This is a genomic window from Micromonospora mangrovicola (assembly GCF_047200535.1).
Taxonomy (GTDB): domain Bacteria; phylum Actinomycetota; class Actinomycetes; order Mycobacteriales; family Micromonosporaceae; genus Micromonospora.
On sequence record NZ_JBJZOG010000009.1, the window covers coordinates 1 to 54,256 of the forward strand.

The window sequence follows — 54,256 nt, forward strand, 5'->3', positions numbered from 1 at the left end:
ACGTGCCTACCGGGCGTGGTTACTTCCCGCCGTCGGCCCGGAACGCCACCCAGGCGTCGCTCATCCGGTCCGCCTGTCCCGCAGTGAACATGTTCATGCAGGAGTCCTGCGTGTAGTCCATGAAGTTGTGGATCGGGTCCAGCCCGGGCGCGGTGCAGGTGTCCGCGCCCACCGGGCAGTTGAACTGCGGCCCCGCCTCCCGGGGCGTGTCCGCGACGTAGTCGCCGGAGGCGGCGCACCCGTGCGCGAAGGTGTGCTCCAGCATCAGCCAGTGCCCGACCTCGTGCGTCAGCGTGTCACCCTCGGCGTACTTGCCCGCCGTCCCGCCCGGCATCGACTCGTCGAGCATCACGACGCCGTCGATGTAGTCCCGGCCGTTGTTGTAACCCTTCGGGAAGTACGACCAGCCGAGCAGCCCGCCGCCGATGTTGGCCGCGTACACGTTCAGGGTGCGGGCGTCGCCGGTGTACAGCGCCTTCTTCATGTCCCGCTCGTTCTTGCCCGGCACGACCGTGTACCAGTCGCTGCTGATCGTCCACGTCGTGTCGACCAGCGAGAAGCGGAACGGCGTGTCGGAGGCGTCGGCCGCCGTGCGGCCCGCGAACGAGTCGTTGAGCACCGTCATCTGCGCGTCGATCAGGGTGTTCCACCTGTTCGTCTCGGCGGCGCTGAGGGGGTGGTCGGAGATCATGTGGAAGATCGTGGGCACGGTGACGCTGCCGTCGGGCAGGCGCGGCGAGTCCTTGATCACGCCGTAGGCGTTCGCCTCGTTCTTGGAGTACAGCTCCGGCTCCTGCGCGGTGGCGCCTTCGCTCACCCGCGCCGCGCTGTGCCCTCCGGCACCCGGCTCACATGCCGTCACACCCGCGGAGGCGGTGACGGACGCCGCCGTACCCGCCGCTGCGGAGGCTCCACCGGCGGCCAGGAATGTCGCAGCCGTGGCGGTCAGGGCCGCCAGTTGGAACGTTGATCTTTTGCGCATCGTTCCCCTTTCGCATATGGGTGATGGAGTGGTCGCGGAGCGCGATGGACGTGGGGTGCTGCGATGGGGTCACCGCCATCGTCGTCCCGCTATCAGACCACGTCACCGGCGTTGGCAACAGACCTCAAGATCGGGACCGCGTCGGCGCGCCCTACGGCTGGGTGGGCCCCTGCTCGGCCGCGCCTCCTGCCGTCGGTCGCGCACCGGCCTCGTCGCGCGTGACGGGCGGTTCCCGGCGCCGCTCCCGACCTCGACCGGCGCTGCTGCTGCAGAGACGGAAGCGGGCTACCGTTTGCGCGCCACCCCGGCCCAGTAGTAGGCGGCATAGGGGTCGGCGGGAACCTCACCGTCGGGTCGCCAGGCCATCACGGGCGCCATCCCCGGCTCGATGAGCTCCCACCCGTCGAAGAACCGCTCGACCTCGTCCCGCGTACGCGGAACCAGCGTCATGCCCCCGTGGGTGGCCGCCGCCACCGCGGCGCCCATCTCCTCGGGGTTGAAGTCCTGGGTGGGGTGACTGATCGCGAGACAGCTGCCCGACGGCAGCGCGTCCATCAGGGTCCGCACCCTGGCTGCCGGTGCCTCGTCATCGCCGAGCAGCATGAGAACGGCGATGAGGGTGAGGGCCACCGGCTGGGTGAGATCGAGGGTGCCGACGAGCGTGGCGTCGGCGAGGATCGCCTCCGGGGCGCGGAGGTCGGCGTGGATGTAGCGGCTGCGCCCCTCCTCCGTGCTGATCATCAGCGCCCGGGCGTGAGCCAGCACGATGGGATCGTTGTCGACGTACACCACCCGGGTCTCGGGTGCGATCGACTGGGCGACCTCGTGCAGGTTGGGGCGGGTGGGGATGCCGGTGCCGATGTCGAGGAACTGCCGGATGCCCCGATCGGCGACAAGGTGACGAGCCACCCGGTGCACGAAGCGCCGGTTCTCCGACGCCATCTGCCGCAGCGTCGGGATCGCCTCGAGCATGGCCCCGCCCACCGCCCGGTCGACCGCGAAATTGTCCTTGCCGCCGAGCCACCAGTCGTAGACCCGGGCGGAGTGGGGGATGGTGCTGTCCACGGCCGGCGGGCCGGCCTCCTCGGTCTGCGCACCGCTACCCGACACGGCGGTCTCCCTTCAATAGATCGCCAGGGAGTCCAAGATAGACGTTTCAGGCGTCTCCCGTGACCCGAGGCGGAGTGCGCTGCTCGGGGAGGGGTCGTGACGGCGAGCGTTGAGGCGGGGCCGTTCGAAACCGCCGGACCGGGCGCCACCCGTACTCGGCGGCGGTCATGGCAACGGTCAGGAGACCGCAGCCCGCACCAGCTCGACGACCTTCTTTGCCACCGCAGGGCTCCACTTCCGCAACGCGTACGACACCGGCCACAGGTCCCCGTCGTCGAGGTTGGCCGAGTCCTGGAAGCCCAGGGTCGAGTACCGGTAGTTGAACTTGCCCGAGTCCTGGAAGAAGACGACGATCTTGCCGGCCGCGTTCGCGTAGGCGGGCATCCCGTACCAGGTCTTCGGCGACAGCTCCGGAGCGGTGGCGGTCACCGTCACATGCACGCGCTCGGCCAGCGCACGATCCTCCGGCGCCATCTGCGCGATCTTGTCCAGGAGCGTCTGAAGCTCGTCGGCCCTCTTGGCGCCCTTCTTGCCCTCGGCGCGCAGCTCGGCGGCGCGCTCCTTCATCGCGGCACGCTCCTCGGCGCTGAAGCCTTCGGACTCGGTGGTGGCATTCTTCGCGGACATTCTCGGGCTCCCCTTCGCTGTGCCAGGCTCGGCGTCATGCCGGCCACCTGGGAAAAGGCTAGGCCCGGCGACACCCCTGGCGCTTCTCGGATCCTGATCAGCTCAACCGGCCCGCACGAGGCGTCTTCGCCGTACGGGAAGGGCCCCTTGTCGACAAGGAGCCCTTCCACGTACCTCAGTCGAGCAGCTCGGTCACCGTGCCGGCGGCCACGGTGCGGCCGCCCTCCCGGACGGCGAAACCGAGCCCGACATCCATCGCGACCGGCCTGCCGAGCTCCACCCACAGGTCGACGGTGTCGCCCGGCAGGACCATCGTCACGTCACCGAGGTCCACCGATCCGACCACGTCTGTGGTGCGGAAGTAGAACTGCGGCCGGTAGTTGGCGAAGAACGGCGTGTGCCGCCCGCCTTCGGCGGTGGTCAGCGCGTACAGCCTGGCCCGGAACCGCTGGTGCGGCGTGACGCTGCCCGGCAGCGCCACCACCTGGCCCCGCTGCACCTGGTCGCGCTTGAGCCCGCGCAGCAGCACGGCGGCGTTGTCCCCGGCCTCGGCGGTCGCCAACGACTTGCCGAAGGTCTCCAGCCCCGTCGCCACGGTCGACAGCGTCGGGCCGAGGCCGACCACCTCCACCGGGTCGCCGACCCGCAGGGTGCCCCGCTCGACCGCGCCGGTCACCACGGTGCCCCGCCCGGAGATCGTCAGCACGTTCTCGATCGGCATCAGGAACGGCTCACCGAGCTCACGGGGTGGCACCGGGACGTACCGGTCGACCGCGTCGAGCAGCTCCACGACCGACGACATCCACCGCGGGTCGCCCTGGAGGGCCCGCAGCGCCGACACCCGTACAACGGGCACCTCGTCGCCGGGGAACCCGTACTCGGACACCAGCTCCCGCACCTCCAGCTCGACCAGGTCGAGCAGCTCCGCATCCTCGACCGCGTCGGCCTTGTTCATCGCCACCACCAGGTACGGCACGCCGACCCGCCGGGCGAGCAGCACGTGCTCGCGGGTCTGCGGCATCGCCCCGTCGAGCGCGGAGACGACCAGGATCGCGCCGTCGACCTGCGCCGCCCCCGTGATCATGTTCTTCACGAAGTCGGCGTGACCGGGCATGTCCACGTGGGCGTAGTGCCGGGTCGCCGTCTCGTACTCGACATGCGCGATGTTGATCGTGATGCCCCGCGCCACCTCCTCCGGCGCCCGGTCGATGCCGTCGAAGGACACGAACCGGTTGACGGCGGGCTCGCGGTCGGCGAGGACCTTGGTGATGGCGGCCGTCAGGGTCGTCTTGCCGTGGTCGACGTGACCCATCGTGCCGATGTTGAGGTGCGGCTTCGCCCGCACGAACTGGCTCTTGGCCATGATGAAACTCCACAGTGGAAGCAAACTGGCGGACGACGAACGCGGGCGGGTGCCACTCCGCGGAAAACCGCGCCAGAACCGCACGTCACGGCGCGCCTCTCAGGGGCAGCGCCGGAGCACCGGGCCACCCTCCTCCGTGGTCCTGCCGCAGCGGGAGGAGGGTCAGCCTCGGGTATCTGCCAGCCACCCGCACACGCCGGCGGCGCCCGGCAGGTAAAAACCTGCGGGCCGCACAGAGCCGACGGTGCCGAACATGGCGATCACGCTAGCCTCGAACGTCCCGTGGAGCGACCGATATTCCTGCCGCCTGTGCGGCACCGATCGCGCCTCAGCCCTGGCGTCGTGGGGGTCGACCACGCGCGTCGCAAGATGGCATATGCTGCCGCCGCGTCCGGGAGAGAGAGATTCACATGCGGCGGTGGTGGCGGCTCGTGGGGTTGGCGGTGGCGTTGGCAGTTGCCCCTGCGGGGTGCGGTGAACCCGCCGGTTCAGACGGCGACCTGGTCGATGACTGGCCGGCGTTCGGCCCGGTTGTGCAGTTCGCGCCCAACGTGGGTGACTGCAGCAAGCTGGGAGTGGTCACCCCGATCACCTACTCGCCTGTTGACTGCGGGCAGTCGCACAGCGCGGAGACGTTCCATCTGGGCACGTTCACCGGTGCACTGGCCGGCCGGCCGGCCGACGCCGCCGCCGGCGGATTCGGCGGTGATCACTCCGGCCTTCGCAGAGTGTGACGCCAAGGCGACAGCGTTCGTCGGTGGTGACTGGCGGGGTGCCCGGCTGGCAGTGCGGGTGGTGCCGCCCTCGCCCGACGGATGGGCGGGCGGTGCCAGGTGGTTCAAGTGTGACCTGATGGTGCAGCCCACCGTGGAGCCACGCGTGTACGGCGGTCGGACCCACGATGGAGTGATGCCGTATCGCGGCACCCTGCGCGATGAGCTACAGGGTGCGTCGCCGCTGGGGTATGGCTGCCTGACGGAGGACAAGTGGGAGGAGCTTCAGCAGACCTCCTGCACTGCAGCCCATGAGTACGAGTACGTCGGGACGTGGATGGCGCCGGACGGCTCCTACGAGGACGCGGATCGCGACGTGAAGGCGATCCACGGTCGGTGCCGCACGCTCGTCGCCAGGTACGCCCATGTACCGATCGATCGGACGCTGCCCTACCGCATGGGCACGCGGTTCCAGTTGCCGGCGACCGATGCGTGGGCGCGGGGCGACCGGCGCATCCGCTGCTTCTACTGGTCGGATCGAAGAAAGGTGAACCGGTCGATAGAGGCGGGCGGCCCGAAGGTCCTGCCGATCAACTGACCCCAGTTCGCTCACGGCACCGAGTGCGGTGTGGTGTGTCGAGATGCAGAAGGGCACCGGGTAACCAGTGCTGGTCGTCGTCCGGCACGACGATGGACGCCAACGGCGGTGCCGGTGCGACCGTCCGCTGCGGCGCGGCGGCGAGGTCCTCGCTCGGCGCGGCGCCGGGGGTGTGGCTCAGCCCGAGCGCCGCCGACACCCCAGGCCACGCCCGCGCCGAGCAGCAGCAGGACGATCGCGGCGGCGAGCAGCGAATACGGCCTCCGGGCCGGCGTGTCGCGAACCACGTTCGCATCGTAGTGGCGCTCCGGCCCGCAGCCCCGATCACGTGACGGCTGGGCGACGTCGGCGGCGTGCACTCATTCGGACGCGCCGCCGGCCCCGACGGAGTCCTCGCCGTGCCGTATCGCGCTCCGTACCTGTTGATTCGCCGACGTCGGGTCGCAGCCGGTGGCGCGGAGCAGGTCGCTCGCGGCGGTGCGGAGCTGGGTCACCACCGCCGCTCCGAAGTCGCTGACTCCCCGGGCCTGGGCCCGGCCGCCGTCCTGCACCGCCTCGCGGATCTTCTGCTGGGTGCGCTCGGCGACGCTCCCGGCGCGGTGCTCCCGGCGCAGGAGTTCGACCGCGTCGGCGAGACGGCCGACGCCGGTGGGCAGGTCGGCGGGGACCGGCTCGTCGTACTGCAGCGCCATCGCCGATCGGCGGGCCAACCCTCGGCTGTGCTCGATGACCCGTTCCAGGTACACCGTGGCGCTCGCGAACCGCTCCACGTCCTGACGGCGCCGCCAGCGGGCGGGCGCCAGGCTGACCACCTCCTGGGCGCCGCCGATTGCCTGGTGCAGTCTGTCCAGGTCAGCTCCCATGCCGCGCAGGGTGTCCAGCACTCGCACCGCCCGCTGCTGGTCATGCGTCGCCAGTGCCGCGGAGATCTCTCTCAGCTGACCGGCGAGGCACTGGTAGATGGGAGCGGCGTCGCGATCGAGGATCCGCATCGGGTTGATCGGTAGCAGCAGCGCGACCACCACGAGGCCGACCACGCCACCGAGCGTCGCCTCGACGATGCGCGGCCATTCCAGGTCCTTCTGGACCGGAGCCAGGGTCGCGAGCAGCACTGCCGTGCCGCCGGCCTGCCCGACCGCCGACCCGCTGCGCCCGAACAGCATGAGCGTGGCCAGGATGGCGCATGCCACGACGGCTCCGGTCTGCCAGAACCCGGTACCCAGAACCGCCAGCAGGAAGTCGGTGACGGCGATGCCCAGCCCGACGCCGAGGAGCAGTTCGGCGGTGCGGCGGGCCCGCTGGCCGAGCGCGGCGACGATCGTCCCCACCGCGGCGGAGGGCGCGAAGACCGGCGCGGGGTTGCCCAGCACGTTGTGGCCGATCCACCAGGCCAGGGCAGCGGCGAATCCAGCCTGCAGGGAGATCACCAGAGCGACCTCGAACTGATGCAGCCGCAGCCGTCCGGCCCGGCCCCCTCGACCTCGAATCCGGGCCGCACCGGCCCGCACGTGCTCGGTGCCCCGATCACGCCGTGACCGGTCGACGTCGGGCCGCCGGTCATCAGCACTCACCGAGCACTCGTACCATGCCACCGCTGAAGGTATCCGGTGAATCATGCTCAAGTACCGCAAAGTTGACGGTCGCCGCCGGACCGTAATCCGGCCCAGGGCCGCCGCAGCGGCTTGCGGTCAGCGGGGGTGGGGCGGCCCGATCGTCACCTCGGCGAGGTAGACGCAGGTGCGACCCTCGTGCGACGAGTAGTAGCTGACCCGCAGCCGGTCGTCGTGCCAGACCAGGCCGGGGTAGCTGGTGTCACCGCCGGAGGGCAGGGCGAGCAGCTCGGTCAGCTCGCCCCGCTCGGCGTCGACCGCGCAGATCGCGGTGCGCGGGCGGCCGTCGAGCAGGCGTACCCCGGCCACCAGCCGACTGTCCGGCAGCCGGAGCAGGGCCGGCCCACCCACCTGCACTCCGAGGTCCGTCCAGTGCCAGTCCCGGTACGGCGGGCGGGCCCGGCCGACCTGGGCGGTGGCGCTGCCCCGGTCCCGGCGCAGCAGGCAGACGGCCGTGCCGTCCGGCTCGAAGACCAGGCCCGACTCGTTCGGGTAGCCGCCGGTGAACAGGGTCTGCACCACCGGCTGCAGGTCGACCCCGTCGCCGCTGCGGTAGAGCCGGACGAACCGCGGCTCCCGGGTGGCGTAGCCGACACCGTACATCGCGTCGTCGTGCCACGCCGCCCGCCACAGCCAGACGTCCTCCTCGCCGACCGCTGTCGGGTCACCCCAGCGGTGCCCGTCGGGCGAGAGCCACGCCATGGTGCGGAACGACTTCGTGGCCTCGCCGCTCACCGCGACGGCGTACAGGTGCAGCCGGCCGTCGGGCCGGGCGACGAAGCGGGGGTCGCGCAGGTCGCTGCCGTCCCGGCGGAGCACGGCCGCGGAGGTCCAGGAGCGACTGTCCGGCGAGGCGAGCACCCGGATCACGCCGTCATCGGAGACGTGGGAGGTGCCTTCCCGGAAGGCGCAGAACCAGCCTGCGCCGTGCCGGACCAGGTCGGTGAAGGCGCTGTGCGGGGCGGTGTCGCCGATCCGGCTCACCGCCGTGACCTCGGCGTCCATGGTGCGGCCGAGCGGTGGCGGGGTCATACGCGGCGGCCTCCTGGTACGTCCGGTCGGGTCGACCACGCTAGGGCCCGCAGCCGACGGGCCGGCGGCCCCGCGGCGAACGCCGGGCGAACATCCCCCGCTCCACCCGGCCGATCCGAGCCTTCACCCGCATTGCTGCGAGACCGGCGGACGAAGGTGCGGACGCGGTGCGGCGCCCCCACCTTTGTGCTGCGGGAACGCCGACCGACGCGCTCAGGCCAGGACGTGACCGATCAGGTTCGCCCCGACGGCCAACGCGGTCACGTGGGACGTTCCGCTCCGGTCTGCTCGCTCACCATGAACTCCGCGTACCAGTCGGGCCAGCTCGGGTCCGTTCTGCCGGTGCGCTTCTCGTGCTCGCCGTGAGCGGCAGCCGCGCGCCGCATCGCGTTCGCCAGGTCGTCCGCCGAGCCGAACGACGTCGTCGCCGCCTCGACGCGCCCGGGAAGCCGCGCCGTGACCTCCTGCAGCAGCCACATGTTGCCGTCGGGATCGGTGAACGAGGCACGCGACAGGTAACTGCGGCGCTCGGGATCCGGGCCACTCACCGGGCCGTCCGGACCCACGTGGAACACGCCCCCACCTCGATGCCGGCGGCGACCAGCGCGTTCCGGCCGCCTCGAGGTCGGACACGATCAGGTACGCCTCGGCTGAACCGGGCGCGGCCGACGTGAGATCCGGGCCGAACTGGACCGAGCACCCGGAGCCGTGCGGCGTGAACTGGGCGATGCCAGGTGGCGTCTGATCTTGCCGCCACCGCCGGCGTCATACCTGTCAGACCGCCCCACCGAGCTCCCGCGGGCGGCACCGAAAGCGGCAGCTCTGTAGGGATGCGGTCTGGCGCGCTCTCGGCTGGACCGCCGGTAGGCCGAGCCCCGATTGCAACCGTACTGCTTCCGCACCGCCAGTGACCCCGCTACCGGAACTGTCTCCGCACGTGATCTGATCACGCTTCCGCTGAACGGCGCCGAGGTCCGCTGATCCGCCCTGGGCGCGTCTTTGCCACGAGCGCCCGGTGCGCGACTCGGGCAGGACGAGCGGCGCAGGACCGGCCGCCGGGTCCGGGAAGGCGGGCGCCGCAAGGTCCGCGTGGCGCGGGCATGGTCGCGGACGGAAAGGGTAGGTCAGGCCCGCCAGTAGGACCGCCCGAGGAGGCTGCGCCATGCCGGACACATCGCGCACCAGGTCGAACGGTGACCAGGTGCCGGCCGGTGACGGCTTCGCCCTGGTCGAGTTGTTCACCTCCCAGGGCTGCAACAGCTGTCCTCCGGCCGAGGATCTACTGTCCGAGATCGCCCGCGACGCCCGAGATCGGGGGCAGCCCGTGTACGCCCTCGGTTTCCACGTCGACTACTGGGACTACCTTGGTTGGGTCGACCCGTTCGGCAGCGAGGCGCACACCCTTCGGCAGGAGGCGTACGCACGCGCGCTCGGCTCCGGCGGGTTGTACACGCCGCAGATGATCGTCAACGGCGCCGTCGAGTTTGTCGGCTCCGACCGGCGGCAGGCGTCGTCGGCGATCACGTCCGCTCTGACGGCGGCAGCTCCGACGCCGCTCACGCTGTCGGTGGAGGACGCGCACGGCGGGCACCGCGTGGTGGTGGACTATCAGGCCGAGCGGCCGCCGGAGCGGGCGGTGTTGAACGTGGCGGTCGTCGAGCGCGGCCTGGAGAACGAGGTCCCTCGGGGGGAGAACGCCGGGCGGAGGCTACGTCAGGACAACGTGGTGCGCGCCTTCACGTCCGCGGATCTGAATCTGACCCGCGGGCGCGTGGAACTCCAGGTGCCGCAAGATCTGGATCCGCGACACGCCTCGGTGGTCGGCTACGTCCAGAACGACGATGACCGGTCCATCGTCGGTGCCGCGGCCGTCGACGTGCCGGCGGTACGAGGGAGATGATCATGCAGCTTCCTCCCGTCACGGTCGAGCGGTGGGTGAACTCGCCTCCGCTAACGCTCGACGATCTGCACGGCCGGGTGGTGTTGATCGACATCTGGGAGTACACCTGCATCAACTGGATCCGCACCGCGCCCTACGTCAAGGCGTGGCACCGCGACTACGCAGACCTGGGCCTGACTGTCGTCGGCGTGCATGCCCCGGAGTTCCGGTTCGGACGGCAGCCCGAGAACATCGATCCGGCGATCCGCGACCACGGCCTCACCTACCCCGTCGCGCTCGACAACGACTTCACCCTCTGGCGGGCCCTCGGCAACGATGCCTGGCCTGCGAAGTACCTCTTCGACGCGGCCGGACGACTCGTCGAGCGGTGGATCGGGGAGGGCGACTACGACCGGGTGGAGTCGGAGATCCGTCGCCTCCTCGAGATCAGGGCGCCCCGCACCGAGCTGCCGCCGGTGAGCCCCGAGGTCACGGCGTTCACCACCGCCGGGCAGCCCTCCTACCTCGGCATCACGCCGGAGACCTACCTCGGCGCCGAACGGGCGGAGCCGGGCACGTTCTCCCTGGCCGGCGACTGGCACGACAGCGGCGAGTACGTCGAACTCGGCAGCGGCACCGGTCAACTCACCCTGCCGTTCAACGCCGGCGAGGTGAACCTGGTCATCGACCCGGGACCGGCCGGCCGCGCCGCGATCCAGGTACTGCTCGACGGGCAGCCGATCGGCGGCGAGCGCGGCGCCGACGTCGGCCCGGACGCGGCGGCGCAGATCGACCGCGCGCGCATGATCCGGGTCGTCGCCGGTGCGTCCCGCGACGACCATGAGCTGACCCTCGTGGCCGGCCAGTCCGGCTTGCGCGCCTACGTCTTCACCTTCGGCCCATAGGACCGTCCTGATGTTCGAACCCGAGAACGGGAAAGGGGAACGATGAGCGGCACGGCGACTGAGAAAGCGATCCTCGCGGGCGGCTGCTTCTGGGGGATGCAGGATCTCATCCGGAAACGACCGGGCGTGATCAGCACCAGGGTCGGATACACCGGCGGCGACGTGCCGAACGCGACGTACCGCAACCACGGCTCGCACGCCGAAGCTGTCGAGATCGTCTTCGACCCCGACAAGCTCTCCTACCGGGACCTGCTCGAGTTCTTCTTCCAGGCCCACGACCCGACCACGAAGGATCGTCAGGGCAACGACGTGGGAACCAGCTACCGGTCGGCCATCTTCTACTGCGACGACCGGCAGCGGCAGGTCGCCGAGGACACCATCGCCGACGTCGACGCCTCCGGCCTCTGGCCGGGCAAGGTGGTCACCGAGGTGAGCCCCGCCGGCCCTTTCTGGGAGGCGGAGCCGGAACACCAGGACTACCTGGAACGAAATCCCGGCGGTTACACCTGCCACTTCGTCCGCCCGGACTGGAAGCTCCCCCGCCGCGGGGGAGTGGCCGCCTAGCATCCGGCCGGTCACGCCGATGCCGGTAGCGCTGCGGAGCCCGCGGTCGGTGGTCAGGCTGCCCCGCGCCGTACGCGGGCCGATCCGGGTCGCCGGCCTGCCACGACCAGTACCGGTCACCGGACGGGCGGACCGATGAGAGGCAAGCCCGGTGACCTGCTGCGCAAACCTGGGGAGGCCCAGCAGGCGACGTTCCTGGAACTGTTCTTCGACCTGGTGTTCGTCCTGGCGCTCAACCAGCTCTCCCTGGCGCTGGTTGAACATCTCACGTGGGGCGGTGCCGCGCAGGCACTGTTGCTGCTGCTGGCCCTCTGGTGGGTCTGGACCAACACCGCGTGGACAACCGACCTGTACGACCCGCAACAGCCGGCGGTACAGCTGCTGGTCATCGCCACCATGCTCGGCACCTTCCTGATGGCCGTCGCGCTGCCCGACGCATTCGGCCGCACGAGCCTGGTGTTTGCGGGGCTCTACGTCGCCATGCACGTCGGCCGCCATCTCTTTTTCGTGCTCGCCCTGCGCGGCCACCCGCTGCAGCAGAGAACCGCACGGCTGCTGTTCTGGTTCGGTCTGTCGGCCGCGCCGTGGATCGCGGGCGCGTTCGCACCCGGGGCGGCGCGAGCGGCGCTGTGGGCGGTGGCCGTGAGCATCGACTACCTCGCCGGCGCGATTCGCTACCCCACGCCGCGGCTGGGTCGCGCACCCGCGCGGGAGTGGCCGATCGTCGCCGAGCACCTGGCCGAGCGATACCGCCTGATGTTCATCATCGCGCTCGGCGAGCTGGTCATCGTCGCCGGTCAGACGCTGCACAGCAGCGGGTTCGCGCCGGACCGGACCGCGGCGGCCGTGGTGTCGTTCGCCACCACGGTGTTGCTGTGGCGGATCTACATCTACCGTGCGGCGGAGGTGCTGCCCGCCGTCATCGCCATGGCCGCCGACCCGGACCGCCTGGCCCGGTGGGCGTTGTTCGCTCACCTGCCCATGGTGGCGGGCGTCGTCGTCACCGCCGTCGGCGTCGAGTCCGTCATCGCCCATCCGTCGGGGCACACCGAACCGGCCTGGATCGCCGTCATGTACGGCGGGCCCGCGCTGTTCCTGGCGGGACTGGTCTTGTTCGGATTCGAGGTCTTCGGCCGGATCTCCGGGGACCGGCTGATCGGGCTGTTCGTCCTGGCGGCCCTGGCACCGGTCGCGTTCCTGCTGCCACCGCTGCTGGCGGCCCTCGCAGTCACCGCAGTCCTGGTCGGGATTGTCCTCGCCGACGCCCGCCCGGGACGCCACCGGGGCAGGCGGCCCGGACAACCCGCCTGACCGGCGTCCGTGACAGGGTGGCGCACCGTTCGATCGCGGTGCCGACAGCCCCGGTGCGGCCGCCCTCCTGCGTGGTTCCAGAACAGCGGGGGAGGGGCGGCGTCGGCTGTCAGCCAGGGATCAGCACGCTCAGGCAGGTGATGCAGCCTTCGAGCTTCTCGTACTCGCTGATGTCGACGACGACCGGTGTGAAGCCGAGGCCCGCCACGAGCGCCGCGCTGCGCGGCGCCGACGCGGCGAGCAGCACGAGGTCGCCACCGAGGGGTACGACGTGGCAGCCGGCCTCCTCGTCGACCGGGCGCACCGGGTGCCCGAGCGCAGTGGCGTCGAGCAGTTCCGGCAGCGCGAGGAGGGTGCCGTCGGGCAGGGCGGTCACCGCCGACTTGAGGTGCAGCACGCCGCGCAGCGGGACCGGGATGACCGTGCGCCCGCGGGTCGCCAGGTGGGCGCGGAGTTGGGCCAGGCCCTCGCCGTTGGTGCGGCCGCCCCGGCCCACGTACACGGTGGTCCCGACCTGCAGCACGTCGCCGCCGTCGAGTGTCCCGGGAGCCTCGATGCGGACGACCTCCAGCCCGGCGTCGCGTGCCGCCTTCTCGGCGCCGGGGAGCTCCGGACGGCGTTGCGGCGCGCCCGGCCGGGTGATCACCGCCAGCCCCTCGCAGACCGCGACGGTGTCCTCGACGAACACCGAGTCGGGGCAATGGTCGGCGGGGGAGACCTCGCGAATCTGCCAGCCGGCCTCGGCGAGCGCGGCCCGGTACGCCTCGTGCTGACGCCGGGCCCGCGCGAGGTCCACGTCGCTGCGCTCGATGTAGGTGACCAGCCCTTCGGCCAGCCGGTCGCCGGGTCGCCGGACCAGCGCTATGCCTCGCGTCATGCCGACACTCTGACACTCCGCCGCGCGCCTGTCAGGCCGGGCCCGAGCAGGGCGGGCGGTGAGGCGGGTGCGTGGACCGGCGGCCGACACGGCCGAGGCTAGCGGGACGCGGTGATGAGCTCGTCGGTGACCCACCGGGCGACGTCGGCGGGGTACGGCGCCGGCAACCCGAGGACGATGTGCTGGAAACCGGCGTCGATCGCTCGGCCGATCGCGTCCCGGGTGATGCCGGACCCGTCGTAGGAGACCGGTAGGTGGATCGAGCGGATGATCGAGGCGGGGTCGCGACCGATCTCGGCGCAGTAGCGGTCCAGCAGTGCGCCGCGGTGGGTGGCGGCGTCGATGTCGTCGCCGGCGATGTTCCACAGGTCGGCGTGTTCGGCGACCACGCGCAGCACCGGGGCGGAGCGTCCACCGATGAGGATCGGCGGGTGGGGGCGCTGGACCGGTTTCGGACTGCACAACGCTCCGCCGAGCTGAACGTGGGTGCCGTGGAAGTCGAACGGCTCGGTCTCGGTCCACAACCGCCGGATGACCGTGCACGCCTCGGCGAGGCTTTCCACGGCGTGGGTGAAGTCGTGGAAGGGCAGGCCGTGTGCCGCGTACTCGCGCCGGGCCAGCGGGTGGCCGGGTCGTGAGCCCGCACCGATGCCGAAGTCGAGCCGTCCGCCGGAGACGATGTCGACGGTCGCGGCGATCTTGGCCAGCATCGCGGGCGGCCGGAAGCGGTTGCTGGTCACGAGCAGGCCGAGGCGCAGCCGTCGGGTCTGCGCGGCGAGGGCCGAGAGCAGCGTCCAACCTTCGTAGGTCGGTCCGCTCGGGTCGCCGCCGATCGGCATGAGGTGATCGAACAGCCACGCATGCTCGATCTCCGGGATCGCGTCCGCCTCGCGCCAGACCCGCAGGACGTCGTGGTAGTCGACCTGGGACGGTGCGGTCATGATCCCGAACCGGGGCCGGGGAGCTTGTGGCATGGGTCGTCAGTCCTTTCTGTGGGGCGGCAGGGGGTGCGCGAACGGCTCCCGCCTGCCGCCCGGTCATCGCCGTGGCGAGGGGTCAGCGGCGCCGCAGTGACGGGTCGAGCAGGGCTGGCGGGGTGTCGAACTTCTCGTGTGCGGCGAGGTCGACGCCGGGAGCGACGATCGCGTCGATCGCGTCGAGCACGTCGCCGGAGAGCACGGTGTCCGCGGCGGCGAGCTGCGAGCGCAGGTGGTCCATCGTGCGGGGGCCGATGATCGCGCTGGTCACGGCGGCGTGCGCGGTGACGAATCCGAGCGCGAGCTGGATCATGGTCAACCCGGCCTCGTCGGCGACCCTGGCCAGCTGCTCGACGGCTTCGAGCCTGGCCCGGTTGGCGGGGATGGTGGTGTCGAAGCGTTGCGGCATGAAGGTTGAGCGGCTGGTGGTGATCTCCCGGCCCGCGCGGATCGCGCCCGACAGCCAGCCCGAGGCCAACGGGCTCCACGCCAGGACGCCGAGCCCGTACTGCTCGGTCACGGGCAGCACGTGGGTCTCGATGCCGCGCTGCAGGATCGAGTAGCTGGGCTGTTCGGTGACGTAACGGCTCAGGTGGTTCTCCCGGGCGGCCCACTCGGCCTGCACCAGGCGGTACGCGGGGAACGTCGAGGAGCCGAAGTAGCGGATCTTTCCCGCGCGTTGCAGGTCGGTCAGTGCCGACAGGGTCTCCTGGTCGCTGGTCCTCGGGTCCCACCGGTGGATCTGGTAGAGATCGATGTGGTCGACGCCGAGACGGCGCAGGCTGTCGTCCAAGGCGGTGACCAACCAGCGGCGGGAACCGCCCTGATGGTTGCGTTCATCGCCCATCGGCATGCCGGCCTTCGTGGCCAGCACGATGTCGTCGCGGCGGCCGGCGATGGCCTTGCCGACCATCTCCTCCGACCCGCCCTGGCTGTACATGTCGGCGGTGTCGATGAGGTTGATCCCCGCCGCGAGGGCGGCGTCGACCATGGCGGAGACCTCGTCCTGGGTGGTACGCCCCAGATCGCCGAAGTTCATCGCGCCGAGCGCGAGGGTGCTGACCTGCACACCGGTGCGGCCCAAGGTGCGGTACTGCATGACTTTCCCTCCCGGAGGGGTGAGGCGGGTTGGTGCTGCGCGGCCTGGTCCTGGCGCGCCCGGTCTGGCATCCTGGAAGCGGAGCCTTGTTCCGTTAACCAACATACGGAACAGCGTTCCGTTTGCCAAGTGGGGTGACGGGGGTAGGTACGCGATGGGCGGCATCGACAGCGGATCAGGGGCGTCGGCCCATCGAAAGCGGGCCGACGCCCGGCGCAACGAGCAGACGCTGCTGGAGGCGGCCGCCGCGGCGTTCGTCACGTCCGGCGTCGACGTGCCCGTACGCGACATCGCCGCCCGGGCCGGCGTCGGCGTCGGCACGATCTACCGCCATTTCCCGACGCGAGCCGATCTCATCGTCGCCGTCTACCGACACCAGGTCGAGGCGTGCGCTGAGGCTGGTCCGACGCTGCTGGCGAGCGCCAGCACACCGCACGCCGCCCTGGCGCGCTGGATCGACCTCTTCGTCGACTTTTTGGTCACCAAGCACGGCCTCGCCGAGGCGTTGCAGTCCGACGCCGCCGCCTTCGAGACTCTGCACGCCTACTTCCTCGACCGCCTCGTCCCCGTGTGCGGCCAACTGCTCGCCGCTGCCGCCGAGGCGGGTGAGATCCGCCCCGACATGGATGCCTACGAACTGCTGCGTGGCGTCGGCAATCTCTGTATCGGCGCGGATCACCCCCGCTACGACGCGCGCCGGATGGTCGGGCTGCTCGTCGCCGGACTGCGCCGGCACCCACCGGTCGGGGCCGCGCGCCCGTCGGCCGCTCGGGACGCCGGGGCGCAATGACAGGGCCCCCGGTCGACGCCTCGTGCGAGGAACCGACCGGGAGCCCTGCGGCCGGAAGCCCGGTCGCCGGGATCAGTGCCAGTCGCTGATCTTGACGTCGTCCGGAGCGGGCCGGCCACGCCCGGTCTCGACCAGCTCCTTGAGGCTCAGCAGGAACGTCGCCCACTTGGTGCTGCAGTGGTGCATGAACTCGACCGGCTCGCGCCAACCCTCGTGCTTGAACTGGACGATCGTGTACTCGCCGCGCTGATCGAGGCGCCAGTCGACCTCGGTTCCGATCCATTCCTCCGGGCCGTCGGTGACCCGCCAGCGCACGCGTCCGGAGGGATCGAGCTCCAGGATCTCCATGTCGAAGCCGCCGAGGTCGCCGAACCGGAAGGCCAGCTGCCCGCCGACCTCGCTCTTGCCCGCCGTGTCGGTGGTCCACCAGCCGGCGATGCCCTCTGGGGTTGCCACTGCCTGGTAGACGTCGTCGAGCGGAGCGACGACGCCGACCCGGTGCAGGATGTCGACCATTTCATTCTCCTTCGTTGTTGTTGCGGGTGCGTTCGATCGCCTCGGCGATCCGCTTGATCCGGCGGAGTCGGGCGTCCCAGGTGGCGCCGACCGCTGACAGTTGGGCGACCGCGCGGGCGAGCTGTACCTCGTCGACCTGGTAGTGACGCTCGCGGCCGGCCGGCGCGGCGTGCACCAGGCCGACCCGGTCCAGGACGGCCAGGTGCTTCGAGACGGCCTGGCGGGTGACGGGCAGCCGCTCGCTCAGTGAGGTGGCTGTGCCCGGTCCGCCGGCGAGCAGGAGGTCGATCATCGTGCGCCGGATGGGGTCGCCGATTGCCGACCACAGGTCGTCGTCGATCGCCACGCTCATGACGTGGAGACCAGCCGCGCAACGTACGTGGCCAGTACGGGGAGGTAGTGGCCCCATCCGCTCTCGTGGTCGCGGTACTGCTCCTCGAGGACAGCGATCTCCCAACCCATTTCGCGGAACCCGGTCTCGGTCATACGGACCCGGGTCCCCCCGCCGGTCGGAGCCAGGTCGAAGGTGACGAGCAGCGAGTTCCCGCTCCGGTCGGGGTCCGCGAAGCACCACCGGAAGGAGAATCGCTTCGGGGGGTCGACCTCGACGACGGCGAGGGCGACGGTCGTCGTCTCGCCGGTGTCCGCGTTACGCCACACGAGCTCACCGGGTGCGCCCGCGAGCGGCTCGAACCGGGCGTCGTCGGGCCACCACTCCCGCATGTGCTCGGGCCGACTGATCACCTCGAAGACCACCTCGGGCGAGGCGTCCACCTGAATGTCGCGCTCGATGGATCCGTACTCCATGTCAACCAGCCTTTCGCAACCTTTGGTTGCGTAACGCTACAACGATTCCGCTGCGACGTGCAACCTTTTGTTGCGTGTCAGGTTGATCCCTGAACCCCCCTCAAGGGAGGTGGCAAGTTGCCAAGAGTTCTTGGCAACTTGTAGGCTGTGGGTGTGGAAGCAGTAGACGCCAGGGCGGGAGAGGCGTCGCGCCAGCTCGATCCCGGGAGCCTCCGCGCCCTCGCCCACCCCGTGCGGGTGCAGATCCTGAGCCTGCTGACCGTGGACGGGCCGGCCACCTCCGCCGGGCTGGCGCGCCGCCTGAAGGTGCGTTCCGGTTCGACCAGCTGGCATCTGTCCAAACTGGCCGAGCACGGCCTGATCGAGGAGATCCCGGAGCGGGGCACGCTTCGGGAGCGTTGGTGGCGGGCGACGGCGCCGGGCTGGTCGGTCAACGCGGCCACCTGTCTCGGCGATCCGCGGACCAGCCGCGAGGCGACGGTTCTGCTGGCGGCCGCGATCAGCGAGCAGTTCCGCCGGGCGCAGCAGTTCCTTGCCGAGGACTGGGGCACGCGGTGGCGCGATGCATGGATCCTGGAGTCCAGCCGGCCGCTGCGTCTCGACCCCGATCGGCTGGCAGCGATGCGCGACGAGTTGCGTGAGGTCCTCGCGCGCTACGCCGCGCGACCCTCTGCCACGCCAGCCACCGAGACCGTCCTGGTCCAGCTGCAGGGATTCCCGGTTCGGCACGTCGAGGCCACGTGACCGCGCCGGAAGCGGCGAGGACGTGGACCGAGCGCCGTCCGGCCTCGCTGTGGCGCAACCGCGACTACATGTGCTGGTGGACCGGCACCGCGCTCTCCCTGCTGGGCAGCAACGTGTCGGTCGTGGCCTTCCCGTTGTTGGTCCTGTTCGGCGGCGGCTCGGTGTTGGATGCCGGCCTGATCGCCGCCGCCGAACGCGTGGGCGCGCTACTGAGCCGGCTGTGGGGCGGGGCGCTCGCCGACCGCCACCCGCGCCGGGCCATCCTGATCGGTGGCCCGCTGGCCCAGGCCGTCCTCATGGGCGTGGTCGCCTGGCTGGTGTACGCCGGCCACGTGGTGGTCCCGGTGCTCACCGCGATCGCGCTGGTCGCGGGCCTGCTGGCCGGGATCGGATCCAGCGCCACCCTGCCGGCGATGCGCCGGCTCGTCCCCCGCGAGCAATTCGCCAGCCGGGCCGCCCAAGAGCAGGGCCTGCAGCAGGCGACCCAACTGGCCGGAGCGCCGCTGGCCGGTCTCCTGTTCGGCATTGCGCGATGGCTGCCGTTCGGGTTCGACGCGCTCTCCTTCGTGGCCGCCTCGATCGGAATAGCCCTGATCGGAAAGCCCCTCGGCCCTGACCCCGACCCGGCCGCCGGCCGGCGAGGCCGGGGCGGGCTCGTCGCCGACATCCGCCAGGGCCTGCGCATCGTCGTCCGGCAACCATTCCTGCGCTACACCACCGCCTGGGTGGCCGTGACCAACCTGGTCGGCAACAGCGTCATCCTGTTGGGGATGGCCCTGCTCGAGCAGCAGGGCCACGGCCCCCGGACGATCAGTGTGACCAACGCCGTCATCCTCGCCGGCGGGGTGGTCGGCGCCATCGTAGCCGGCCGCATCGTCGCCGTGATCGGGTCCCGTCGGGTGTTCCTGCTGGGCAACTGGGCCTATGTCTTCAGTCTCGGCCTCGTCGCGCTGACCCGTACGCCCTGGCAGCTCGCGCTCGCGGCCGCCCTCTTCGTCTTCGCCTCCGTGCCCACCGCCGCGGTCTGGGAGGCGTACGTCGCCACCCTGGTGCCCGATGAGCTGTCCGGCCGAGTCGGCGCCACGACCAGTTGCGCCGCGCAGTCGCTGACCTGGGTGGGCGCGCTGCTGGCCGGGGTCCTCGCCGACCAGTTCGGCGCGCGGACGGCGCTGGCCTGCTTCGCCGCGCTGCTCGTGCCGTTCACCATCGCCAACCACACCGCGAAGGCGCTGCAGCTGATGCGGACCCCGCTCGCCCGGCTCGCCGAGTTGTCGAGCGATCCGCCGCAGCTCAGGCGGCGACCGGTCAATCGCTGATCGAGGACCGTACGGGTTGATCGGTGGTCTGTCGCGCGGTCTTGCGCCGCCAGGGCGCCGTCAGCAGCACGATGGCCAGCACGACGGCGACGCCGGCGCCGACGGAGGTCCGCAGGGAGACCGCCGCGGCGGAGCCGGCGGCCTGACCGTGGCGCTCGCCCCTGACCTCGGCGACGGCGCTGTCGTGCTTCTTCTCCTCGGGGCCGACCAGACGGCCGACCGACGCGTCGGGGGAGAGGGCGAAACCCCAGTCCAGCAGGGCCGCCGCTTCGCCCAGGCTGCCCAGCGGCGCGGTCTCGGCGCCAAGCAGGGTCACGGTGAGCCGCCGCCCGTTGCGCTCGGCCACTCCGACGTACGTCTGGCGCGCCAGGTCGGTGAAGCCCGTCTTGCCGCCGAGCGTGCCCGGATAGTGGTCCAGCAGCGTGTTGTCGTGGGTGATCGCGAAGCCCGGCGTTCCCTGCCTTGCCGGTATCTCCGCAGCCCGGGTGGCGATGTATCGCCGGAAGTCGGCGCGGGCGTAGGTGGCGCGTGCGATCAGCGCCAGGTCGTACGCGCTGGTGTACTGGCCGGGGCCGTCCAGGCCGGATGGCGTCGCCGCGTGGGTCTGGTGCGCGCCCAGCCGGCGTGCCTCGTCGTTCATCGCCTGCACGCCGCCCGGCCGCCCGGCGGCGCCGCCGCCCACGCGGGCCAGCACGTTGGCGGCGTCGTTTCCCGACTTGAGGAGAAGCCCCAGCCACAGGCTCTCGATCGAGTAACGACCACCCTCGACCACCCCCATCCGTGAACTGGCCGGATCGAGATCCTGCAGATCCGCCCGGGTCACCTGGACCACCTGGGTGGGATCGAGGCGGGGCATCAGGGCCGCGGCCAGCAGCATCTTCTGCACGCTGGCGGGCGTGCGATGCTCGTGCGGACCGCACCCGCCCAGCACCGCCCCGCTGTCGAGGTCGGCCACGACCCACGAGGTCGCGGTCACCGCCGGCGCCATCGGCGCACCCGCCGGGATGGACAGTCCTGCCGTCGCCAGCGGCTCGCCGCCGACGGCCAGGTCGGCGGCGGCGACCGGGGGCGGGGACGGCGTAGCCGGTGGCGGCACCGGCGGCCGCACGGCCGGGCAGGGCACGTACGGCGCGGCCGCCGCCGGGGCCGGTGAACCGGCCACCACGGCCGGCGTGGCCAGAAAGGCGCTGAGTGTCACTGCGGTAATCCGAACGACGGTCACGTTAATGCACCGTAATCGCCGACAATGCGGGCGCGGCCCGGTTGCAGAAAGTGGTCCGGGGACGGCGGGAATTCCGGGTGTCGACCCGGCCCGCCCTCGTTCGAGCGCGTTGTGCTCTTTGGGCGGCTCGCTCCGGACAATGGCCGCCGCCGCGATCGGTGCGTTCACGGCGAACCGGCGCGGAGGGGACCGGTCGGACCCGATCCGGACCATCGGGAGCCGGCTGTGTTCGCCGGGTCGAGACGGTACGGGTGAGCCGTCTGCCGCCGTTTCCGTCGGAACGCTCGCGAACCGAATTGTCCCGCCCGCTTCTGTCAATAGCCAGGCATCGCAGCGCGACACTATTGCGGTCGAACGAGAACGGGGCGGACATCCGCGCTTTTCTCGCCCGCCGGGCCGGGTTCACCGCCGATAGCGCTCGATCAGCTGGTCCATCACCGCATCCAGCCGTGCGTCGACGCGCTGCCGGGCGGGGTCCTCGTCGTGCCACGCCACGATTTCCCGCGCCCCTCGCGCGAACGGAATGGTCGGCACGTAGTCGGGCACGACGCTGCGCAACTTTGCGTTGTCGAACAGCATCGAGTGCGCCTTGTCGCCGAGCAGGCCGGCGCCCCACTCCGGGTCGGCTGCCGCGATGGCGTCCGACGGCACGTGCACGATGCGGGCCTCGACCCCGGCGGCGGCCGCAAGGGTCTCGGCGATCTGGTTCCAGGTCAGGGCTTCGTCGGAGGTGATGTGAAAGACGTCGCCGAGAGTGCGTGGATCGCCGAGCAGAGGTACGAAGCCGCGGGCGAAGTCGGCGTGGTGGGTCAGCGTCCACAGTGAGGTGCCGTCGCCGTGCACCACGATCTCCCTGCCCTGGCGCATGCGGCCGAGCGCGGTCCAGCCGCCGTCGAACGGGACCGACGTCCTGTCGTACGTGTGCGAGGGGCGCACGATCGTGGCCGGGAACGCCTCGTCGCGGTAGGCCGCGGTGAGCACGTCCTCGCACGCGATCTTGTCCCGCGAGTACTGCCAGAAGGGATTGCGCAGCGGCATCGACTCGACGATCGGCACGCGCGCCGGGGGAGTCTGGTAGGCCGACGCCGAGCTGATGAACACGTACTGCCCGGTCCTGCCCCGGAACAGGTCGAGATCGGTCTGCACGTGCTCTGGCGTGAACGCGACCCAGTCCACGACCGCGTCGAACTCGCGGCCGCCGATAGCGGCCCGCACCGATCCCGGGTCGCGGATGTCGGCGCGCAGGGCCGTCGCCTGCGGTGGGACGGGCCGCACGGTGTCACCACCGCGGGTCAGCACCGTCAGCTCGATGCCCTGTTCGACCGCGAGGCGGGCGCAGGCCGAGCTGATGATGCCGCTGCCGCCGATGAACAGGACCTTCAACGCAGTCACACCTGCACGTTAGGCCATCACCGGACGGGTCGCCGCACGGGGCGAGCCCGACACGTCCTGCCGCCGGTACCTGGACGTCGACCGGTCGCGGGTCACCGCGCGGCGCGGTTCTCCCCGTGACCGGCCCGGTGGTTGACGGCCGCCGGTGCGTGCGCGTGGTCGAGCAGGTCGTCGGTGCGCCGCTCGGTCAGCCCGGCGGCGCCCGCCCCGGCCAGCAACAACACCAGCAGGATCACCGCCGGGAGGGTCCGGCGTCGCGGCGCTCCGGTCAGCAGGGCGGCGACCCGCTGCGCCACCTGACTGTCGGCGGCGCCGAGCGTGGCCGGGGCGGCTGCGGTGGGGCCGGTCAGCAACGCGGTGCGAGCCAGCGCGCGGGCGGCCAGCCGGCGGTCGGCGACGTGCGCCGCGGCGTCCTCGTCGGCCCACCGCTCGACCGCGTGTCGTACCGCGCGTGCGGTCGGCGCGAGCAGCGGGTTGCCGGCCGCGGCCAGGTCGGCGGCGAGCGCGTACCAGACGTGTCCGTGAGCCAGGTGGGAGCGCTCATGGGCCAGCACCACCGTCAGCTCCTCGGCGGGAACCCGCTCGAGCAGACCGGTGCTGAGGACCACCAGGCCGGCCGGCGGGGGCGTGCTGAACGCCTCGGGCCGCTCGGCGGGCAGCACGACCAGCCCGTCATCGTCGGCCAGGCCGGCGCAGGCGCGACGTATCGCGGCGATCGCCCGGACCCGCCGCACCGCGTGGGCCACCGCGCCGGTGAGGCACCCGAGCACCGCCACGGACAGGATGGCGGAGACCCAGGCGGGTACCGGGTCGCCGCTTCGTAGCGCGGCCGTCGACCACGGACCGAACCGGCCGAGGACCGGCTGCTGAGCGAGCCAGGGTACGGCGAGCAGCATCCCGAGCAGGGCGCCGCCGCCGGTGACCGCAGCGCTGGTGAGGACCAGCAGGCGGGTCGCCGTCGCGGGCGGCAGCGAGCGGACCAGCCACGGTGCGGTGACCGCGCTGACGAGCCAGGCGGCGGCGGCCAGCACCGCCGCCGTGATCATGTCGGTCCGTCCGGGGCCTCGGCGGCGCGGAGCAGGTCGACCAGCACCTGCTCGTCGTCGGCGGAGAGGGTCCCGACGAACCGGGTCAGCACCGCGGCCCGGTCGCCGCCGGCGTCGAGCAGCTGCCGCATCCGGTTCGCGGTCGCCTCCGCCGCGCTCACCGGCCGGTAGGCGTAGGCGCGGCCGGCGCGCTCCCGGGCCAGCAGGCCCTTGGTGGTGAGCCGGGTCAGCACGGTCATCACCGTGGTGTACGCCAGCGGGTCGTCGACCCGGTCGCGGACCTCGGACGGAGTGAGCGCCCGATGACTGTCGGAGAGCACGGCGAGGATCTGCTGTTCCAGACCGCCGCGGGGCCGCCGGATGTCTGTCACGGGTTTCCTCCGAAGCCAACCGCGGGCAAACTACTACATCAAAAGTAGTAGCCGAACGGTTCGTTCCGAACCATCCACCTACCTTGGGGGAACAGTATGTCCCTGTCCAGAGCCCGGCTCGTCGCCGCGTCGCTCACCGCCGTGGCGACGGCGGCGCTCGTCACCGCAGCCAGCGGTGGCGGCGGCGTGGCGGTCGCCGCCGGTAACGGCGGGCCCGGGGAGCACGGCAGCCGGCACCAGCTGGATCACGCCTTCGTGATCATGTTGGAGAACCATTCCCGGCAGGGCGTCGTCGGCGACCCGAACGCGCCGTACCTGACCCACCTCGCGAACACCTACGGCAACGCCGAGAACTACTACGGCGTGACCCACCCGAGCCTGCCGAACTACGTGGCGGCGATCAGCGGCTCGAACTGGTGGGTCAACGACGACGAGCCGGACAACCGGTTCGACCACACCAACCTGGTGGACAGCCTCGAGCAGGCCCACCTGACCTGGGGCGCCTACATGGAGGCGATGCCGGCCGACGACAAGCTGGCCGACTACTGGCCGGGGGACAACGCCAAGCTGTACGCCTCCAAGCACAACCCGTTCGTCCTCTTTCCGGACATCCGCAACGACCGGGACCGGATGCGCAACGTCAAGCCGTACGACGACCTGGCCGCCGACCTCGACGCACACGCCCCGAACTTCGTCTTCATCTCCCCGGACCAGTGCAACGACATGCACGGCGGCGTGTACTCGGCGGTGCCGGGACACCCGGAGACCCCCTGCCCGTACGGGTCGACCAACGACGACGCCAACGACGCCGCGCTGAAGCAGAAGGCGGACGCGTTCGTCAAGCAGGCAGTCGAGACGATCACGCACAGCCACGCCTGGACCGAGCACTCGGCCATCTTCATCGTCGCCGACGAGGGTGACTACAACGCCGACCCGACCACCGGAGGCTGGGAGTCCCCGGCCGGGTGCTGCGACTCTCCGGTGCTGCCCAAGGGCGACCCGGCGATCAGCCCCGACTGGCCGGGCGGGGTCTACGGCGGCGGCAAGGTGCCGGCCGTCGTGGTGACCGGCGGCAAGCCGTACCACCACGTCAGCCAGGTGGCCTACAACCACTACTCCCTGCTGCGGACGCTGGAGGACGCCTGGGGCCTGCCCGAACTCGGCTACACCAGCGATCACGTGCAGGTGACCACCATGGACGAGTTCCTGCGGCGCTGACGCCCTCGGTCCACTCCGGCAGCGGCGGCCCCCGGCCGAAACTCGGCCGGGGGCCGTCTGCCGCACCGGCCAGGTAGCCCGGCCGACCGGAACGCGGGACAATCGGGCGGCTGTCGGGCCGGCCGGTCCGCCGAAGCGGACGTCTGCAAGGAGCGGATGATGACGAACCGTCCCGGGTTCCACCTCGCGATTCCGGTCGACGATCTGGCGCGGGCCCGCGCCTTCTACGGCGGTGTGCTCGGGCTCGCCGAGGGGCGCTCGGCCGACGCCTGGGTCGACTGGGACTTCTACGGCCATCAGGTGGTGACCCACGTCGTACCGGCGGCACGGCAGGCCGACGCGGGCCGTAACCCGGTCGACGGACACGACGTGCCGGTGCCGCACTTCGGGCTCATCCTGTCGACCGAGGACTTCCACGCCCTGGCGGACCGGATCCGCGCCGCCGGCACCGAGTTCGTGGTCGAGCCGTACCTGCGGTTCGCCGGCGAGCCGGGGGAGCAGTGGACGATGTTCTTCCGCGACCCGGCCGGCAATGCCATGGAGTTCAAGGCGTTCCGGGACGAGGCGCAGATCTTCGCCCGGTAGTGGCGGCGGTCCGCCGACCGCCGGCGGGAGCGTCCCGGCCACGCTCGTCTCACCTGGGCCGACCGGTCAGCCCACAGCGGTCGGGGATGCCGGCGCGCGGCCCAGGACGGGGAAGTTGCGCCGCAGCGCGTGGTCGCGCTGCAGCAGGTCACGTGCGCGAGGGCCGCGACGGCGGCGACGGCGGCGGGTACGGCTCTCCTGGCCCAGCTCATGCCCGCCACTCTTTTCGGGATTCCCGCCCACCAAACGGTCCGGCCCGTGGCGCGTACGCCCGCCTACGGTGAGACCCGGACCTCCGCCGAGCTGATGAACCAGCGGAAGTCGGATCTGCTGTCGATGGAGACGTCGTTCGTGCCGCTCTTGTCGAACGAGCGGGTGCCGGCGCACACGATCACGGCTTCACCCGCCGGCACCGGCCCCGCGCTGAACAGCTGCGCGAAGTAGTGGGTGCCGCGGGTCAGCCTCTCCTGCAGGAAGCTCTCGTCGTCGTCGGTCGTCTCATCGAGTCTCGACATCTCGGCGTACGAGGGCTCGGCGACATTGGGGTGCAGGACGTCGAGCATCAGGAAGTTCTGCTGGGTGGTGTGGGAGTTGGACCATCCCCATTCGTCCGCTGTGTCGAGGCGGTGCGTCGCGGCGACGCATTGCGCGTCGATGAGGACCTCGACCAGCCCGGTCGTCGGTGGCACGAACGCGAACGCCACCGCGCTGAAGGCGTCGCCGGAGGCGTAGTCGAAGTCGCCGGCGTCGTCGTCCTTCATCGTGATGGAGACGCCGACGTCCCCGACTGACGGGTTCAGCGTGTGGATCCGGTCGACGACGAAGTTGTCGTTGTGGACCGGGACGAACCCGAAGTTGAACCCGAAGAACGGCGGCCGGAAGAGCTCCCACCGGTGGGGGTCCTGGCTGTCGTCCGGTTCGAACACGCCCCAGGGAAGTGCCCGGTCGTGGAAGGGTGACAGGCTCAACCACCTGTCGAGGTTGTTCGTGAGGTGGAACCCGGGGCTGGCGTTCTCGTCGGCCGCGAAAACGCCGGACAGCGCCTCATGGTAGTCCGTCGCTATCGCGACGATCGCGTCACGCCGGACTTCCCGACTCCGCAGGAACGCGTCGGCCTTTCGCTTCCGGGTTCTGTTCAGCTTGTCGCATCGCGATGCCAGCCCCGCGGGCGGCTGCAACAGGTCCCGAAGAGTCATCCGTTCCTGCCGCATCAGCTCCCTCAGGTCCGCCCAGTCGTCGTCTCCGAGCAGGCGCCGCAGGCGGCGGCTCGCCTCGACCGACAGTTTCGCCGCCTTGCTGCCGCGCTTCCTGGTGACGCTCCGGAGCTGCTGTGCCCGCTCCTCCGCCGCCGCCTCCGCCGAACGTCGGGCTTGCGGGGGAAAGTAGCGGAAATTTCCAACTGCCTTGTAGATGCCGTTCATCGGAACCACCCGAACAGAGCCTTGCCTACATGGTGCTGCGGCATCTGCCCAGGTGGCCACGCGGTTTGTGCCATGTCGGCAGCGCCGCATCTACCGGCAAAAGGCGCAAATCGTCGTTAGCCCCGGGCCGAGGTCCCATTGATGTGGACCCGACCGGGGCCGACGATTCGGTGGCTCTCGGGAGAGGATGGTCGGCATGGTGTTACCCAGACGGCTGGCACAGTTCAATCGGGTCGCCACCAATCAGGTGACCGGACCGCTGGCCCGGCGGCTGCCCGGCTTCGGCGTGATCATCCACCGGGGCCGCCGCTCCGGGCGGGAGTACCGCACGCCGATCAACATCTTTCGGACGTCCGACGGTTACGTCGCCGCGCTGACCTACGGCGTGACCGACTGGGCGCGGAACGTGCTGGCGGCGGGCGGATGCGAACTCGAGACCCGCGGCCGGCGGGTCTCCCTCACCGATCCCCGCCTCGTGCACGACCCGACCCGCCGGGCCATGCCACCGGTCGTCCGCCGGCTCGTCGGGATGATCGGCGTGACCGACTTCCTCTATCTCCGCACGCCGCCCCCGGCAGGCTAGCCGTCGTCGCTCCGCCCGGGCGTTCCGTGCGGGCTCGACATCGGCGAGTCGGCGAGCTCCGCGATCACCTCGGCGTGACAGCGCTCCGGCACACACCAGCAACCGAGCCGGCGCCCGCGCAGTTCGGGCAGGAGAGCGAGGAGATCGGGGCGGCCGAGCAGATACGCCCGGTACTTCTCGAGGACCTCGTCCCGCGTGCCGTCGGGGCCGGGGCGGTACGGGCTGGACAGCGGGGACTGCGCAAGACGCCAGCCGCCACGGTTCATGGCCCGCCCGACGTAGATCACGTCGGCGTACGCCGGGTCGTCGTGGTGGCCCTTGAGGTTGACGACCGTGGTCTCCGGCATGTTCGGCTCCTTCCGTTCCCGCCCACCGTCCCAGTGTCGCCGCGGACCGCGCTACCCGGGCCCGGACGGCCGGTCGACCAGGGCCGCCAGCTTCTTCGGCGCCAGCACGCAGTAGCTCTCGGTGAGCAGCTCGGCGACCTCCACCCAGTCGACGCCGTCGTCGAGCACCATGCCGACGACATCGGTGCCCCAGCCCGGCTCGTAGAACGGGTGGCCGCTGCCGGTCAGGCCGGCGATCTCGTCGCCGGGCGACCGGAACGTCAGCAGGCAGACCGGCGCGCCGGCCGCGGCGGCCCGGGCGCGGGGATGGTCGGGGCCGGGGGTGTGGACGTGGGCGAACGTGCGCTTGCGGATCCGCCAGCGCGTCCCCACCCACGCCGGCTCCTCGTAGGTCTCCGGCAGCCCTAGACAGACGGGGCGGAGCCGGTCGAGGATCTCGGGTGGGACGTCTCCGGGGCCGGTCACGCACGCGACGGTACCCGGCCCCTCTGACAGCGCCGCCCGACGAAGGCGCTCGGCGGCTCCAGATCGTAACGACACGCCACGGGCCCGTCGCCGGCTCCGGTGACGCCGACCGTCGTACCCGAGGGGTACGACTTACCGGTAGCGATGAATTCCGGTGCGATGGACGGTCGATCGAGTAGTAGTCGAAAGAAGGGATGAGCAGATGAGCGGCGTACGGGTGCTGGTGGGCACACGCAAGGGCGCGTTCGTGCTGACGTCGGACGGCGGGCGCGGCGACTGGACGGTCGACGGGCCGCACTTCGGTGGCTGGGAGATCTACCACCTCACCGGGTCGCCGGCCGACCCGAACCGGCTCTACGCCTCCCAGTCCGGCGGCTGGTTCGGGCAGCTGATCCAGCGCTCCGACGACGGCGGCCGGACCTGGAACACCGTGGGCAACGACTTCGCCTACTCGGGCGAGGTCGGCGAGCACCTGTGGTATGACGGCACCCCGCGGCCGTGGGAGTTCAAGCGCATCTGGCATCTCGAGCCGTCCCGCGACGACCCGGACACGGTGTACGCGGGCGCGGAGGACGCCGCCCTCTACGTCACCACCGACGGCGGCCAGAAGTGGACCGAGTTGACCGCCCTGCGTACGCACCCGACCGGCCCGAGGTGGCAGCCCGGCGCCGGCGGCATGTGCCTGCACACGATCATCCTGGACCCGGTGCACCAGGGTCGGATCTACGTCGCCATCTCGGCGGCGGGCGCGTTCCGCAGCGACGACGCCGGTGCCAGTTGGCTGCCGATCAACAAGGGCCTGAGCTCGGGGGAGATCCCCGACCAGGACGCCGAGGTCGGCCACTGTGTGCACCACATCACCCAGCACCCGTCCCGGCCGGACACGTTGTTCATGCAGAAGCACTGGGACGTCATGCGCAGCGACGACGCCGGTGCGAACTGGCGCGAGGTCAGCGGCGACCTGCCTTCGGACTTCGGGTTCCCGATCGCCGTGCACGCGCACGAGCCGGAGACCATCTACGTGGTGCCGATCAAGAGCGACTCCGAGCACTACCCGCCGGAGGGCAAGCTGCGCGTTTACCGCAGCCGCACCGGTGGCGGCGACTGGGAGCCGTTGACCAGGGGTCTGCCACAGTCCGACTGCTACGTGAACGTGCTGCGTGACGCCATGGCGGTGGACACGCTCGACCCGTGCGGGATCTACTTCGGCACTACCGGTGGCCAGGTGTACCACTCGGCCGACGGGGGCGACAGTTGGGCGCCGATCGTGCGGGATCTGCCGGCCGTGCTCTCCGTGGAAGTCCAGGTGCTGCCATGATCCGGGTCGTTCTCCCGGCCCACCTGAAGAACCTGGCGCATGTCAGCGGCGAGGTGCGTCTCGAGGTGACCGGCCCGCAGGCCGGGCCGGTCACCCAGCGCCTGGTGCTGGACACCCTCGAGGCGCGATACCCGATGCTGCTCGGCACGATCCGTGACCGCCGCAGCGGCCGGCGCCGCGCGTTCATCCGCTTCTACGCCTGCGAGGAGGACCTGTCCAACGACTCGCCCGACGCGCCGCTGCCCGAGCGGGTCGTCACCGGCGACGAACCGTACATCATCCTCGGCGCGATGGCCGGGGGATAGCCGACCAGGGTGGGCGAGCTGCGTCGGGTCCGCCGGCCGGGCCCGTTGAGCAGGTTGGCACCTGGAGGCCGGGAGCGACGGCGTGCGCCGGTTGGACCCGGCCCGCCGCTGCGATGGCTGCTGGTGACCGAGCAACTACCCACGGATACTCTACGTCTCGACGTCACCGCGGGTGGTGGTGGCGGATGGCGACTGAGGTGCCACGGAGCCCGGTTGACCCAGAGGAGACGCCCACATGACCGGAACCGCGATCCCCGACGAACCTCGCGCCACCGCGCGACCGTCCACTTCACCCTCGACGGAGTCGGTGCTGCCGGAGCTGCGGGAGATGTGGTGGGAGACCGGGCTGCGGGCCCGTGCCCAGGCCGGTCTGTTCGCCGTCTTCGCCGAGCTGCCCCGACTGCTCCGGGCGGCGTTCCAGGTAAGCTGGCGGGCCGACCGGATCCGCACCGGCGTGGTCGGCGCCGCGACGGTCGGCGCCGGGGTGATGGCCGCTTTCGGGTTGCTGGCTACCCAGCAGGTGCTGGTCGAGTTGTTCGCCGGCGGCCCGACCGGCGACAAGGTGGTCGCCGCGCTGCCCGCCCTCGCCGCCCTGGCGGGCGCCACCGCGCTGCGCGCCGGCATGGGCATCGCCACCGGGTACGCGCAGAACGGCCTGACGCCCCGGGTGAGCCGGGAGGTGGAACGGGGCCTGTTCGAGACGAGCACCGCCGTGCGGCTGGAGGCGTTCGACGCGGACGCCTTCGCCGACGACATGGAACGCGCCTCCCGGGGCACCGACTCCGCGATCGGGCTGGTCCAGGCCGCGATGAACCTCGCCGCCGGCCTGGCCGGCCTGATGGCCGTGGCGGTCGCCGTCGCGGTCATCCACCCGTTGCTGCTGCTGGCCCTGCTGGTCGCCACGCTGCCGAAGGCGTGGGCGTCGCTGCGTGCGGGACACCTGCGTTACCAGACCTACACGGCCGGCTCGGTACGGCGGCGCCGGCGGTGGCTGCTGCACCGGCTGATGGCCGAGCGGGTCTCCGCGCCGGAGCTGCGCAGCTACGGGCTGCGCCGGTTCCTGCTCGACCAGTACGACCGGGTGATGGGGGCGGAGACCGGCATCCAGCTCGCCCTGGCCCGCCGGGTCACCACGACCACCGCCGTGGGGGCGATGGTCGGGGGAGTGGCCACCGGTGCGGTGTACGCGCTGCTCGGGCTGCTGCTCGTCGACGGGCAGATTCCGCTCGCCGCCGCGGCGACCTGCGTGATCGCGCTGCAGTCCGCGCAACGCTCGCTGGGCGTCGTTACCTACCAGGTGGACCAGGTCTACACCGAGGGCCAGCACTTCGGCGACTACACGGGCTTCATGGCCCGCGCCGCCCCCTACCTGACCGACCGGCCCGCCGGCGCGGTGCCCGCCGAGCCGCTGCGCGAGCTGACCGCCCACCAGGTCAGCCTCCGCTATCCCGACCGCGACACGGCGGCGGTCGACGGCGTGACCCTGAGCATCCGGGCGGGGCAGACGGTGGCCTTCGTGGGGGAGAACGGTTCCGGCAAGACCAGCCTCGCCGCGATGATCGCCACCCTGCGCGCCCCCACCGAGGGTGTCATCTGCTGGAACGGGCGACCGCTGACCGAGTGGGACGCCGACGGGCTGCGGGCCCGGATCGGGGTGGTCACCCAGGAATACCACAAGTGGCCGTTCACCGCCGCCACGAACATCGCGATCGGCGACGTCGACAACGACGCCCGCCAGGACCGCATCGAGGCCGCCGCCGCCCGGGCCGTCGCCCACGACATGATCGAAAAGCTTCCGTACGGGTACGAGACCTTGCTCGACCGCACCTTCGCCCACGGCCAGGATCTCTCCGGCGGGCAGTGGCAGCGGATCACCGCCGCCCGCGGATTTCTCCGCGACGCCGACCTGCTGATCATGGACGAGCCGTCCTCCGCCCTCGACCCGCGCGCCGAGGACGCCCTGTTTCAGGCCATCCGGGACCGGCAGGGCCGCGCCACCACCATCCTGATCACCCACCGGCTGGCCAACGTCCGGCACGCCGACCGGATCTTCGTCCTGCACGAGGGCGCTCTGGTCGAGGTCGGCAGCCACGACCAGCTGATGGTTGGCGGTGGCCGCTACGCCGAGCTGTTCAACCTCCAGGCCGCCGGCTACGACGCCGCAGTGGGCGGCGCCGCGTCGGCGCCGCGGCAGCGCCCGCCGGCCACGCCCTGAGGACGCCGCCGCGTCCGGCCCACCGGTGCGGTCACTGTTCAGCGAGCGTTAATCAACCGTTGTGGCGCGGCCCTCGACACGGCATCCCCGCGGACCGCTAATAGAGAACGCCTCTGCACGGTCCAACTGGTGGGAGGTACCCCTTCCTCTCACCGCCAGCCCGGACGCCCCTCCTGAGAGCAGCCGGGCATGCCTGCACCTGTCGGAGCCGACCGTGGACGACGTCGCCGCGCTCACCGAGACCACCGCCGCCGCCTACGTCGGCGCCGCCGCCTTCCGGGTCGGCGTGCCCGGGCACGTCGGGGTCGAACTGGAATACCCGGTGCGCGATCCGGCGTACCCGCTGGACCGGCCGTCGGTCGCGCGGCTGCGGGCCGCCGTCGCCCACCTCGGCGATCCGCTGCCCGGCGGCGGACGGATCACCGTCGAACCCGGCGGTCAACTCGAACTGGCCTCGGCGGTCGGCGCCACCGGGCAGGCCTGCCTCGCCGCCACCGCGGCTGACCTCGCGCTCGTCCGGGCCGCGCTCGCCGCGGACGGCCTGCTGCTCGACGGCACCGGGCTCGACACCGCGCGCCGGCCACGCCTCGTCACCGAGGACCCCCGCTACCTCGCGCTGGCCGCCTACCACGACCGGGTCGGCCCGAAGGGCCGGGAGGTCATGTGCAACTCCGCCTCGGTCCAGGTGTGCCTCGACGCGGGTGACGACTCCGACGGATGGACCGGGTACCGCCGCCGCTGGTGGCTCGCTGACGCGCTCGGCCCGGTGCTGCTCGCCTCGTTCGCCAACTCTCCGCACCGCACCCGCTCCGGTGTGCGCTGGGTGTCCCGACGGCAGGCGCTGCGCTTCGGCACCGACGCCACCCGGACCCGGGCGCCCCGGCACCTCGCCGACCCGCGCGGCGCGTGGACCCGCTACGCCCTGGCCGCACGGGTCGCGATGATCGCCCAACCCGATCCGCTGCCCTGGCTCGTACCCACCGGTCTGACCATGCGCGACTGGCTGCGCGGCCACGGGCCCCGGCCGGTGACGCTCGACGACCTGGAACGCCACCTCGGCACGCTCGTCCCGCCGGTACGGCCCCGCGGGTACCTGGAGTTCCGCATGATCGACCAGCAGCCGGGCGACGGCTGGGTGGTGCCGGTGGCCGTGGTCAACGCGCTGCTCGACGACCCAATCGCGGCCGAGGCGGCCGCGGTGGCCACGGAGCACCTGCGGTCGCCGCTGCGGCGGCACCGGGACTGGCTGACCTCCGCCCGCGACGGGTTGGCCGACCGGGCGCTCGCCGTCGCCGCGCTCGCCTGCTTCACCGCCGCCGCCGACGCCCTGGCCCGGCAGGGCGCGTCGGTCGAGGTCCGGCAGGCCGTCGCCGACTTCATCGACCGGTACGTCGCGCGCGGTCGCTGCCCGGCCGACGACGCGCGCGCCGGCGCCTGCGCGTTGCTGCCGTCCTGAGGCCGGGCGTCCGGTCAGGTCGAGCCGAGCGTGATCACGATCCGCGTGCCCTGCCGGCCGATCTCGAGGACGGTCCGGTCCGCGACCGCGTCCGACCAGTTCTTCAACGCGCGGGCCAGCGCGTCCAGGCCGGTGTTGAACGCCTCCTTCGAGCATTCCCGCCACCACGGCGCGACCTCGTCCTTGACCGCGTTCCACGCCTTACGCAACGCCGGCAACGACCACCCCAACGCAGGAGTGAGCGCCCCCTCGGGAACGCCGTAGGAGCGTTCCGCGGCCCGCTGATCCCACACCGCCCTCACCCGAGCCAACGCCCAGTCGTGCGCCACCCGGGCCGCACCAGCATGCGCCAGCACCGACCGCTGCTGCCTCAGGGTGAGATCAAGCGCGAAACGATACGCCTGCATACTGCGCACACCCACCCCCACTCACCCCTCCCGCGATCAGTGTTGGCGACGGGTACGACACTCCCGTAACCCCCCGCCCGAGCACCGCACCAGAACACGCCTTGACCACGAGCGCGGCCAGCGTGACGCCCGACGGCGGGTAGAACACCGCCACCGAGGACGGGTCCAGCAGCGCCCACGGCACCGAGGCGGCCAGGGCGTACGCGACGAGGACCGTGGCGGCGATCGCGAGCGTGCGCCGCAGGGCGGGATACCTGAGGGCGGCGACGCCGGCGTCGGCCGGCATCCCCACACGTACCGTCATGGACAGACCATGCACACCACCGGTCGGCCGATGAGCCGCCCTCCGGTCGAGCTTGCCGGCGTCCGGATCGAACAACCGCGCCGAGGAAGATCGTCTGCCCTGGCCGGTGCTCAGGCCACGCCCAGCCAGATCAGGCTGACCAGCCCGGCGAGCAGGCAGTAGACGGCGAACGGGGTCAGCGTGCGGGTCTCGAAATAGCGGGTCAGGAACTTCACCGCGGCGTACGCGGACAGGCCGGCGGCGATGCTGCCGGCCAGCACCTGGCCGCGGATGCCCGCGCCCAGGTCACCGAAGAGGTCGGGCAGCTTGAGCACCCCGGCGGCCAGGATCACCGGCGTGGCCAGCAGGAACGAGAACCGGGCGGCGTCCTCGTGGGTGAACCCGCGCAGCAGGCCGGCGGCCATGGTGGCCCCGGAACGGCTGATCCCCGGCAGCAGGGCGAGGACCTGCGCGGCGCCGACCAGCACCGCCCCGCCCATGCTGCCGGCCGCCAGCCGGCGGTCGGAGGCCAGGTCGACGGCGGCCTGCGAGGCGCCCGGGGCGCCGGCCGCCGCCGACGCGAACACGGTGCCCCCGTCCTGCGCCGCGCCGATCCGGACCGGCACCGGGTCGCCGGCCCGCGCGCCGACCGGTTCCGCCGTGGCGGCCCGCCGCCGTAGCCGTTCCGCCCCGAGCAGCAGCAGTCCGTTGAGCATCAGGAACACCGCGGCCGGCGCCGGCCGGCCGAGCACGGTCCGGAACGTGTGCTCCAGCAGCAGCCCGGCCAGCCCCACCGGGACCGTCGCCAGAATGATCATCCAGGCCAGCCGCTCGTCCGGGCCGGTCACCCGACGGTGCCGCACCGACGAGACGAAACCACGGACGACGCGTACCCAGTCGCGCCAGAAGAAGACCAGCAGGGCCAGCGCGGTGGCCACGTGCAGCCCGACGACGAACGCCAGGTACGGCGACTCCGGCGCGGTGACGTCCAGGTCGCGGGCCCACCGGCCGCCGATCAGCGCCGGCAGGATCACGCTGTGCCCGAGGCTGGAGACCGGGAACAGCTCCGTCACGCCCTGCAGGGCACCGATGACGAGCGCCTCCGGGTAGGTCAGGCCGTTGCTCATCGATTCTCCTTCGAAGGATCCGTGGTGGTGGCGACCGGCCGGTGGGCGTGGTCGAGCACGGCGTCCGCGCACCGCTCCGCCAGGCCGGCGGCCGCCGTGCCGGTCAGCAGTAGCGCGGAGAGCGTGAGCGCGGGCAGCAGGCGCCGCCGGGGCGCTGCGCCGAGCAACGCGGCGACCCGGCCCGGCACGCCCCGGTCCGCGCCGGCCAGGGTGGCCGCCGGCGCCGCTGACCCGGCGGTGAGCAGCGCGGTCCGGGCCAGCGCGCGGGCGGCCAGCCGGCGGTCGGCGACCGTCCCGGCCGCGTCCTCGTCGGCCCACCGCTCCACGCCGTCGCGGACCGAGCGGGCGATCGGGCGCAGCAGCGGGTTCGCCGCGGCGGCGAGTTCGGCGGCGATCACGTACCAGGCGTGACCGTGGCGCAGGTGGGACTCCTCGTGTGCGACGACCACGCGCAGTTCGGCCGGGGCGAGGCGGTCGACCAGCCCGCTGCTGAGGATCACCCGTCCCGCCGGGGGCGGGGTGCTGAACGCCTCCGGCCGTTCGGCGGCCAGCACCGTCAGGCGGTCGGTGCGGGGCAGACCGGCGCAGGCACGGCGTACCGCGATCATGGCCCGCACCCGGCGGGTCGCGAGCGCGGCGGCGCGGGTGGCGGCGGCGAGCGCCGCGACGGCCAGCGCGACCGCGATCGGGCCCGGCACCGGCAGCCCGGCGCGCAGCGCCGTGCCGGACCAGGGGCCGACGGTGACCAGCGCCGGGAGTTGGGCGAACCAGGGGAGCGCGACCAGCAGGGCGAGCGCGGTGCCGCCGCCGGCCACGGCGGCGGCCGTCGCGGTGAGCAGCCGGGTCGCGGTGGCCGGTGGCAGCCGGCGGGCCAGTGCCGGCGCGCAGCCGGCGCTGAGCAGCCAGGCGACGGCGGCGACCAGGGCGGCGCTGATCATCATGCCGCCCCGTCGGCTTCGGCGGCGGTCAGCAGGGCGACGAGCAGTTGTTCGTCGTCGGGGGAGAGGGCGCCGACGAACCGGGTCAGCACGGCGGTGCGGTCGCCGCCGTCGTCCAGCAGCCGGCGCATCCGCCGTGCGGTCAGCTCGGCCTCGTCGCCCACCGGGCGGTACGTGTACGCCCGGCCGGTACGGATGCGGGTGAGCACGCCCTTGGCGGCCAGCCGGGCGAGTACGGTCATCACCGTGGTGTAGGCCAGTTCGCCGTCGAGGCGTTCGCGCACCCCGGCGGGGGTCAGCGGGCCGGCGGCGCCGGCCAGCGCGGCCAGCACCTGCTGTTCGAGGCCGCCGCGCGGCCGGCGTACGTCGTCCATGCGTCCCTCCTCGGCGCCCCCGCCAGACTACTACCAAGTTTGTAGTAGCTCGGCGGGGACGGCGAGGAGGCGCCGTCAGGGGGCGACGTAGGCGGGCACGTTCGCCGCCACGATGTGCTGGTGGAACGTGAAGACGTCCGGGTCCCGCGGGTCCACGGTCGCGCCGACCCAGTGGTTCTGGTCGCTGCCGAAGGTCTGCACCCGAGTGAAGTTCTCGATCGTCTGGCCGGCCCTGTCGGTCAGCGGCTTGTCGATCTGCAGGAAGTGGCTGTCGCCGTTGACCAGCACCACCTGCCCCGCGAAGCCGATGCTCAGTCGGGCCAGCCGGGTCTTGAGGTCCGCGAAGTGCGTCGTCGGGTCGCCGGCCGACCACATGTCCGCCTGAACGACGATCATGACCGCTGCGGAGTGCGTCGCCCCCGCCGCCGCGAAGCCCCGCTCCAGCCAGTCCAGGTCGGCGGCGTTACGGCCGGCGTACTCGGCCGCGTCGCCGTCGACCTGCGTGCCGGCGGCGTCGAACTGCGGCGCGTTGTTGTCGCTGCCCGGCACGTTCAACCCGAGGTACGTCACCGGGCCGTACTGCCAGCGCACGTTCTCCGGGTAGCCGGCCTGCCGGGCCAGCGCCAGGGTCCGCCGGCCGAACGAGTCCGGGCCGGCGGCGAACATCCGGCGGATCAGGGCCAGCCGCTCGTTCGGGTCGTACGCGCCGTTGCTGGCCCGGTCGCAGTCGGTCCACTCGTTGTCGCCCGGCACGTACACCAGCGGGGCGTCGAAGGTGTCGAAGTTGGTCACGGCGGCGTCGTAGATCGGCTGGTCGCACCGCTCCTTGCCGTTCTTGATGTCGCCGTCGAAGGTGGTGAACGCGACCCGGTGGGCGTTGACGTCCGCGATGACGCCAGGGAACTGGGCCCGACCCGTGTCGCCGTACGGCATGTCGCCGATCAACGCGATCTCGTAGGGTCCGTGCCGCCGGTCGCCCCGGTCCTCGGCGTCGGCGCCGCTCACGCCGGCCAGCAGCGACATGCTCGTGGTGGCCGCCGCCGCCACCGCCAGTACGGTTCTTGCCCGCATGCAGACTCCTCAGTCAGGTGATCCGACCGGAGTCCACCCGGCGTCCGTGGCCGCCGGTTGGCGGGCCGGTGACCACGGCCTGAAATTCACTACCAACTTCGTAGTAGTGGCGGCCGTGGCGCTGGCATGCACGGTCAGCCGTGGCCCGCCCGGTGGCCGGCGTGAGCGAGGCACTGCCGGACGACGCGGGGCTCCTCGTCCGCGAGCCGGGCCGGGACCCGCTGCGGGGGATAGGGTCGGATGCCGTGCGGAGCAAACAGGAGTTGAGCGAGGCAATCCGCCGCGACCGGCGCGTCGCGCTGGTCGTCAACGCCCACTCCCGCCGCGGCCGGCGGCTCTACCAGGTCGTCCACGACCGGCTGCGCGCCGCCGGTCTCACCCTGCTGCACGGGCATCCGGTCGACCGGGCCGGCGCGCTGGACCGGGCCCTGGCCGAGGCCGCCGACCTCGGGCCGGACCTGCTGGTCGTCGGCGGCGGCGACGGCACGATCGGCGCCGCCGCACGGCTGCTCGCCCACCGCGACATCGCGCTCGGCCTGCTGCCACTGGGCACCACCAACAACTTCGCCCGCACCGTCGGGATCCCACTCGATCTCGATGCGGCCGTCCGGGTGCTCACCGCCGGCAAGGTGATCGACGTCGACCTCGGGCTGATCGGCGACACCCGGTTCACCAACCACGTGGGCATCGGGCTCTCCGCCGACATCATGCTCAGCGCGCCGCCCCGACTGAAATGGCTCGCCGGCCGGCTCGCCTACCCGGCGACCGCCCTGGGGCTGCTCGCCCGGCACCGGCCGCTGCGGGTCACCGCCCGCGCCGAGGGGCGCGAACACGCCTTCACCACCCACCAGGTGTACGTCGCCAACGGCGGCTTCCACGCCGGCCGCCCGATCACCGGCGACGCCGACGCCGACGACCGGCTGCTGGTGGCGTACCCGGTCGGCGGTCCGACCCGGCGGGGGCTGCTGCGCGCCACGGCCCGCAACGCCGCCACCGGCCACCGCCGCACCCTCCGCGACGAGCCCTTCCTCGCCGTGCGCCAGCTCTGGTTGGAGACCGACCGACCGGCGCGGATCGAGGTGGACGGCGAGCCGTACGGGCAGACCCCGGTCCGCATCGGCCTGGACCCGAACGCGCTGCGGATCATGGCCCCGCCGGACAGCCCGGACCGGTAGCCGCCGCCACACCCGCGACCGACACCCGCAGCGGCGGGTTGATCCCGACGCCGGTGGGTAGCCGCCCCGGTGATGCCGCCCCGGGTGGGCGGCGGGCGAAGGGGTGACGGTGACGCAGTTCGCGCTCTACGTGGCGGGCCTGGGGCTGGTCGCGGTCCTCGCGGTGCTCTCCAACCGGCTCGCCGACCGGTTGCGCCTGCCGGCGCCGGCACTGTTCCTGTTCGCCGCGGCGATCCTGTCGGACCTGTACCCCCGCCTCAACGAGCTGTCCCTGTACGCGGTGCGGCACCTGGTCGAGATCGCGCTGGTGCTGATCCTGTTCAGCGGCGGAATGGACATGGGCTGGGCGAAGCTGCGCCCGTCACTCGGGCCGGTGCTCCTCGTCGGCGTGGTCGGGACGCTGCTGACCGCCGGGGCGCTCGCGGCGGTGCTGCACCACCTGTTCGGGTTCGACTGGCTGGCGGCGCTGCTGGTCGGCACCGCCCTGTCCCCGACCGACCCGGCCGCCGTCTTCTCCGTGCTCGGCCGGCGCACCGTGGTCGGGCGCAGCGGCGCCATCCTCGAGGGCGAGTCCGGCGCGAACGACCCCGTCGGCATCGCCCTGATGGTCAGCCTGCTCGCCGCCGGCACCTCGGCCGGCTGGCCGGCGGTGGCGTCCGGCGCGGGGGAGTTCGCCCTGCAACTGACCGTCGGCGCGGCCGTGGGGTTGGCCGGCGGCTGGCTGATCCTGCTGCTGATGCGCCGGGTGGTGCTGCCGTCGGAGAGCCTCTACCCGTTGCAGGTGCTCTTCGCCGCCGTGTCGGTCTACGGCCTGGCCACGCTCGCCCGGGGCTCCGGCTTCCTCGCGGTGTTCCTGGCCGGGATCGTGGTCGGTGACGCGCGGGCCCCGTTCAAGCGGGAGATCCAGCGGTTCCAGGGCGCGTTGGCCAGCCTCGGTGAAATCCTCGCGTTCGGGCTGCTGGGGCTGATCGTGTCGCTGCGCAGCATGGTCACGCAGCACGCCTGGTGGATCGGCCTCGCGCTCGCCCTGCTCCTGACGTTCGTGATCCGGCCGGCGGTCGTCGGCGCGCTGCTCAGCGCCGTACGGCTGCGCTGGGGGGAACGGATCTTCGTGGCCTGGTCGGGGCTGAAGGGCGCCGTCCCGATCCTGCTCGGCACCTTCATCCTCACCGCCCACCTGGAACAGGACCTCCGGCTGTTCGACATCATCTTCGTCGTGGTCGGCTTCTCGATCGTGGTGCAGGGCGGCCTCGTCCCGCTGGTCGCCCGCTGGTGCCGGGTGCCGATGCGCACGATCCCGTTGCAGCCGTGGATGGTCGGCATCCGGCTGCGGGGCGAGCCGGTGGGGCTGCGGCAGTACGTCGTCGAGCCGGGCGCCCCGGCGGACGGCCGGCCGCTGTTCGAACTGAGCCGCGACGAGGGTGTCTGGGTGAGCCTGGTCTCCCGCGACGGCGAGCAGGTGCGGCTCGGCCGGGAGACCGTGCTGTACGCCGGGGACGAGGTGCTGATCGCCGGCGGCGCGCCGCCCGAGGCGGAACGGCTTTTCACCGGGCCGGCGGACTGACGCTGCCGCCGGTGACCGAATCGCACCGCCGCCGGCGACGCTCCTTGGCCCCGTCGACCGGATCACAAGGTCCCGGACCGGACAGCGACCGCCCGCGCGGTCAATCCCGGCGGTCCTCGTCGGGGACGGGGATCTCCCGGTTCTGCTCGACGGCGTCGGCCGGGGTGAGGTCGTCGCGGACCGCGCGGGCGAGGTCGGTGCGGTCGCTCGGCGGAGCCAGCACCCCCTGCTCCGCCAGGTCGGCCTCGGACGCCTCGGGGACCGCGTCGGAAACCCGGTCCGGGGGACCGACCACAGTCTCGTCCTGCCGCTGCTCGACGGCGTCGGCCTCCGGTGGCCGACGCAGCGGATCGGCCGGCTCGTCCCAGTCGCTCATCGCAGCTCCCTGCGGCTCCAGTCGGGTACGCGGAAGCGCTGTGTACCCGCCGCGGCGGCGGTCATGCGCGGCCGGGCCCGTCAGCGGCGGGCGTGGACCCGGCGGCCGTGGCCGGGCCGGTCGGAATGGTCGACGCCCCGCGATCACGAAACCGGTGTCAGCGGGTCCGTTCCACGAACGGGGCCGTCTGGTCGGCGACCTCGCCGTACTCGGCGGGAAGCTGGGTGACGACCTGCCCGTACGCCTCCGGCGACAACGCCTCGCGAAGGACGTCGAACACGGCCGTCACGCCGTCCTTCGCCTGGTCCACCTCGACATCGGCGCGCCCGCCGACCCGTTCCACGAAGACGTCGAGCCCGAACCGCTCGGCGGTCTCCCCGGAGGCGAAGGCGTACGGCCGCAGCCCGGCGGGGAGGTGACCGGCCAGGTCACGCGCCTCGCCGCCGTCGATCCGTTCCGCCAGGGTGGTCAGCGTGGCCCGGGCGAGGGCGGTCGCCTGCTCCGACGACGTCCCGGTACGCTTCGCCACCAGGCCGATGAACTGGTTGTCGTCCATCGTCAGGGCCCTTCTCTCGGCTGGATGCCCGGTCTTCCCCTTCCACGCCCCGGCAAACGGGACCAGCGCGTGCAGCGCGACCAGGGGCACCACACCCGCCGGGTACCAGAGCAGGTCGACCGGGTCGAACTGCACCCCGAGCACCAGCCGGGCCAGCAGGCTGCGCGCCGACAGCGCGGCCGGCACCCCGGTCAGTTGGAAGGTCTCCATCGCCCAGCACCAGGCGACGGCCGCAGCCCCCGCCGGTACCGGCCGCAACCGGGGCAGCAGGAGGAGCACTCCCGCGTACGTCATCGAGGCGTACAGGGCCGTGCCGGAGTACTGCTCCAGCCGCCCGTCGGCGAGCGCCCGGATGGCCAGCGCCACCGCCAGGAACAGCCCCACCGCCGCCAGCATCAGCAACCGGAACCGGAACCGGATCATCCGGCGATGCTACGGCGACGGCGGCCCCCGGGACGCCCCGGACGCCGCCGTGCCGAGCGGTTCAGCGGTAGACGTGCACCCGCACGCCGACGCCGATCACCGACCAGAGCCGGTTCATCGCCGGGATCGGCACCCGCACGCACCCGTGACTGGCCGGGTACGCCGGCACCGACGTGGCGCCGTGCACCGCGTAACCCCGGTAGAAGTAGTTCGGCCGCCACAGCAGGCCCAGGTCGCTGCGCCGCCAGCCGTCGATCCGTCGCTGGATGGTGTAGTTGCCGGTCGGGGTCGGGGTGCTGGCCTTGCCGCTGGAGGCGTCCAGGATCCGTACCACCGACCCCCCGCGGGCCAGGTACAGGACCTGCTTGCTCAGGTTGGCCTCCAGCGAATAGCCGGTGTGCGTGTACCTCGGCTTCGGGACGACCGGATGGTCGAGGGCGGCCCAGGTACGGGGACCGACGATGCCGTCCCGGGCGAGGCTGTTGACCTTCTGGAAGGCGACCACGGCGTGGAAGGTCGACGGGCCGAAGATGCCGTCGACGCCGCCGACGTCGTAGTGCAGCGCGGTGAGGCGGCGCTGCAGGGTGGTCACCGCGGCGCCCCGGGCCCCCTGATGCAGGGTCGGTCGGCTGGTCGCGGCGGCCAGCGTCACGGCGGGGAGCGTGCTGCTGCTGTCCCCGGCGGGCGACACCAGGGTGGTCGGCACGGCCAGGCCGGCGGCCAGGAGGAGGGCCATCCCGAGCGCGGCGCGCGGACCGGGACGGCGGATGGTGGGTGATGAGACGGGACGCATGGCCCCTCCCTTCGCGAACTCGTGCCCCGACGGTAGTGCGCGAATGCGAGGGCGTCCGCCCCGGACGGTCGACTGTGGAGGAAGAGTTCAGGCCACCCGGGGCGTGGGCAGGATCGCCAGGCGATGCGCCGTACCCGTGATGTCGCCGGTGCGCTCCACCGACGGTGCCGGCACCTCGGCCGCGCCCGCGACGGCGGCCGGACCCGACCCGCCGGCCGCGCCGGGGTCCGGCGGGGCGGCGGCCTGCCGCACGTCGGTGAGGAGTGCCAGGAACCGGTCCACGTCGTCGAGCGGCATCCGGAAGGAACCGCGGCAGATCGTGCCGCTCCACAGCGACAGCACCACCGCGCCGCGGTCCGGGTGGAAGCTGACCCGCATCGTCCGGTCCTCGCCGCGCAGGTCGGTGAACAGGTCACCGAAGCTGGGCATCGGTCGCACCTCTCCCATCCACCCAGCATGCCCGCTCGCCGCGCGGGCGGGAAGACCTCGACGTGCCGGTGCCCGGGGGCGCAGGTAGCGTGCGGTGCGGAAAACGCAGCGCAAGGAGGCCCCGAAGTGCAGACGACGACCGTGGACGTGCCCACCCGCGACGGGGTCGCCGACGCCTACCTCGCCCGACCCGACGGGGCGGGCCCCTTCCCCGGGGTGCTGGTGTTCATGGACGCGTTCGGTCTGCGCCCGCGGATGGCGGAGATGGCCGAGACCATCGCCGCCCGCGGGTACGTGGTGCTGGTGCCCAACCTGTTCCACCGGTTCGGCCGGGCACCGCTGGTCGACCTCTCCGGGCTCGGCGACGAGGCGCAGCGCGGGGCGCTGTTCCAGCAGATCTCCCCGATGATCGGCGCGCTCACCCCGGAGGTGGTGGCCCGGGACACCGCCGCGTACCTGGACTTCCTGACCGGGCAGCCGGACGTCACGCCCGGCCCGGTCGCCATCACCGGCTACTGCATGGGCGGCACGAACGCGCTGCGGGCGATCGAGGCACACCCGGACCGGATCGCCGCGGCCGCGGCCTTCCACGCCGGGCGGGTGGTCACCGACGCCCCGGACAGCCCGCACCTGGGCGTCGGCTCGGTCACCGGGGAGCTGTACTTCGGCCACGCCGACCAGGACCCGTCGATGACCGCCGAGCAGATCGCCACCCTGGAGAAGGCCCTCGACGCCGCCGGGGTCGCCTACACCTCCGAGGTCTACCCCGGGGCCCGGCACGGCTACACCCAGTCGGACACCCCGATGTACGACGAGGAGGCCACCGAGCGGCACTGGGCCGCCCTGTTCGACCTGCTGGAGCGCACCTTCCGCCGCTGACCGGCCGGCGGGTCGTCCGGCCCGGACCCGCCGGCGAGCTGCCGGTCGCCCTGCGGCTGGGACCGCCGGGCGACACCCAGCCCATCGCCGAGCTGAGCACACAACCGGACGATTCACCCGCCCCGCGCCGGGTAACCGCCGCCATGGCCGACGACCGCCGCACCGACACCGTCCGCTCGCCGCTGGACGCCGTCGCCGAGCGGGGTGGCCGGGCGGTGGACCGGGCCCGCGCCCAGGGTGGTCAGGCCGGCCGGTTGCGCCTGCGCCAGTTGGAGATCACCACCGTCATCGCCGTACAGGCCGGGGTGGCCGCCGCGCTCGCCGCCCTGCTCGCACACCGCCTGCTCGGCCCCGGCGCGCACGTCTTCGCGCCCGCCGCCGCCGTCGGCACCATCGCCACCGCGATCGGCCAACGGGCCCAGCGCACCGTCGAACTGCTCATCGGCGTCGGCCTCGGCATCATCGCCGGAGACCTGCTGCGCTTCCTGCTCGGGTCGGGCTTCTGGCAGACCGGGGTGGTGGTCGCCCTGGCCATCGCCACCGCGCTGCTGGTCGCCGGCCGCGGTGGCGCCCTGGTCGGCCAGGCCGGCGGTACGGCGGTCCTGATCGCCACCCTCGCCCCGGTCGAACGCGGCCTGGAACTGCCGCGGATCTTCGACGCCCTGGTCGGCAGCGCGGTCGGTCTGGCGGTGGTGGCGCTGCTGCTGCCGGTCAATCCGCTGCGGGTGCTGGACCGCGCGGCCGAGCCGGTCTTCGCCGGCCTCACCGCCCGGCTCGACGCGATCGCGCAGGCCCTGGACCGCCGCGACGCCGACGCCGCGGTCCGTGCGCTGGAGGACCTCCGCGCGCTGGACGCCGACATCGGGCGGCTCAACGAGGCGCTCAGCGGCGCCGACGAGGTGGTCACCATCGCCCCGGCCCGCTGGCGCCGCCGCGCCCAGTACCACCGGTACGCGAACGGCACGCAACACCTGGAACGGGTGATCCTCTACGCCCGGTCGGTGGCCCGCCGCTCGGCGACCGCCCTGCAGTACGGCGAGCCGATCCCGGCGCAGCTGCCCGCCGCCGTCGCCCGGCTCAGCGAGGCGCTGCGCGAGCTGCGCCGGGAGTGCCGTGTCGGCAGCGAGGACCTGATCGGCACCCGCCGGCTCACCCGGGAGAGTGCCGAGCTGGCCGGTGAAGCCTGGGCCCAGGGTGTCCGCACCTTCGGCGACGGGCTGATCACCGACCTGCGTACCGCCGACAGCGAGCTGTTGCGCGCCACCGGGTGCGCGCCGGTGGACGCCAACGGGATGGTACGCCGGGCGGCCGGCGCGGGGGAGGCGGCGCTGCGCCCGCCAGCCCGGGCGCGGATGATGCGGCCCGAACAGCACACCCCACGACAGCGGCGGCGGACCCGGATCCTCCGGCGCGGCCGCGGGCGCCGACCGGACGCGTCCCGGCGGCGGACCCAGCGGGGCCACCGACCGGAAACTGGCCGCTGCCACGACCGCTCCGGCTGAATACCGTCTGGCCATGACGATGGACCCGGACACCCTGCGCGGGCGGTTCGCCGCCCTGACCACCGCCCACGTCGCCGACGCCTGCCTGCGGGCCGGCGCACTGGTGCGCTGCGCCCCGGCGGACGTCCGTGCCGTGCTGCCCGGCGCTCGGAGCGCCGGGCGGGTGCTGCCGGCCCGGCACGCCGGCAGCGTGGACATCTTCCTCGAGGCGATCGACCGGGCCGCACCCGGCGACGTGCTGGTGGTGGACAACGGCGGGCGTACCGACGAGGCGTGCGTCGGCGACCTGGTGGTGCTGGAGGCGCAGGCCGCCGGCCTGGCCGGCGTGGTGGTCTGGGGGCTGCACCGCGACACCGTGGACATCCGGGCGGTCGGGCTGCCGGTGTTCAGCCTGGGCGCGACGCCCACCGGGCCGCAGCGCCTTGACCCGCGCCCCGCCGAGGCGCTGACCGCGGCCCGGGTGGGGGCGTGGACGGTGGGTCCCGACGACGTCGCCCTGGCCGACGAGGACGGCGTGCTGTTCGTGCCGGCCGGCCGGGTGGGGGAGCTGTTCGACCTGGCGGAGTCGATCCGGGACACCGAGCGGCGGCAGGCCGACCGGATCCGCGCCGGCGAACCGCTGCGGGTCCAGGTCGGGTTCGGGGCGTACCTGGCCGCTCGGGCGCAGCACCCGACGTTGACCTTCCGGGAGCACCTGCGGGCCGTCGGCGGCGCGATCGAGGAGTAGGCCGCCGGGTGCGACGGCTCAGGCGTTCCGGGCGAACAGGGCCAGGCGCACCCGGTTCGGGCTGTTGGTCTTGGTCATCAGGCTGGTGATGTGGGTCTTCACCGTGGTGACGCCGATGTGCAGCCGCTCGGCGATCTCCGTGTTGGACAGTCCCTCCGCGACCAGGTCCAGCACGTCCTGCTCGCGGGCGGTGAGCCCGTCGACCGGCCGGGGCGTCTCGGCTCGGGCGTGCACCGCCCGTTGGACCAGGCGGCGCAGCACCTCCTGGCTGAACGGGCTGTCCCCGCCGGCGGCCCGGCGGATACCGTCGAGCAGGTCGGCGGGGGGCGCGTCCTTGAGCAGGAAGCCGCAGGCACCCGCGGTCAGCGCCGGGTAGAGGTGGTCGTCGTCGCCGAACGTGGTGAGCACCAGCACCCGGGTGGCGGGGCGGTCGGCGAGGATGCGGCTGGTCGCGGTGATCCCGTCGACGCCGGGCATCCGCAGGTCCATCACCACCACGTCGGGCCGCAGCCGTGCGGCGAGGGAGATCGCCTCCCGTCCGTTGTCGGCCTCGCCGACCACCTCGAGGTCGGGCTGGGCGTCGCAGAGCATGCGCAGCCCTGCGCGGATGAGATGCTGGTCGTCGACCAGCAGGACGCGGATCATGCCGGCTCCGTCGCGGTCGTCGCGGCGCGTTGGCCGGGTGCTGGTGAGGGGGGTACCTCCGCGGCGACCGTCGCCGGCAGGACCGCGCGGACCCGCCAGCCCGCGCCGGTCGGCCCGGCCTCCAGCGCGCCGCCGAGCACCTCGACCCGCTCACGCATGCCGGTGATGCCGTGGCCGCCGCCGGACGGCACCGCCGTCGGCACCCACCCGCGTCCGTTGTCCGAGACCTCCCAGTGGACAGCCCCGTCGACCACGGACACCGCCAGCCTCGCCAGGGCGGACGTGCCGGCGTGCTTGGCCACGTTGGTCAGCGCCTCCTGCGTCAGCCGCAGCACCGCCATGCCGCGTACCGCGTCGAGCGAACCGACCGCCGCGTCCACATCGGCCTCCACCGTCACGCCGGCCTGCCGGGCCCGGTCCACCGCCGCGTCCAGCGCCGCCGGCAGCGCGGACGGCTCGATCGCGGTCAGCGCCGCGTCCCCGCGTACCCCGTCGGGGTCGCGCAGGACCGCGACCAGTCGGCGCAGGTCCGTCAGGGCCGCGGTGCCGGTGGCGTGCACGTCGTCGAACACCTCACCCACCCGGGGGTCCAGGTCCGTCAGGACGTGTCGCGCCACGCCGACGCGCAGCACCATCGACGCGACGTGGTGCGCGACCACGTCGTGCAGCTCGCGGGCGATGGCGCCGCGCTCGTCGGCGCGCGCGGCGCGGCTGTCCGACTCGCGTCGGCGCTGCTCGGCCGCGGCCCGCTCCGCGGCCTGCCGAGCCAGCTCGCGGGTGGTCCGGATGACCAGGCCGAGCAGCAGCGGCAGGCCGACCTCCACGGTGAGCCCGAAGACCCCGGAGGCGAACCGGCGGGGCGGGTCGCCGATCGAGTCGGTCAGGTTGACCGCCGCCAGCAACCCCGCGGCCAGCCAGACGGTCCGGGGCCGCCGGGCCCACACGGTCAGCTCCAGCAGCGCGTAGCCGGCGCCCACCTGGTTGATCGTCGTGTCATCGACGAGTTGGACGGCGACCGCCAGCAGCACGGCCTGTCCCAGCAGGTTGGCCACCGGGCGGCGGTGCAGCGTGAGGGCCACGGCGAACGCCGTCACGGCGAGGACCCACTGGGCGGCCGACGGCGGCCGTCCGTCCGGGTGCCCGAAGACCAGGTAGCCCACGCCGCTCAGGTCGAGCAGGAGCATCCGCGCGAGCGTGTCCCGCGCGTCGAACAACCGCCCCGTCCAGCCCACGACGTCAGCCTAGGGGTTGCGGCGCGGCGGCAGCGGCCGCCACCGGCGCCCACCGGCCGCGCGCTGCGAGGTGGACGGCCAGGCCGACCGGTCCGAGGAGGACGGTCAGCAGCAGCACCGGTGCCATGACCAGCGCCGGAACCTCCCGCGCCCGGCCGTCCAGCCACATCCAGCGCCCGACGAACAGGTCGAACCCGACCATGTGCGCCCAGGCCGCCGCCGCGCCGTCCGGCGTGCCGAGCAGCTCGCGGACGCCGTCGAGGGTCGGCGAGGTCACCGCCGGCAGCACCGCGCCGAGCGCCGGTAGCACCAGGATCGCGTAGATCGCCAGGACCGGGGCCACGATCACCGGCGAGCCGATGATCCGGGCGGTCACCGACCAGCGCGGCGCGAGAATCATCAGGGCCCAGAACGGCGCGGCCACCGCGAACGTCAGGCCGAACAGGGTGGCGGTCATGCCGCCAGCACCAGTTCCGGCCGGCGCCGGCGGGCCAGCACCAGGCCGGCGGCGGTCACCGCGCCGACCAGCAGGGCCGCCGCCACGACAAGGGTGAGCGCGTCGGGTCGCAGCAGCGGCTGCCCCCGCAACGCCTGCCAGGTGAACAGCACGGTGAGCGCGCCGTACGCGGCACCCGCGACGACCAGCAGCCGCACCCGGGTCGTCTCGTCCAGCCGGGTGCCCCACCGGCTCAGCAGGATCGCCAGGATCGGCAGCGCCTGCAGGGCGTGCAGCCCCACGAAGTGCCCGATGCGCAGGTCCCCGCCGGTGGTGCTCCAGCCCACCAGCGGCAGCCCGGGTCCACCGTCCGGCACGCCGACGCTGTGTGCCCCGGCGACCCCGTCGAGCCCCGTGTCCGCGCCGGCCACCATCGGTATCGCCGCCATCATGCCGAGCAGCGTCAGGCCGAGCCCCAGGCCGACCGCGTACCGGCCGGGGCGGTCGGCGACCCGCTGGCGCAGCACCACGACGCCGATGACGAGGTGCGCGACGAACAGCACCATGATCGCCATACCCATCGTCCGCCACAGGGCGGCGTTCAGCGGGGTCGTCTCGTTGAAGTGGCTGGTCGTACCCCGCAGCACCTGCTCCACGATGATCACCATCTCGATCACCCCCGTCGCGACCACGACGGTGCCGGCCCGTTCGGCGGCCCGGCTGCGCCGGGGCAGCAGCGAGAGCATCCAGGCCAGGGTGGTGCCGTACAGCACGAACGAGATGGAGAACTTCAGCGGCTTGAGCCAGATCGGCGCGCCGGTGAGGACGCGGGGGTCGGTCAGGACACCGACGGCGGAGACGGCGGTGAGCACCGCCATCGCGGCGACGAAGAGCATCAGGGGGCGGTGCCAGTGGGCCGCCCGGCGCAGTACCGAGGTAGTCATGCCTGCAGATGTTCGTGACCCGCCGCCCCGAATGCGCCCGACCAGGGGCCCCGGTTGCGGCCCGGGGTCGGACCGCCGTTCTCCTACCCTGGGAGGAGACGACGGCGGTGCGCCCCGCTCACCAGGGCAGCGGCCGACCCGGCTCGACCCGGGTCAGGCCGCGCCGAACCGGGCCGCGAACGCCGCGTACGTGGGGCCGTCGGTCCGGTCCAGGACCGCGAAGGTGACCTGGTCGAACCAGCCCTCCCCGTCGGCGGCGAGCCGGCGGGCGGCCGACAGGGTGCTCTCGCCCGTTACCTCGATCCGGGGCGGTCGCCCGCCCGCAGGGCACCCAGTGCTTCGTCGGGCCGGTGCAGGCGGGTGCCGGCGACCGCGGCCCGGACCGGCTCGGCCAGGTGGACGGTTCCGCCCCGGTCGTTGACGTACCAGCCGGCGTCGAGGATGCCCAGGGTGTCGCGGGCGATCGCCCGCAGCCGCGTACTCATGATCCATCGATTGTGCGGCGGCGGGCCGGCACCGGACGACCGGTTATCCGGCGGGCAGGTGCTGCACGAGCTGGACCGGGTTGCCGTCGGGGTCGGCCGTCCAGGCGATGAGCAGCCGGTCCAGCCAGACGTGCGGGCCCTTGAGGGCAGGTGCCCCCTCGGCGGTCAGCTTCTCGTACGCGGCGACGGTGTCGTCGGTCCAGAGGATGACCGCCGCCCGCTGCCCGGTCGGCACCGGGTCCAGGCCGTGGTCGTCCCGGGTCGACGCCACCGACGCGACGCCGATCCGGTAGCCGTCCAGCACCAGGTCGACGTGGATCGGATCACCCTCGGTGGGCACCCGGAAGGTCTCGGTGAAGCCGAGCCCGGCGTAGAACGCCGCCGCCCGGGTCACGTCCTCGCTGAACAGGATCACCTGCGGGGTACGGAAGATCGACACACCCGGACCGTACCCGGTCAGTCCGGCAGGCGGGGCATCTCCAGGCCCGGGTCGCGGCCGAGCAGGACCGCCCGCGTCACCGCGGTCGAGCCGAACCGGTCCCGGACCGCGTCGACGGCGGCGTCCAGCTCCACACCCGGGTCCCGGGTGAACGGCAACGTCAACTGCACGTGCCCGTCGTCCAGGTTGCCCACCGACACCCCGACCAGGGTCACGCCCCGGGCCTCGATCTCCGGCAGGGCCGCCCGCAGCAGCGCCCGCGCCGCGTCCCGCAGCGGCCCGGTCTGCGCCGTCGGCCTGCCGAGGGTGTGCGCGCGGGTGGCCCGGGTGTAGTCGCCGAAGCGCAGCCGCAGCGTCACGGTGCGGCCGGCGCGGCGGGCCGCGCGCATCCGTCGGGTCACCCGGTCGACCAGCCCGGCCAGCACGGCGTCCAGCTCGGCGGGGGAGTGCGGCCCGCCGCCGAGGGCGTGCTGGGCGCCCATCGAGGACCGCCGCCGCCCGACCTGCACCGCGCGGGGATCCCGGTTGTGCGCGAGGGCGTGCAGATGCCGGCCGGCGCCGGGTCCCAGCAGTGACACCAGGGTGGGCTCGTCGAGCCGGGCCACCTGTCCCACCGTCCGGATGCCCCGCTCCCGCAGCTTCGCGGCGGTCACCGGACCGACGCCCCACAGCCGTTCCACCGGCAGCGGGTGCAGGAACGCCAGCTCCCGCTCCGGCGCGACGACCAGCAGGCCGTCCGGCTTGGCCACCCCGCTGGCGACCTTGGCCAGGAACTTCGTCCGGGCCACGCCCACGGTGATCGGCAGGCCGACGTGCTCGCGTACCCGGCGGCGCAGCGCCGCCGCGATGTCGGCGGGCGGGCCCACCAGGCGGCGCAGCCCACCCACGTCGAGGAACGCCTCGTCGATGGAGAGCCCCTCGACCAGCGGGGTGGTACGCCGGAAGATCTCGAACACCGCCCGGCTCGCCGCCGTGTACGCGGCCATCCGTGGCGGCACCACCACCGCGTCGGGGCAGAGCCGGCGCGCCAGCCGACCGCCCATCGCGCTGCGTACCCCGCGCGCCTTCGCCTCGTAGCTGGCGGCGAGGACCACGCCGCCACCGACGATCACCGGCCGGCCACGCAGCCGGGGATCGTCGCGCTGCTCGACCGAGGCGTAGAACGCGTCCAGGTCGGCGTGCAGGATCGTCGCGTCGCTCGACACGACGCACATCTTCGCACAGGTGTTCGACAGATGGGCGCTGACCTGCGAGCCCGCCGGCCCGAACGGCGTTCAGCGGCGGGCGTCGGTCACGGCAGCGCGAGCACCGCCACGTGCCCCAGATGGTCCGACGCCCACCGCCCGTCGGGGGTCTGCCGCTCGTTGCCGAAGACCTCGCTGCTCACCGGAACGACCGCACCCCGGAACATGACCATGTCGATCCGGTGCTCGACGTCGCCGGCCGGCTGGTCGAGGTCGTCGCCGAGACCGGAGGTGTAACCGGGGTCGCCCGGGTGCAGAATCGGCCAGCTGTCGGTCATCCCGCCGGCCACCAGCGCGAAATAGGCGAGCCGGTTGTTCGGATCCGGCAGCTCGGGCCCGGTGTTGAGGTCCCCGACCAGGATCACCCGGCCATCGATGAGCAGCGGCCCCTGCAACAGCTCCTGCGCCTGCTGCACCCGGACGCCGGGGTGGAACGCCTCCAGATGGGTGTTCACGAACCGGTACGTCCGGGCGCCCTGCGCCACGTCCACCGCCGTCCAACCCCGGGTGCTGGTGGCACTGCCGCCGACCGGCGGCAGCGGAGTGACCAGGTTGTGCACGAAGTTCCCCGACGCCGTCCCGGTCACCTTCACCCGGCCACCGTGCCGCACCAGGATCACGTCACGCATGGTGAGCCGGGCGTCCACGAAGTGCGGCGCGCCCGCCGGGGCCTCCAGATCGGCCTCGGTCTGCACCACCGCCACGTCGTAGGGGTGGCCGGCGGCGGCCAGCTCGGACATCAGCAGCGCCAGGTAGTCGTAGCGGACCGTGGTGGCCGGCGCCGGATCGCCGATCGGCCCGGTACGCCACAGCGCCACCTCCTGCAGGCCGACCAGATCGGGTTTCCGCTCCCGGATCTCCGCGGCGAACAGCTTCGCCCGGGCGGGGAAGTCCATCAGGTCGACGTGGCTGAGCAGGGCCGCGTTGGCGGCCAGGAACGCCGGCAGGGTCGGCGCGGTCATCGACGGGGTCAGGTCACCGCCCAGGTAGAGGTTGCGGGTCAGTACCGTGACCTTGGGGCCGGCCTCCGCCTGCGCGACCGACGGGAGGAGCCCGAGGCAGGTTGCCACGAGGGCGGCGACGCTGACCAGCCGGGTCAGTCGGAAACGTGCTCTGCCGTTCATGGGCCCGGGTCCTCTCTCCGGCGGATGATCCGCGTCGGGTGGTGCCAAGCCTGCGTACGGTAGCGCCACGATGACCATCGTGGACACCGCCGTTCGGGCGGTTCTGCACACCTCCGAGCTGCGGGGCGTCCCGGGCGATCCGCTTCCCGGCCGGACCCGGGGCAGGACACGCCGCGCCCGATCCGTCCCGCCGGCTGCCCGTCGGTCAGCCCCGCACGGAGAGGACGATCTTGCCGCCGACGCCGCCTGCTTCGAGGCGGCGGTGCGCCTCCGCGGCCTCGGCGAGCGGCCAGACGTGCCGCACGTCCGGCCGCAGGCCGGCGTCGACCGCCGCGGACAACCGGTCCAGCACCTCACGACCGGGACGCAGCAGCACGCCGTGGATGCTGATGTTGCGGTCCACCGCCTCGTTGAGGTCTCCCTCGAGATCGACGATCGTCGCGGCGCAACCGCCCTCGACGACGTACGGCAGCGAGGGCGCCAGCTGGCCACCCACGAGATCGACCACCCCGTCGACGCCGCGTCCGAGCTCGGCTGCCGCCGCGGCGGGCACCGGTTCGCCGGCCCGGTCGAGCCACAACTCGACCCCGAGGCCGATCAGGCGCCGCCGATCGGCGGGCCGGCTCGCCGCAGCGACTCGAATGCCGCGAGCGACGGCCAGCTGCACGAGCAGGTGCCCGACCCCGCCCGCCGCGCCGTGCACCAGGAGCCAGCCGCCGCGGGACAACGCCAGCCGGTCGAGTGTCTGCAGGGCGGTCGCCCCGGCCAGCGGCAGCGCGGCCGCCTCGATCGCGCTCAGCGCGGAGGGACGGCGGGCGAGGAAGCGGTGCGGCACAGTGACCTGCTCCGCGTACGCCCCCCAACGGGTGCCGCGGACCGGCAGCAGCCCCCACACCCGATCGCCGACGCGCAGATCGGTGCCGTCGGTCTCGATCGAGGTGACGTCGCCGGCGAACTCGTAGCCCACCACGTACGGCGGCTCCACTCCGGCCCAGGACGGATCGGCCCGGTTACCGGCGTCAACGGGGTCCACACCCGCCGCCGCGACCGCGACCACGGCGCATCCGCCCGAGCCGTCGCTCACCCCGAGATCGCGGACGCGCAACGAATCGGACGGACCTGGCGAGTCGACCACCACAGCACGCATCGGCCGAGTCTGTCACGGGCCCGTTTCCCGTTCGGCGTGTTGATCATCACGGTGGCGGATCAACCCGACCACCCCGCCGTCAGGGCACCGTGACGGCGAGCTTGCCCAGGGCGCCGCTGAAGTCGGCGAGCGCCTGGGGCACCTCGGCCAGGTCGTACCGCCGGCTGACCGG

Annotated in this window: 61 protein-coding genes (1 of these 61 cut by a window edge); 21 read left to right on the plus strand and 40 right to left on the minus strand. The window is 72.7% G+C overall.

The window, feature by feature from the left end; genetic code table 11:
• Window positions 1-19 precede the first annotated feature (19 nt).
• The 4 genes from ACL02O_RS05815 to tuf all read right to left on the minus strand — a co-directional run bounded on the left by ACL02O_RS05815 (window position 20) and on the right by tuf (window position 4,082).
• Entirely contained in the window at window positions 20-817 is a 798-nt protein-coding gene (locus tag ACL02O_RS05815; RefSeq protein ID WP_412816908.1) for a zinc metalloprotease, read from the minus strand.
• A 450-nt stretch (window positions 818-1,267) separates the two neighbouring features.
• The gene (locus ACL02O_RS05820) at window positions 1,268-2,092 is read right to left on the minus strand and encodes an SAM-dependent methyltransferase (protein WP_412816909.1); all 825 of its coding nucleotides are present in this window, start codon (window positions 2,090-2,092) and stop codon (window positions 1,268-1,270) included.
• A gap of 177 nt (window positions 2,093-2,269) precedes the next feature.
• Window positions 2,270-2,719, minus strand: a complete 450-nt coding sequence (locus tag ACL02O_RS05825; RefSeq protein ID WP_412816910.1) for an iron chaperone — start codon at window positions 2,717-2,719, stop codon at window positions 2,270-2,272.
• A gap of 175 nt (window positions 2,720-2,894) precedes the next feature.
• The gene (tuf, locus tag ACL02O_RS05830) at window positions 2,895-4,082 is read right to left on the minus strand and encodes an elongation factor Tu (protein ID WP_412816911.1); all 1,188 of its coding nucleotides are present in this window, start codon (window positions 4,080-4,082) and stop codon (window positions 2,895-2,897) included.
• A gap of 431 nt (window positions 4,083-4,513) precedes the next feature.
• Between tuf and ACL02O_RS05835 the strand changes: the two genes are divergently transcribed.
• Complete coding sequence (locus ACL02O_RS05835) at window positions 4,514-4,816, plus strand: hypothetical protein (protein WP_412816912.1); 303 nt, start codon at window positions 4,514-4,516, stop codon at window positions 4,814-4,816.
• Window positions 4,788-5,393 (plus strand): septum formation family protein, encoded by a 606-nt coding sequence (locus ACL02O_RS05840; RefSeq protein ID WP_412816913.1) that lies wholly within the window; start codon window positions 4,788-4,790, stop codon window positions 5,391-5,393. The genes ACL02O_RS05835 and ACL02O_RS05840 overlap by 29 nt, the downstream gene beginning before the upstream one ends.
• 359 nt (window positions 5,394-5,752) lie before the next feature.
• Here ACL02O_RS05840 and ACL02O_RS05845 read toward each other — a convergent pair whose 3' ends face one another.
• The 3 genes from ACL02O_RS05845 to ACL02O_RS05855 form a co-directional block, all read right to left on the minus strand.
• Window positions 5,753-6,820 (minus strand): FUSC family protein, encoded by a 1,068-nt coding sequence (locus tag ACL02O_RS05845; RefSeq protein ID WP_412816914.1) that lies wholly within the window; start codon window positions 6,818-6,820, stop codon window positions 5,753-5,755.
• A gap of 261 nt (window positions 6,821-7,081) precedes the next feature.
• Entirely contained in the window at window positions 7,082-8,035 is a 954-nt protein-coding gene (locus tag ACL02O_RS05850) for an exo-alpha-sialidase (RefSeq protein ID WP_412816915.1), read from the minus strand.
• Between the two features lie 260 nt (window positions 8,036-8,295).
• Complete coding sequence (locus ACL02O_RS05855; RefSeq protein WP_412816916.1) at window positions 8,296-8,610, minus strand: hypothetical protein; 315 nt, start codon at window positions 8,608-8,610, stop codon at window positions 8,296-8,298.
• A gap of 626 nt (window positions 8,611-9,236) precedes the next feature.
• On the opposite strand from ACL02O_RS05855, the gene ACL02O_RS05860 reads away from it, so the two are divergent.
• From ACL02O_RS05860 to ACL02O_RS05875, 4 genes are all read left to right on the plus strand, one after another.
• Entirely contained in the window at window positions 9,237-9,935 is a 699-nt protein-coding gene (locus tag ACL02O_RS05860) for a DUF1223 domain-containing protein (protein ID WP_412816917.1), read from the plus strand.
• A 2-nt stretch (window positions 9,936-9,937) separates the two neighbouring features.
• Window positions 9,938-10,819, plus strand: a complete 882-nt coding sequence (locus ACL02O_RS05865) for a redoxin domain-containing protein (RefSeq protein ID WP_412816918.1) — start codon at window positions 9,938-9,940, stop codon at window positions 10,817-10,819.
• A gap of 42 nt (window positions 10,820-10,861) precedes the next feature.
• Window positions 10,862-11,383, plus strand: a complete 522-nt coding sequence (gene msrA, locus ACL02O_RS05870) for a peptide-methionine (S)-S-oxide reductase MsrA (RefSeq protein WP_412816919.1) — start codon at window positions 10,862-10,864, stop codon at window positions 11,381-11,383.
• Window positions 11,384-11,518: 135 nt separating this feature from the next.
• The gene (locus tag ACL02O_RS05875; RefSeq protein WP_412816920.1) at window positions 11,519-12,694 is read left to right on the plus strand and encodes a low temperature requirement protein A; all 1,176 of its coding nucleotides are present in this window, start codon (window positions 11,519-11,521) and stop codon (window positions 12,692-12,694) included.
• A 109-nt stretch (window positions 12,695-12,803) separates the two neighbouring features.
• Here the strand turns inward: ACL02O_RS05875 and ddaH are convergent, their stop codons facing one another.
• The 3 genes from ddaH to ACL02O_RS05890 all read right to left on the minus strand — a co-directional run bounded on the left by ddaH (window position 12,804) and on the right by ACL02O_RS05890 (window position 15,647).
• Complete coding sequence (ddaH, locus tag ACL02O_RS05880) at window positions 12,804-13,571, minus strand: dimethylargininase (RefSeq protein WP_412816921.1); 768 nt, start codon at window positions 13,569-13,571, stop codon at window positions 12,804-12,806.
• 98 nt (window positions 13,572-13,669) lie between these two features.
• On the minus strand, window positions 13,670-14,512 hold the full coding sequence (locus tag ACL02O_RS05885) for an LLM class flavin-dependent oxidoreductase (protein WP_412816922.1): 843 nt from the start codon (window positions 14,510-14,512) through the stop codon (window positions 13,670-13,672).
• A 115-nt stretch (window positions 14,513-14,627) separates the two neighbouring features.
• Window positions 14,628-15,647, minus strand: coding sequence for an aldo/keto reductase (locus ACL02O_RS05890; RefSeq protein ID WP_412816923.1), 1,020 nt, complete (start codon window positions 15,645-15,647; stop codon window positions 14,628-14,630).
• A gap of 154 nt (window positions 15,648-15,801) precedes the next feature.
• Between ACL02O_RS05890 and ACL02O_RS05895 the strand changes: the two genes are divergently transcribed.
• Complete coding sequence (locus tag ACL02O_RS05895; RefSeq protein WP_412816924.1) at window positions 15,802-16,437, plus strand: TetR/AcrR family transcriptional regulator; 636 nt, start codon at window positions 15,802-15,804, stop codon at window positions 16,435-16,437.
• Window positions 16,438-16,509: 72 nt separating this feature from the next.
• Here ACL02O_RS05895 and ACL02O_RS05900 read toward each other — a convergent pair whose 3' ends face one another.
• From ACL02O_RS05900 to ACL02O_RS05910, 3 genes are read right to left on the minus strand one after another with little or no spacing between them, the layout of a single operon-like run.
• Window positions 16,510-16,953: an SRPBCC family protein gene (locus ACL02O_RS05900; RefSeq protein ID WP_412816925.1), complete on the minus strand. Its 444-nt coding sequence runs from the start codon at window positions 16,951-16,953 to the stop codon at window positions 16,510-16,512.
• Between the two features lies 1 nt (window position 16,954).
• Window positions 16,955-17,305 (minus strand): ArsR/SmtB family transcription factor, encoded by a 351-nt coding sequence (locus ACL02O_RS05905; protein ID WP_412816926.1) that lies wholly within the window; start codon window positions 17,303-17,305, stop codon window positions 16,955-16,957.
• A complete protein-coding gene (locus ACL02O_RS05910; protein ID WP_412816927.1) occupies window positions 17,302-17,760 on the minus strand; it encodes an SRPBCC domain-containing protein in 459 nt (152 codons plus the stop codon). The genes ACL02O_RS05905 and ACL02O_RS05910 overlap by 4 nt, the downstream gene beginning before the upstream one ends.
• Window positions 17,761-17,991: 231 nt before the next feature.
• On the opposite strand from ACL02O_RS05910, the gene ACL02O_RS05915 reads away from it, so the two are divergent.
• Window positions 17,992-18,504, plus strand: a complete 513-nt coding sequence (locus ACL02O_RS05915; protein WP_412816928.1) for a helix-turn-helix domain-containing protein — start codon at window positions 17,992-17,994, stop codon at window positions 18,502-18,504.
• On the plus strand, window positions 18,501-19,820 hold the full coding sequence (locus ACL02O_RS05920; protein ID WP_412816929.1) for an MFS transporter: 1,320 nt from the start codon (window positions 18,501-18,503) through the stop codon (window positions 19,818-19,820). Before ACL02O_RS05915 ends, ACL02O_RS05920 begins: the two co-directional genes overlap by 4 nt.
• Here ACL02O_RS05920 and ACL02O_RS05925 read toward each other — a convergent pair.
• The 4 genes from ACL02O_RS05925 to ACL02O_RS05940 form a co-directional block, all read right to left on the minus strand.
• Window positions 19,810-21,042 (minus strand): D-alanyl-D-alanine carboxypeptidase family protein, encoded by a 1,233-nt coding sequence (locus tag ACL02O_RS05925; protein ID WP_412816930.1) that lies wholly within the window; start codon window positions 21,040-21,042, stop codon window positions 19,810-19,812. The genes ACL02O_RS05920 and ACL02O_RS05925 overlap by 11 nt on opposite strands.
• Window positions 21,043-21,444: 402 nt before the next feature.
• Window positions 21,445-22,434 (minus strand): SDR family oxidoreductase, encoded by a 990-nt coding sequence (locus ACL02O_RS05930; protein ID WP_412816931.1) that lies wholly within the window; start codon window positions 22,432-22,434, stop codon window positions 21,445-21,447.
• 92 nt (window positions 22,435-22,526) lie between these two features.
• Complete coding sequence (locus ACL02O_RS05935; protein ID WP_412816932.1) at window positions 22,527-23,480, minus strand: M48 family metalloprotease; 954 nt, start codon at window positions 23,478-23,480, stop codon at window positions 22,527-22,529.
• Complete coding sequence (locus ACL02O_RS05940) at window positions 23,477-23,851, minus strand: BlaI/MecI/CopY family transcriptional regulator (protein WP_412816933.1); 375 nt, start codon at window positions 23,849-23,851, stop codon at window positions 23,477-23,479. Before ACL02O_RS05940 ends, ACL02O_RS05935 begins: the two co-directional genes overlap by 4 nt.
• A gap of 96 nt (window positions 23,852-23,947) precedes the next feature.
• Between ACL02O_RS05940 and ACL02O_RS05945 the strand changes: the two genes are divergently transcribed.
• Both ACL02O_RS05945 and ACL02O_RS05950 read left to right on the plus strand, forming a co-directional pair.
• Window positions 23,948-25,069, plus strand: a complete 1,122-nt coding sequence (locus ACL02O_RS05945; RefSeq protein WP_412816934.1) for an alkaline phosphatase family protein — start codon at window positions 23,948-23,950, stop codon at window positions 25,067-25,069.
• Between the two features lie 159 nt (window positions 25,070-25,228).
• Window positions 25,229-25,654 carry a VOC family protein gene (locus ACL02O_RS05950; RefSeq protein WP_412816935.1) on the plus strand — a complete coding sequence of 142 codons (426 nt, stop codon included), beginning with the start codon at window positions 25,229-25,231 and terminating at the stop codon, window positions 25,652-25,654.
• Window positions 25,655-25,929: 275 nt separating this feature from the next.
• Here ACL02O_RS05950 and ACL02O_RS05955 read toward each other — a convergent pair whose 3' ends face one another.
• Window positions 25,930-27,075, minus strand: coding sequence for a hypothetical protein (locus ACL02O_RS05955; RefSeq protein WP_412816936.1), 1,146 nt, complete (start codon window positions 27,073-27,075; stop codon window positions 25,930-25,932).
• A gap of 196 nt (window positions 27,076-27,271) precedes the next feature.
• Between ACL02O_RS05955 and ACL02O_RS05960 the strand changes: the two genes are divergently transcribed.
• Entirely contained in the window at window positions 27,272-27,658 is a 387-nt protein-coding gene (locus ACL02O_RS05960; protein WP_412816937.1) for a nitroreductase family deazaflavin-dependent oxidoreductase, read from the plus strand.
• Here ACL02O_RS05960 and ACL02O_RS05965 read toward each other — a convergent pair.
• Window positions 27,655-28,005: a DUF4326 domain-containing protein gene (locus ACL02O_RS05965; RefSeq protein WP_412816938.1), complete on the minus strand. Its 351-nt coding sequence runs from the start codon at window positions 28,003-28,005 to the stop codon at window positions 27,655-27,657. The two genes, ACL02O_RS05960 and ACL02O_RS05965, sit on opposite strands and share 4 nt — an antisense overlap.
• A 51-nt stretch (window positions 28,006-28,056) precedes the next feature.
• Window positions 28,057-28,470, minus strand: coding sequence for an MmcQ/YjbR family DNA-binding protein (locus ACL02O_RS05970; RefSeq protein ID WP_412816939.1), 414 nt, complete (start codon window positions 28,468-28,470; stop codon window positions 28,057-28,059).
• 202 nt (window positions 28,471-28,672) lie between these two features.
• Between ACL02O_RS05970 and ACL02O_RS05975 the strand changes: the two genes are divergently transcribed.
• The 4 genes from ACL02O_RS05975 to ACL02O_RS05990 all read left to right on the plus strand — a co-directional run bounded on the left by ACL02O_RS05975 (window position 28,673) and on the right by ACL02O_RS05990 (window position 33,764).
• Window positions 28,673-29,788 (plus strand): WD40/YVTN/BNR-like repeat-containing protein, encoded by a 1,116-nt coding sequence (locus ACL02O_RS05975; protein ID WP_412816940.1) that lies wholly within the window; start codon window positions 28,673-28,675, stop codon window positions 29,786-29,788.
• Window positions 29,785-30,093, plus strand: coding sequence for a MoaD/ThiS family protein (locus ACL02O_RS05980; RefSeq protein ID WP_412816941.1), 309 nt, complete (start codon window positions 29,785-29,787; stop codon window positions 30,091-30,093). Before ACL02O_RS05975 ends, ACL02O_RS05980 begins: the two co-directional genes overlap by 4 nt.
• Window positions 30,094-30,328: 235 nt before the next feature.
• A complete protein-coding gene (locus ACL02O_RS05985) occupies window positions 30,329-32,308 on the plus strand; it encodes an ABC transporter ATP-binding protein (protein WP_412816942.1) in 1,980 nt (659 codons plus the stop codon).
• A gap of 214 nt (window positions 32,309-32,522) precedes the next feature.
• The gene (locus ACL02O_RS05990) at window positions 32,523-33,764 is read left to right on the plus strand and encodes a glutamate-cysteine ligase family protein (protein ID WP_412816943.1); all 1,242 of its coding nucleotides are present in this window, start codon (window positions 32,523-32,525) and stop codon (window positions 33,762-33,764) included.
• 14 nt (window positions 33,765-33,778) lie between these two features.
• Here ACL02O_RS05990 and ACL02O_RS05995 read toward each other — a convergent pair whose 3' ends face one another.
• From ACL02O_RS05995 to ACL02O_RS06020, 6 genes are all read right to left on the minus strand, one after another.
• A complete protein-coding gene (locus tag ACL02O_RS05995; RefSeq protein ID WP_412816944.1) occupies window positions 33,779-34,120 on the minus strand; it encodes a hypothetical protein in 342 nt (113 codons plus the stop codon).
• Between the two features lie 25 nt (window positions 34,121-34,145).
• Window positions 34,146-34,475 (minus strand): hypothetical protein, encoded by a 330-nt coding sequence (locus tag ACL02O_RS06000; protein ID WP_412816945.1) that lies wholly within the window; start codon window positions 34,473-34,475, stop codon window positions 34,146-34,148.
• A gap of 110 nt (window positions 34,476-34,585) precedes the next feature.
• On the minus strand, window positions 34,586-35,581 hold the full coding sequence (locus tag ACL02O_RS06005) for an undecaprenyl-diphosphate phosphatase (protein ID WP_412816946.1): 996 nt from the start codon (window positions 35,579-35,581) through the stop codon (window positions 34,586-34,588).
• A complete protein-coding gene (locus tag ACL02O_RS06010; protein ID WP_412816947.1) occupies window positions 35,578-36,522 on the minus strand; it encodes a M48 family metalloprotease in 945 nt (314 codons plus the stop codon). The genes ACL02O_RS06005 and ACL02O_RS06010 overlap by 4 nt, the downstream gene beginning before the upstream one ends.
• Window positions 36,519-36,893 carry a BlaI/MecI/CopY family transcriptional regulator gene (locus ACL02O_RS06015; RefSeq protein ID WP_412816948.1) on the minus strand — a complete coding sequence of 125 codons (375 nt, stop codon included), beginning with the start codon at window positions 36,891-36,893 and terminating at the stop codon, window positions 36,519-36,521. The genes ACL02O_RS06010 and ACL02O_RS06015 overlap by 4 nt, the downstream gene beginning before the upstream one ends.
• 75 nt (window positions 36,894-36,968) lie before the next feature.
• Window positions 36,969-37,964, minus strand: a complete 996-nt coding sequence (locus tag ACL02O_RS06020) for a hypothetical protein (RefSeq protein ID WP_412816949.1) — start codon at window positions 37,962-37,964, stop codon at window positions 36,969-36,971.
• A 161-nt stretch (window positions 37,965-38,125) separates the two neighbouring features.
• On the opposite strand from ACL02O_RS06020, the gene ACL02O_RS06025 reads away from it, so the two are divergent.
• Together ACL02O_RS06025 and ACL02O_RS06030 are read left to right on the plus strand one after the other, a co-directional pair.
• Window positions 38,126-39,139 (plus strand): diacylglycerol/lipid kinase family protein, encoded by a 1,014-nt coding sequence (locus tag ACL02O_RS06025; protein WP_412816950.1) that lies wholly within the window; start codon window positions 38,126-38,128, stop codon window positions 39,137-39,139.
• Between the two features lie 109 nt (window positions 39,140-39,248).
• Window positions 39,249-40,703, plus strand: a complete 1,455-nt coding sequence (locus ACL02O_RS06030; protein ID WP_412816951.1) for a potassium/proton antiporter — start codon at window positions 39,249-39,251, stop codon at window positions 40,701-40,703.
• A 100-nt stretch (window positions 40,704-40,803) separates the two neighbouring features.
• On the opposite strand, the gene ACL02O_RS06035 is transcribed toward ACL02O_RS06030, so the two are convergent.
• The 4 genes from ACL02O_RS06035 to ACL02O_RS06050 all read right to left on the minus strand — a co-directional run bounded on the left by ACL02O_RS06035 (window position 40,804) and on the right by ACL02O_RS06050 (window position 43,298).
• Window positions 40,804-41,079, minus strand: a complete 276-nt coding sequence (locus tag ACL02O_RS06035; RefSeq protein WP_412816952.1) for a hypothetical protein — start codon at window positions 41,077-41,079, stop codon at window positions 40,804-40,806.
• A 157-nt stretch (window positions 41,080-41,236) separates the two neighbouring features.
• A complete protein-coding gene (locus ACL02O_RS06040; protein ID WP_412816953.1) occupies window positions 41,237-42,058 on the minus strand; it encodes a DUF2809 domain-containing protein in 822 nt (273 codons plus the stop codon).
• Window positions 42,059-42,119: 61 nt separating this feature from the next.
• Window positions 42,120-42,851, minus strand: a complete 732-nt coding sequence (locus ACL02O_RS06045; RefSeq protein ID WP_412816954.1) for a L,D-transpeptidase family protein — start codon at window positions 42,849-42,851, stop codon at window positions 42,120-42,122.
• Between the two features lie 87 nt (window positions 42,852-42,938).
• Complete coding sequence (locus ACL02O_RS06050) at window positions 42,939-43,298, minus strand: hypothetical protein (RefSeq protein ID WP_412816955.1); 360 nt, start codon at window positions 43,296-43,298, stop codon at window positions 42,939-42,941.
• A gap of 108 nt (window positions 43,299-43,406) precedes the next feature.
• On the opposite strand from ACL02O_RS06050, the gene ACL02O_RS06055 reads away from it, so the two are divergent.
• The 3 genes from ACL02O_RS06055 (at window position 43,407) to ACL02O_RS06065 (ending at window position 46,388) form a co-directional block, all read left to right on the plus strand.
• Window positions 43,407-44,159, plus strand: coding sequence for a dienelactone hydrolase family protein (locus ACL02O_RS06055; RefSeq protein ID WP_412816956.1), 753 nt, complete (start codon window positions 43,407-43,409; stop codon window positions 44,157-44,159).
• A gap of 143 nt (window positions 44,160-44,302) precedes the next feature.
• The gene (locus tag ACL02O_RS06060) at window positions 44,303-45,661 is read left to right on the plus strand and encodes an FUSC family protein (protein ID WP_412816957.1); all 1,359 of its coding nucleotides are present in this window, start codon (window positions 44,303-44,305) and stop codon (window positions 45,659-45,661) included.
• A 13-nt stretch (window positions 45,662-45,674) separates the two neighbouring features.
• A complete protein-coding gene (locus ACL02O_RS06065) occupies window positions 45,675-46,388 on the plus strand; it encodes an RraA family protein (RefSeq protein ID WP_412816958.1) in 714 nt (237 codons plus the stop codon).
• 18 nt (window positions 46,389-46,406) lie between these two features.
• Here the strand turns inward: ACL02O_RS06065 and ACL02O_RS06070 are convergent, their stop codons facing one another.
• The 10 genes from ACL02O_RS06070 to ACL02O_RS06115 all read right to left on the minus strand — a co-directional run.
• Window positions 46,407-47,033: a response regulator gene (locus ACL02O_RS06070; RefSeq protein ID WP_412816959.1), complete on the minus strand. Its 627-nt coding sequence runs from the start codon at window positions 47,031-47,033 to the stop codon at window positions 46,407-46,409.
• Window positions 47,030-48,265 carry a sensor histidine kinase gene (locus ACL02O_RS06075; RefSeq protein ID WP_412816960.1) on the minus strand — a complete coding sequence of 412 codons (1,236 nt, stop codon included), beginning with the start codon at window positions 48,263-48,265 and terminating at the stop codon, window positions 47,030-47,032. Before ACL02O_RS06075 ends, ACL02O_RS06070 begins: the two co-directional genes overlap by 4 nt.
• 4 nt (window positions 48,266-48,269) lie before the next feature.
• Window positions 48,270-48,722 (minus strand): ABA4-like family protein, encoded by a 453-nt coding sequence (locus ACL02O_RS06080; RefSeq protein ID WP_412816961.1) that lies wholly within the window; start codon window positions 48,720-48,722, stop codon window positions 48,270-48,272.
• Window positions 48,719-49,645 carry a hypothetical protein gene (locus tag ACL02O_RS06085; protein ID WP_412816962.1) on the minus strand — a complete coding sequence of 309 codons (927 nt, stop codon included), beginning with the start codon at window positions 49,643-49,645 and terminating at the stop codon, window positions 48,719-48,721. Before ACL02O_RS06085 ends, ACL02O_RS06080 begins: the two co-directional genes overlap by 4 nt.
• 293 nt (window positions 49,646-49,938) lie before the next feature.
• Complete coding sequence (locus ACL02O_RS06090) at window positions 49,939-50,130, minus strand: TIGR02452 family protein (RefSeq protein ID WP_412816963.1); 192 nt, start codon at window positions 50,128-50,130, stop codon at window positions 49,939-49,941.
• A gap of 43 nt (window positions 50,131-50,173) precedes the next feature.
• Window positions 50,174-50,569, minus strand: a complete 396-nt coding sequence (locus ACL02O_RS06095; RefSeq protein WP_412816964.1) for a VOC family protein — start codon at window positions 50,567-50,569, stop codon at window positions 50,174-50,176.
• Window positions 50,570-50,586: 17 nt separating this feature from the next.
• On the minus strand, window positions 50,587-51,774 hold the full coding sequence (dinB, locus tag ACL02O_RS06100; RefSeq protein WP_412816965.1) for a DNA polymerase IV: 1,188 nt from the start codon (window positions 51,772-51,774) through the stop codon (window positions 50,587-50,589).
• A gap of 86 nt (window positions 51,775-51,860) precedes the next feature.
• Window positions 51,861-52,937, minus strand: a complete 1,077-nt coding sequence (locus tag ACL02O_RS06105; protein WP_412816966.1) for an endonuclease/exonuclease/phosphatase family protein — start codon at window positions 52,935-52,937, stop codon at window positions 51,861-51,863.
• Window positions 52,938-53,142: 205 nt separating this feature from the next.
• Window positions 53,143-54,084, minus strand: coding sequence for an NADP-dependent oxidoreductase (locus ACL02O_RS06110; protein WP_412816967.1), 942 nt, complete (start codon window positions 54,082-54,084; stop codon window positions 53,143-53,145).
• A gap of 79 nt (window positions 54,085-54,163) precedes the next feature.
• Window positions 54,164-54,256, minus strand: partial view of an NADP-dependent oxidoreductase gene (locus ACL02O_RS06115; RefSeq protein ID WP_412816968.1) — the 3' portion only. 828 nt of this gene lie beyond the right edge of the window; the window shows 93 of its 921 coding nt (coding positions 829-921); its start codon lies off the right edge, out of view; its stop codon occupies window positions 54,164-54,166.

Excerpts from the sequence above, each read along its gene's own strand:
- ACL02O_RS05825 (WP_412816910.1), bottom strand. The coding sequence starts at position 2,719 with ATGTCCGCGAAGAATGCCACCACCGAGTCCGAAGGCTTCAGCGCCGAG.
- tuf (WP_412816911.1), bottom strand. The coding sequence starts at position 4,082 with ATGGCCAAGAGCCAGTTCGTGCGGGCGAAGCCGCACCTCAACATCGGC.
- ACL02O_RS05850 (WP_412816915.1), bottom strand. The coding sequence starts at position 8,035 with ATGACCCCGCCACCGCTCGGCCGCACCATGGACGCCGAGGTCACGGCG.
- ACL02O_RS05865 (WP_412816918.1), top strand. The coding sequence starts at position 9,938 with ATGCAGCTTCCTCCCGTCACGGTCGAGCGGTGGGTGAACTCGCCTCCG.
- msrA (WP_412816919.1), top strand. The coding sequence starts at position 10,862 with ATGAGCGGCACGGCGACTGAGAAAGCGATCCTCGCGGGCGGCTGCTTC.
- ACL02O_RS05875 (WP_412816920.1), top strand. The coding sequence starts at position 11,519 with ATGAGAGGCAAGCCCGGTGACCTGCTGCGCAAACCTGGGGAGGCCCAG.
- ddaH (WP_412816921.1), bottom strand. The coding sequence starts at position 13,571 with ATGACGCGAGGCATAGCGCTGGTCCGGCGACCCGGCGACCGGCTGGCC.
- ACL02O_RS05885 (WP_412816922.1), bottom strand. The coding sequence starts at position 14,512 with ATGACCGCACCGTCCCAGGTCGACTACCACGACGTCCTGCGGGTCTGG.
- ACL02O_RS05890 (WP_412816923.1), bottom strand. The coding sequence starts at position 15,647 with ATGCAGTACCGCACCTTGGGCCGCACCGGTGTGCAGGTCAGCACCCTC.
- ACL02O_RS05895 (WP_412816924.1), top strand. The coding sequence starts at position 15,802 with ATGGGCGGCATCGACAGCGGATCAGGGGCGTCGGCCCATCGAAAGCGG.
- ACL02O_RS05900 (WP_412816925.1), bottom strand. The coding sequence starts at position 16,953 with ATGGTCGACATCCTGCACCGGGTCGGCGTCGTCGCTCCGCTCGACGAC.
- ACL02O_RS05905 (WP_412816926.1), bottom strand. The coding sequence starts at position 17,305 with ATGAGCGTGGCGATCGACGACGACCTGTGGTCGGCAATCGGCGACCCC.
- ACL02O_RS05910 (WP_412816927.1), bottom strand. The coding sequence starts at position 17,760 with ATGGAGTACGGATCCATCGAGCGCGACATTCAGGTGGACGCCTCGCCC.
- ACL02O_RS05935 (WP_412816932.1), bottom strand. The coding sequence starts at position 23,480 with ATGATCACGGCGGCGGTGCTGGCCGCCGCCGCCTGGCTCGTCAGCGCG.
- ACL02O_RS05945 (WP_412816934.1), top strand. The coding sequence starts at position 23,948 with ATGTCCCTGTCCAGAGCCCGGCTCGTCGCCGCGTCGCTCACCGCCGTG.
- ACL02O_RS05950 (WP_412816935.1), top strand. The coding sequence starts at position 25,229 with ATGACGAACCGTCCCGGGTTCCACCTCGCGATTCCGGTCGACGATCTG.
- ACL02O_RS05955 (WP_412816936.1), bottom strand. The coding sequence starts at position 27,075 with ATGAACGGCATCTACAAGGCAGTTGGAAATTTCCGCTACTTTCCCCCG.
- ACL02O_RS05960 (WP_412816937.1), top strand. The coding sequence starts at position 27,272 with ATGGTGTTACCCAGACGGCTGGCACAGTTCAATCGGGTCGCCACCAAT.
- ACL02O_RS05965 (WP_412816938.1), bottom strand. The coding sequence starts at position 28,005 with ATGCCGGAGACCACGGTCGTCAACCTCAAGGGCCACCACGACGACCCG.
- ACL02O_RS05975 (WP_412816940.1), top strand. The coding sequence starts at position 28,673 with ATGAGCGGCGTACGGGTGCTGGTGGGCACACGCAAGGGCGCGTTCGTG.
- ACL02O_RS05980 (WP_412816941.1), top strand. The coding sequence starts at position 29,785 with ATGATCCGGGTCGTTCTCCCGGCCCACCTGAAGAACCTGGCGCATGTC.
- ACL02O_RS05985 (WP_412816942.1), top strand. The coding sequence starts at position 30,329 with ATGACCGGAACCGCGATCCCCGACGAACCTCGCGCCACCGCGCGACCG.
- ACL02O_RS06000 (WP_412816945.1), bottom strand. The coding sequence starts at position 34,475 with ATGACGGTACGTGTGGGGATGCCGGCCGACGCCGGCGTCGCCGCCCTC.
- ACL02O_RS06005 (WP_412816946.1), bottom strand. The coding sequence starts at position 35,581 with ATGAGCAACGGCCTGACCTACCCGGAGGCGCTCGTCATCGGTGCCCTG.
- ACL02O_RS06010 (WP_412816947.1), bottom strand. The coding sequence starts at position 36,522 with ATGATGATCAGCGCCGCCCTGGTCGCCGCCGTCGCCTGGCTGCTCAGC.
- ACL02O_RS06015 (WP_412816948.1), bottom strand. The coding sequence starts at position 36,893 with ATGGACGACGTACGCCGGCCGCGCGGCGGCCTCGAACAGCAGGTGCTG.
- ACL02O_RS06020 (WP_412816949.1), bottom strand. The coding sequence starts at position 37,964 with ATGCGGGCAAGAACCGTACTGGCGGTGGCGGCGGCGGCCACCACGAGC.
- ACL02O_RS06035 (WP_412816952.1), bottom strand. The coding sequence starts at position 41,079 with ATGAGCGACTGGGACGAGCCGGCCGATCCGCTGCGTCGGCCACCGGAG.
- ACL02O_RS06040 (WP_412816953.1), bottom strand. The coding sequence starts at position 42,058 with ATGATCCGGTTCCGGTTCCGGTTGCTGATGCTGGCGGCGGTGGGGCTG.
- ACL02O_RS06045 (WP_412816954.1), bottom strand. The coding sequence starts at position 42,851 with ATGCGTCCCGTCTCATCACCCACCATCCGCCGTCCCGGTCCGCGCGCC.
- ACL02O_RS06050 (WP_412816955.1), bottom strand. The coding sequence starts at position 43,298 with ATGGGAGAGGTGCGACCGATGCCCAGCTTCGGTGACCTGTTCACCGAC.
- ACL02O_RS06060 (WP_412816957.1), top strand. The coding sequence starts at position 44,303 with ATGGCCGACGACCGCCGCACCGACACCGTCCGCTCGCCGCTGGACGCC.
- ACL02O_RS06065 (WP_412816958.1), top strand. The coding sequence starts at position 45,675 with ATGACGATGGACCCGGACACCCTGCGCGGGCGGTTCGCCGCCCTGACC.
- ACL02O_RS06070 (WP_412816959.1), bottom strand. The coding sequence starts at position 47,033 with ATGATCCGCGTCCTGCTGGTCGACGACCAGCATCTCATCCGCGCAGGG.
- ACL02O_RS06080 (WP_412816961.1), bottom strand. The coding sequence starts at position 48,722 with ATGACCGCCACCCTGTTCGGCCTGACGTTCGCGGTGGCCGCGCCGTTC.
- ACL02O_RS06085 (WP_412816962.1), bottom strand. The coding sequence starts at position 49,645 with ATGACTACCTCGGTACTGCGCCGGGCGGCCCACTGGCACCGCCCCCTG.
- ACL02O_RS06090 (WP_412816963.1), bottom strand. The coding sequence starts at position 50,130 with ATGAGTACGCGGCTGCGGGCGATCGCCCGCGACACCCTGGGCATCCTC.
- ACL02O_RS06105 (WP_412816966.1), bottom strand. The coding sequence starts at position 52,937 with ATGAACGGCAGAGCACGTTTCCGACTGACCCGGCTGGTCAGCGTCGCC.
- ACL02O_RS06110 (WP_412816967.1), bottom strand. The coding sequence starts at position 54,084 with ATGCGTGCTGTGGTGGTCGACTCGCCAGGTCCGTCCGATTCGTTGCGC.